This window comes from Bacillus sp. JZ34 (assembly GCF_053903205.1).
Genome location: NZ_CP096403.1, coordinates 518,292 through 575,962, shown reverse-complemented (window position 1 = coordinate 575,962; position 57,671 = coordinate 518,292). Strand labels below are relative to the sequence as shown.

At 42.5% G+C, this 57,671-nt stretch carries 46 protein-coding genes (1 of these 46 only partly in view); 20 read left to right on the top strand and 26 right to left on the bottom strand.

All coding sequences use genetic code 11. The features are described from left to right. Positions 1-3: 3 nt before the first annotated feature. Positions 4-1,140: a CDP-glycerol--glycerophosphate glycerophosphotransferase gene (locus M1D90_RS02750; RefSeq protein ID WP_023857185.1), complete on the bottom strand. Its 1,137-nt coding sequence runs from the start codon at positions 1,138-1,140 to the stop codon at positions 4-6. A 19-nt stretch (positions 1,141-1,159) separates the two neighbouring features. Beyond that, positions 1,160-1,939: a WecB/TagA/CpsF family glycosyltransferase gene (locus M1D90_RS02745; protein ID WP_456283474.1), complete on the bottom strand. Its 780-nt coding sequence runs from the start codon at positions 1,937-1,939 to the stop codon at positions 1,160-1,162. Between the two features lie 399 nt (positions 1,940-2,338). Here M1D90_RS02745 and tagD point away from each other — a divergent pair, with 399 nt between their 5' ends. The 7 genes from tagD to tagH all read left to right on the top strand — a co-directional run bounded on the left by tagD (position 2,339) and on the right by tagH (position 13,922). Beyond that, complete coding sequence (gene tagD / locus M1D90_RS02740) at positions 2,339-2,728, top strand: glycerol-3-phosphate cytidylyltransferase (protein WP_023857183.1); 390 nt, start codon at positions 2,339-2,341, stop codon at positions 2,726-2,728. A gap of 133 nt (positions 2,729-2,861) precedes the next feature. Further along, the gene (locus tag M1D90_RS02735) at positions 2,862-3,227 is read left to right on the top strand and encodes an alpha-glucosyltransferase N-terminal domain-containing protein (protein WP_456283121.1); all 366 of its coding nucleotides are present in this window, start codon (positions 2,862-2,864) and stop codon (positions 3,225-3,227) included. 92 nt (positions 3,228-3,319) lie between these two features. Then, positions 3,320-4,906 carry a glycosyltransferase gene (locus M1D90_RS02730; protein WP_456283120.1) on the top strand — a complete coding sequence of 529 codons (1,587 nt, stop codon included), beginning with the start codon at positions 3,320-3,322 and terminating at the stop codon, positions 4,904-4,906. Positions 4,907-5,017: 111 nt separating this feature from the next. Next, positions 5,018-7,138, top strand: coding sequence for a CDP-glycerol--glycerophosphate glycerophosphotransferase (locus M1D90_RS02725; RefSeq protein ID WP_023857181.1), 2,121 nt, complete (start codon positions 5,018-5,020; stop codon positions 7,136-7,138). 465 nt (positions 7,139-7,603) lie between these two features. Continuing rightward, the gene (locus M1D90_RS02720; protein ID WP_023857180.1) at positions 7,604-11,230 is read left to right on the top strand and encodes a CDP-glycerol glycerophosphotransferase family protein; all 3,627 of its coding nucleotides are present in this window, start codon (positions 7,604-7,606) and stop codon (positions 11,228-11,230) included. A 257-nt stretch (positions 11,231-11,487) separates the two neighbouring features. Then, positions 11,488-12,303, top strand: coding sequence for an ABC transporter permease (locus tag M1D90_RS02715; protein ID WP_023857179.1), 816 nt, complete (start codon positions 11,488-11,490; stop codon positions 12,301-12,303). Between the two features lie 20 nt (positions 12,304-12,323). Then, a complete protein-coding gene (gene tagH / locus M1D90_RS02710) occupies positions 12,324-13,922 on the top strand; it encodes a teichoic acids export ABC transporter ATP-binding subunit TagH (protein WP_023857178.1) in 1,599 nt (532 codons plus the stop codon). A gap of 89 nt (positions 13,923-14,011) precedes the next feature. On the opposite strand, the gene M1D90_RS02705 is transcribed toward tagH, so the two are convergent. Further along, a complete protein-coding gene (locus M1D90_RS02705) occupies positions 14,012-16,645 on the bottom strand; it encodes an N-acetylglucosaminidase (protein ID WP_023857177.1) in 2,634 nt (877 codons plus the stop codon). A 269-nt stretch (positions 16,646-16,914) separates the two neighbouring features. Here M1D90_RS02705 and M1D90_RS02700 point away from each other — a divergent pair, with 269 nt between their 5' ends. Continuing rightward, the gene (locus M1D90_RS02700; protein ID WP_025810689.1) at positions 16,915-17,739 is read left to right on the top strand and encodes a hypothetical protein; all 825 of its coding nucleotides are present in this window, start codon (positions 16,915-16,917) and stop codon (positions 17,737-17,739) included. Between the two features lie 29 nt (positions 17,740-17,768). On the opposite strand, the gene M1D90_RS02695 is transcribed toward M1D90_RS02700, so the two are convergent. The 14 genes from M1D90_RS02695 to M1D90_RS02630 form a co-directional block, all read right to left on the bottom strand. After that, on the bottom strand, positions 17,769-20,468 hold the full coding sequence (locus tag M1D90_RS02695; RefSeq protein WP_023857175.1) for a glycosyltransferase: 2,700 nt from the start codon (positions 20,466-20,468) through the stop codon (positions 17,769-17,771). Next, positions 20,468-21,238 (bottom strand): hypothetical protein, encoded by a 771-nt coding sequence (locus M1D90_RS02690; RefSeq protein ID WP_023857174.1) that lies wholly within the window; start codon positions 21,236-21,238, stop codon positions 20,468-20,470. Before M1D90_RS02690 ends, M1D90_RS02695 begins: the two co-directional genes overlap by 1 nt. Positions 21,239-21,333: 95 nt before the next feature. After that, entirely contained in the window at positions 21,334-22,443 is a 1,110-nt protein-coding gene (gene wecB, locus M1D90_RS02685; RefSeq protein WP_023857173.1) for a non-hydrolyzing UDP-N-acetylglucosamine 2-epimerase, read from the bottom strand. A 65-nt stretch (positions 22,444-22,508) separates the two neighbouring features. Next, positions 22,509-23,786, bottom strand: a complete 1,278-nt coding sequence (locus tag M1D90_RS02680) for a nucleotide sugar dehydrogenase (RefSeq protein WP_023857172.1) — start codon at positions 23,784-23,786, stop codon at positions 22,509-22,511. A gap of 54 nt (positions 23,787-23,840) precedes the next feature. Beyond that, entirely contained in the window at positions 23,841-25,148 is a 1,308-nt protein-coding gene (locus M1D90_RS02675; RefSeq protein WP_023857171.1) for a glycosyltransferase, read from the bottom strand. A gap of 2 nt (positions 25,149-25,150) precedes the next feature. Continuing rightward, complete coding sequence (locus tag M1D90_RS02670; RefSeq protein WP_025810688.1) at positions 25,151-26,356, bottom strand: glycosyltransferase family 4 protein; 1,206 nt, start codon at positions 26,354-26,356, stop codon at positions 25,151-25,153. Between the two features lie 255 nt (positions 26,357-26,611). Continuing rightward, positions 26,612-29,242 (bottom strand): N-acetylglucosaminidase, encoded by a 2,631-nt coding sequence (locus M1D90_RS02665; protein ID WP_456283119.1) that lies wholly within the window; start codon positions 29,240-29,242, stop codon positions 26,612-26,614. A gap of 128 nt (positions 29,243-29,370) precedes the next feature. After that, positions 29,371-30,321, bottom strand: coding sequence for a mannose-6-phosphate isomerase, class I (gene manA, locus M1D90_RS02660; RefSeq protein ID WP_271725348.1), 951 nt, complete (start codon positions 30,319-30,321; stop codon positions 29,371-29,373). A 375-nt stretch (positions 30,322-30,696) separates the two neighbouring features. Then, on the bottom strand, positions 30,697-31,143 hold the full coding sequence (nrdG, locus tag M1D90_RS02655; protein ID WP_075212721.1) for an anaerobic ribonucleoside-triphosphate reductase activating protein: 447 nt from the start codon (positions 31,141-31,143) through the stop codon (positions 30,697-30,699). Beyond that, positions 31,140-33,008 carry an anaerobic ribonucleoside triphosphate reductase gene (locus M1D90_RS02650; protein WP_023857167.1) on the bottom strand — a complete coding sequence of 623 codons (1,869 nt, stop codon included), beginning with the start codon at positions 33,006-33,008 and terminating at the stop codon, positions 31,140-31,142. Before M1D90_RS02650 ends, nrdG begins: the two co-directional genes overlap by 4 nt. Before the next feature lie 157 nt (positions 33,009-33,165). Then, complete coding sequence (gene kdgT, locus M1D90_RS02645; RefSeq protein ID WP_456283118.1) at positions 33,166-34,161, bottom strand: 2-keto-3-deoxygluconate transporter; 996 nt, start codon at positions 34,159-34,161, stop codon at positions 33,166-33,168. A gap of 85 nt (positions 34,162-34,246) precedes the next feature. Beyond that, positions 34,247-34,861, bottom strand: coding sequence for a bifunctional 4-hydroxy-2-oxoglutarate aldolase/2-dehydro-3-deoxy-phosphogluconate aldolase (locus M1D90_RS02640; protein WP_020453160.1), 615 nt, complete (start codon positions 34,859-34,861; stop codon positions 34,247-34,249). Between the two features lie 5 nt (positions 34,862-34,866). Next, positions 34,867-35,832: a sugar kinase gene (locus M1D90_RS02635; protein WP_105981261.1), complete on the bottom strand. Its 966-nt coding sequence runs from the start codon at positions 35,830-35,832 to the stop codon at positions 34,867-34,869. A 103-nt stretch (positions 35,833-35,935) separates the two neighbouring features. Next, the gene (locus M1D90_RS02630) at positions 35,936-36,952 is read right to left on the bottom strand and encodes a LacI family DNA-binding transcriptional regulator (RefSeq protein ID WP_023857164.1); all 1,017 of its coding nucleotides are present in this window, start codon (positions 36,950-36,952) and stop codon (positions 35,936-35,938) included. A 255-nt stretch (positions 36,953-37,207) separates the two neighbouring features. Between M1D90_RS02630 and kduI the strand changes: the two genes are divergently transcribed. Together kduI and kduD are read left to right on the top strand one after the other, a co-directional pair. Further along, entirely contained in the window at positions 37,208-38,035 is an 828-nt protein-coding gene (kduI, locus tag M1D90_RS02625) for a 5-dehydro-4-deoxy-D-glucuronate isomerase (RefSeq protein ID WP_456283117.1), read from the top strand. A gap of 15 nt (positions 38,036-38,050) precedes the next feature. Beyond that, positions 38,051-38,815, top strand: coding sequence for a 2-dehydro-3-deoxy-D-gluconate 5-dehydrogenase KduD (gene kduD, locus M1D90_RS02620; RefSeq protein ID WP_101561388.1), 765 nt, complete (start codon positions 38,051-38,053; stop codon positions 38,813-38,815). 43 nt (positions 38,816-38,858) lie between these two features. On the opposite strand, the gene M1D90_RS02615 is transcribed toward kduD, so the two are convergent. Then, positions 38,859-39,992, bottom strand: coding sequence for a zinc-dependent alcohol dehydrogenase (locus tag M1D90_RS02615; protein WP_023857162.1), 1,134 nt, complete (start codon positions 39,990-39,992; stop codon positions 38,859-38,861). A 141-nt stretch (positions 39,993-40,133) separates the two neighbouring features. Here M1D90_RS02615 and M1D90_RS02610 point away from each other — a divergent pair, with 141 nt between their 5' ends. Continuing rightward, positions 40,134-40,271 carry a hypothetical protein gene (locus M1D90_RS02610; RefSeq protein WP_023857161.1) on the top strand — a complete coding sequence of 46 codons (138 nt, stop codon included), beginning with the start codon at positions 40,134-40,136 and terminating at the stop codon, positions 40,269-40,271. Positions 40,272-40,327: 56 nt separating this feature from the next. Here M1D90_RS02610 and M1D90_RS02605 read toward each other — a convergent pair whose 3' ends face one another. Then, positions 40,328-41,701 (bottom strand): sugar porter family MFS transporter, encoded by a 1,374-nt coding sequence (locus M1D90_RS02605; RefSeq protein WP_020453166.1) that lies wholly within the window; start codon positions 41,699-41,701, stop codon positions 40,328-40,330. A gap of 298 nt (positions 41,702-41,999) precedes the next feature. Here M1D90_RS02605 and M1D90_RS02600 point away from each other — a divergent pair, with 298 nt between their 5' ends. After that, positions 42,000-42,956, top strand: coding sequence for an LCP family protein (locus tag M1D90_RS02600; RefSeq protein ID WP_020453167.1), 957 nt, complete (start codon positions 42,000-42,002; stop codon positions 42,954-42,956). Positions 42,957-43,144: 188 nt separating this feature from the next. Continuing rightward, positions 43,145-44,005 (top strand): Cof-type HAD-IIB family hydrolase, encoded by an 861-nt coding sequence (locus tag M1D90_RS02595; RefSeq protein WP_020453168.1) that lies wholly within the window; start codon positions 43,145-43,147, stop codon positions 44,003-44,005. 38 nt (positions 44,006-44,043) lie between these two features. Here M1D90_RS02595 and M1D90_RS02590 read toward each other — a convergent pair whose 3' ends face one another. The 5 genes from M1D90_RS02590 to pgsB form a co-directional block, all read right to left on the bottom strand. Beyond that, the gene (locus tag M1D90_RS02590) at positions 44,044-45,288 is read right to left on the bottom strand and encodes a C40 family peptidase (protein WP_023857160.1); all 1,245 of its coding nucleotides are present in this window, start codon (positions 45,286-45,288) and stop codon (positions 44,044-44,046) included. Positions 45,289-45,732: 444 nt separating this feature from the next. After that, positions 45,733-45,900 (bottom strand): hypothetical protein, encoded by a 168-nt coding sequence (locus M1D90_RS02585; RefSeq protein ID WP_023857159.1) that lies wholly within the window; start codon positions 45,898-45,900, stop codon positions 45,733-45,735. Then, positions 45,897-47,066 carry a CapA family protein gene (locus M1D90_RS02580; RefSeq protein WP_023857158.1) on the bottom strand — a complete coding sequence of 390 codons (1,170 nt, stop codon included), beginning with the start codon at positions 47,064-47,066 and terminating at the stop codon, positions 45,897-45,899. Before M1D90_RS02580 ends, M1D90_RS02585 begins: the two co-directional genes overlap by 4 nt. Before the next feature lie 19 nt (positions 47,067-47,085). Then, the gene (gene pgsC, locus M1D90_RS02575; RefSeq protein WP_003185831.1) at positions 47,086-47,535 is read right to left on the bottom strand and encodes a poly-gamma-glutamate biosynthesis protein PgsC; all 450 of its coding nucleotides are present in this window, start codon (positions 47,533-47,535) and stop codon (positions 47,086-47,088) included. A gap of 15 nt (positions 47,536-47,550) precedes the next feature. Further along, positions 47,551-48,732 carry a poly-gamma-glutamate synthase PgsB gene (gene pgsB / locus M1D90_RS02570; RefSeq protein WP_023857157.1) on the bottom strand — a complete coding sequence of 394 codons (1,182 nt, stop codon included), beginning with the start codon at positions 48,730-48,732 and terminating at the stop codon, positions 47,551-47,553. Positions 48,733-49,551: 819 nt separating this feature from the next. On the opposite strand from pgsB, the gene M1D90_RS02565 reads away from it, so the two are divergent. The 6 genes from M1D90_RS02565 to rbsB are packed head-to-tail and all read left to right on the top strand — an operon-like array spanning position 49,552 to position 55,220. Continuing rightward, positions 49,552-50,532, top strand: a complete 981-nt coding sequence (locus M1D90_RS02565; protein ID WP_144497847.1) for a LacI family DNA-binding transcriptional regulator — start codon at positions 49,552-49,554, stop codon at positions 50,530-50,532. A gap of 2 nt (positions 50,533-50,534) precedes the next feature. Next, positions 50,535-51,416: a ribokinase gene (gene rbsK / locus M1D90_RS02560; RefSeq protein ID WP_179289514.1), complete on the top strand. Its 882-nt coding sequence runs from the start codon at positions 50,535-50,537 to the stop codon at positions 51,414-51,416. After that, on the top strand, positions 51,413-51,808 hold the full coding sequence (gene rbsD, locus M1D90_RS02555; RefSeq protein WP_144497848.1) for a D-ribose pyranase: 396 nt from the start codon (positions 51,413-51,415) through the stop codon (positions 51,806-51,808). Before rbsK ends, rbsD begins: the two co-directional genes overlap by 4 nt. 37 nt (positions 51,809-51,845) lie before the next feature. Then, positions 51,846-53,327 carry a sugar ABC transporter ATP-binding protein gene (locus tag M1D90_RS02550; protein WP_025810679.1) on the top strand — a complete coding sequence of 494 codons (1,482 nt, stop codon included), beginning with the start codon at positions 51,846-51,848 and terminating at the stop codon, positions 53,325-53,327. Between the two features lies 1 nt (position 53,328). Then, on the top strand, positions 53,329-54,291 hold the full coding sequence (gene rbsC, locus M1D90_RS02545) for a ribose ABC transporter permease RbsC (protein ID WP_020453175.1): 963 nt from the start codon (positions 53,329-53,331) through the stop codon (positions 54,289-54,291). A gap of 14 nt (positions 54,292-54,305) precedes the next feature. Next, the gene (rbsB, locus tag M1D90_RS02540) at positions 54,306-55,220 is read left to right on the top strand and encodes a ribose ABC transporter substrate-binding protein RbsB (RefSeq protein ID WP_025810678.1); all 915 of its coding nucleotides are present in this window, start codon (positions 54,306-54,308) and stop codon (positions 55,218-55,220) included. An 8-nt stretch (positions 55,221-55,228) separates the two neighbouring features. Here the strand turns inward: rbsB and M1D90_RS02535 are convergent, their stop codons facing one another. Next, complete coding sequence (locus M1D90_RS02535) at positions 55,229-56,170, bottom strand: LysR family transcriptional regulator (RefSeq protein ID WP_456283116.1); 942 nt, start codon at positions 56,168-56,170, stop codon at positions 55,229-55,231. Positions 56,171-56,280: 110 nt separating this feature from the next. On the opposite strand from M1D90_RS02535, the gene M1D90_RS02530 reads away from it, so the two are divergent. Continuing rightward, a complete protein-coding gene (locus tag M1D90_RS02530; RefSeq protein WP_033155066.1) occupies positions 56,281-57,048 on the top strand; it encodes a class I SAM-dependent methyltransferase in 768 nt (255 codons plus the stop codon). 88 nt (positions 57,049-57,136) lie between these two features. Here M1D90_RS02530 and budA read toward each other — a convergent pair whose 3' ends face one another. Further along, on the bottom strand, positions 57,137-57,671 hold the 3' portion of the coding sequence (gene budA / locus M1D90_RS02525) for an acetolactate decarboxylase (protein WP_023857150.1). The gene runs 227 nt beyond the window's last position; the window shows 535 of its 762 coding nt (coding positions 228-762); the start codon falls outside the window, past its right edge — the gene reads right to left on this strand; it ends in the stop codon at positions 57,137-57,139.

The window sequence follows — 57,671 nt, the reverse complement described above, 5'->3', positions numbered from 1 at the left end:
TTCTTATCTGCACAATTCATTAATAAAATTCAACAACTTCCTGCTGGAATCACCACTTGAATACTCATTCCACTCATTTGAAAACCGTTTAACCTCTTCATACGTATGGTGAATGTTCTTTAATTCGTTAAGAAGCATGTCGCGGTTGCGGCAGGCCTTTCCCGGAATTACCGCTTCATAGTCGTCGATCAAACCGCGTTTTTTATCGTACTCTTCAAGATCATAGGTGTAAAACAGCATCGGTTTATCGAGCAGGGCGTACTCGAAAGGGATCGAGGAATAGTCCGATATCAGCACGTCGCTTACATGTAGCAGATCCTTTAACGGAAGGTCTGAAACGTCTTTTATCATACCTTCATATTCTTCAAGTCTGATATTCTCACGGACAGCAGGATGCAGCTTAACCAAAAGCAAAAATTCTCCCTTTAAATCTTCAGAGAGCTGCTCTTTTGAAAAAGGGAGTTTCACTCTTGTCATATTATAGTCTCTATATGTCGGGGCATAAAGGATGGCTTTTTGGTCCAAAGATTCATAAGGACGTGCCTCATCTTTAAAATATTGATCTGTCAAGGGAACTCCCGTCCGCAATATGTGCTCATCCTTAACGCCGAATGAACGCTTGAAAATGTCCGCCATCTTTTCCGATCCGACAGTGATATAGTCAAATGAGGCGTATACTTTTTTAAACCTCTTGATATCTGCGGATGTTCTGCGGTAATTTCCGATATCCTCCAGCCCGAACTTCTTCAGCGCGCCGTTCGCATGCCAAACCTGGATGCACTTTGTCTGCGGCCGTTTACGAAGCACACTTGTCAGCAAAAAATAATTATCCGTAATTACACATTTGCTTTTGAACATGCTATAAACGGCCCGCATCAAATGAAAAGGATTTTTTTCATTGATGAAACATGATGACACAGACGGATATTCATTTGCAAGGGAAACCGCATGCCGTGTATAAAGCATTTCCAGTTCAAACGGACAGGCCGTTTCCTCATATTCATTTAGGAGCGCTCTTGCGTTATCAGGGAAGGAAACGAGAAGAACAACTCTGTTTTGGGGCCTTACCCATGTCAGCATAAAGCTGACCATCGAAAGAACACCCGAATAAAACATGACAAACAAAGAACGTATCTTCATGATTCAACCTAATCTCTTTCTATGCATCGATTTGTTTTGACTGCTCTTTTACCTGTTCAGGATAGTAGCTCTGTTTTTGAACCCTTTCTTCTTTCAGAACCGTAAAAGCATATTTCGGTATATTCAGCATCCGCTTCCATCTTGAGGGATTTGTCACGAGTCGGTACAGCCATTCAAGGTTCAGACGGATCAGCAAGTTCGGCGCACGTTTTACCGTGCCGCTGAAAACATCGAAGCTTCCGCCAAGCCCGATTGCAATGGCCTTTGGAAACAGATGCTTATATTTACAAATAAACCTTTCCTGATGCGGGTAACCAAGGGCTACGAACACCATATCAGGTTTAGCTTTCGCAATGCGTTTAGCTATCGCTTCTTTGTCCTTTGCATAGCCGTCTGAACAACCGGCAATAGTGATGTCCGGGTATTCAGATGAAATACGGTCCACGACGGCTTGATTGACCTCTTTCTTCGCGCCGTACAAAAAGATCCTTTTCTTTTTGTCGTTGGCGATCTTCAGCAGGTTGATAAACACATCATAGCCTGCAATTCTTGATTTTAATCGCTTATTCGTCAGCTTTGACATCATCACGACGCCAATTCCGTCGGGCAGAATAAAATCCGCTGCTGACAACACGTCGCAGTAGCTGCTGTCTTTTGCTGCTGCATATCCGATTTCAGGATTGACGGTGGCGATATAAGCTCCAACCCGTCGATTAATGTATGACTTCTCAAGATGATGCAAAAAGCCGGATAAATCGGCGTTTACATATGACAGGTTATAAATACGTTCCGTTTGCAACATCAACTCCTCCTCCCGATTTAAAAGTTCAAATTTATGTTTAAACGAAATGAAAATGTCTTAGGAAAGTGGTTCAGCCCAAAAATCCCATCGGTCTAACGTATATTTTAACATAGATGATTCATAAAAGCTTAACAATAACTTTACAACAGATTAAGATTTTTTACGCTGTCTTCAGAAATCAGATGAAAAGAGATAAATTTTAAAACAAAATTTGGAATTTCATTTGCTTTTTACAATGCTTAACGTTTAATAGGCAATGTGCTATAATAAGTGATCAGTGAAGACATGAGGAAAAATTTTTTAGTGAAGAGTATACGTGTTTTTCGGATAGAGCAATTTTGAAAGTTAATCATAGTGGTTTGTGGAGTTATAGATTAGGAAGGAGAGTAATTTAACATGAAGAAAGTCATCACATACGGAACGTTTGATTTATTGCATTGGGGACATATCAAATTATTGGAGCGCGCCAAACAGTTAGGCGATTATCTTGTCGTAGCGATTTCAACGGACGAATTCAACCTTCAAAAACAGAAAAAAGCTTACCATAGCTATGAGCACCGCAAACTTATCCTGGAAACCATCCGTTACGTCGATGAAGTCATCCCGGAAAAAAGCTGGGATCAGAAAGTCCAGGATGTCATCGACCATGATATTGACGTTTTTGTCATGGGGGATGACTGGGAAGGAAAATTTGATTTCTTAAAAGAACACTGTGAAGTCGTCTACCTGCCAAGAACTGAAGGAATTTCGACAACGAAAATCAAAGAGGAAATCGCCGGCCTATAAATTCTGGCATTTTGCCACTGTAAGTTATATAATTCTTTCGAAAAGTACTTCTTATCTTTTTTTAAGAAGTACTTTTTGTTGAATTAAAATGAGAAGTTCGAATTGCCAGCTTACAGTGAAAGGGAGAAAAAAATTGGGCGAAAAACAAAGTGATCCCTTGAAGAATGAGGGAATAGCTATTCCTAATATGACCTATTATTTTATTTCAGGAAACCTTCCTCACGATTATGGAGGATTGACAAAGTCGCTACTGCTACGTTCCAAGTTGTTCGGAAAATTATCTCAGACGCCTACAACCTTTTTAACATTTGGATTTGACAAAGATTTTTCAACTAAAAAAAAACAGCTTTATGAAAATGAGAAAGTCCACCCGAAATTCACTCGAATTTTAAATATGTATAATGACTTTCTTAGCAAAAATACTAATGGCCGATTATTTTCTGAAAAAACCAGTTTAAACGAAATAAAAAATCACAATAAAAATCGTTTTTTTTGCTAAATTCAGCAAAATTTTCCGAAGACAAAAAAGCAACCTTAACTATAACTTTTACGAAGATGGAAAATCAATTTGTAGTATAGATTACTTGAATAATGAAAAAAAAACGATTTAAAAGAGAAGAGTATACGAGACAAGGGTTATTGTGCCGTGTATCTTATTTTAATACAGAGACCGGCCGATTGTACTGCCAGGAATTTATTAATGATAATCATAATGTTTATCTGGATAAACATTATGATTTTATCGAAGGTCAAAACGAGCTTCAACTGAAAAGTATTAACTGGTATTCAGAAAATGGAGTATTGAAGTTTTCCGATGAATCAGAATTGCGGCGGCATTGGATTGAAGTTCTTGAATTAGAGACAGATCACCCAAAGCTTTTCCTGGTTGATAGCAGACGGCAAGATAAACATGTATTTAGAGTCAAGAAAGCAGATTCCTCTTATTACGCTGCAATTATACACAGCAAACATTATGGAGATAATCCACTTCATGTAAAGCCGCGTTACCGAGAATTATTTAGTCATTTATATAATCTTGATGCCGTGTTTTTTATCACTGAAGAGCAGAAAGAAGATTTCCAGAGGATAGTCGGAGAGCATAAAACATTCTTCTATACTCCACATACCATGGACAAATCGCTTGATAAAAAGGTTTTAAAAACCCAAAGTGAAAAGAATAAAGCGGTTATCATTTCAAGATTAGTTGAATCGAAAAATCTGACTCATGCTATTAAAGCTTTTAAGCTTGTTGTAGATGAAATTCCTGAAGCCAGATTGGAAATTTTCGGTTCAGGCGGAGCGGAAAATAAAATAAAAGCGGAAATTGAAAGTTGCAATTTGCAGAAAAACGTCTTTTTGAAAGGTTATACCAATAACCCAGATAACGAGTTTCAAAAGGCGTGGCTTACAATTTCAACATCTCATTTTGAAGGGTTCGGCCTTTCTAATATGGAAGCTCTAGGTAACGGTTGCCCTGTTATTACTTACGACTATGACTACGGTGCAAGAAGCCTTGTTAAGGATAATGAAAACGGCTTCGTCGTCGAGAAATATAATATTGAACAGCTTGCGGAAAAAATAGTTTTGCTTATGAAAAACGAAAAACTTCATGAAAAATTTTCGAAGTGTGCATTTGAGACAGCAGATAAGTATACGACAAAACATTATATGAAGCGTTGGTCTGACGCGCTTCAAAAAATGATTGAGGTCAAAAAAGAAAAACAAGAATTAAAAGGGATTTTTCCAGGCAAACAAGCGTTCTCTGTGAGAGAGCATAAAATAGATGAATCAAATTTGATCATTGAATTCAAGGCTCAGGTTCAGGTTGATGAAGGCTACAATTTAAAGCTTGTCGGGCTTGACAGAAGAAACAATGCGGTTGTTATATGCGCTTCTTCTCCTGAGAAACCCGTTTCAAGGTCAGATGTCTACCGATTTAATATTGATCTTGATCAACATTTTCATGTTAAAACAGTCAGAGCAAATAACACTAAAACAATTGATTTTTATTTGGCTATCAGCAACCGTGAACAAGTTACAATATTAAAACGGCTGTCTGTTGACCAAACAGAGATGCCCTCTCCTTTCTTAGTGGCAAAATATAAAGTTGAACCTTATATTACCGTAAAAGGCAACTATTCATGGACTTTGCAAACAGATTCGGAGATGCCCTCCTAAGGTAATCCCTGACAACTGTTTGCTACGGGATGAATATTCAGTTCATCTTATGTATAATAATCAGAAGATTATCTGTCGATGATTTTGAAAAAAGAGGAGTAGACTTATTTTATGGTTAAGGAAGTTCCAATAGAATTCAAATTAGTAAACCTGAAAATTGAGGGTTGGCAGCTTCTCCTCGATTTCTCTTTAGATTATTCAGTATCCGCCGATAATATCAGTCTGTTGGCAGTGAACCGCAAAACAAAAGCGGAGCTGCCGGCTTTTTGTGAAAGGATAGACAAAGAAAAAGCAATATATCGTGCGGAACTTCGTTTAGATGCTCTTTCTAAACACGTCGAAGACAAAGGATGCATCGACTTCTACGTAGGAATCCGTGAAGCGGAAGCTGACCTTTTAAAGAAAAGAATACAGACGAAGTTTCAGCCAATTGAACTATCTTGGAAATGGGATGAGCAAAAGCAGGTATTTTTTCTTCCTTATACAACCAAGAAAGGAAATCTCTCGTTAAAAGTTCTGCCCAAAAAAACAGTTGCTGAAATAACTGATATCGATTTAAACACTGATGGAGAACTCACCCTTGAAGGATACGCTTTTTTGCTAAATGAGGATGGAAAGGCAACTGCCAAGCAAAGATGCCTTATTCTAAAAGAGGTCGGTGACGCCGAAGAGAAAAAGGTTTTCGAATACCCATTAGAGGATAATGAAACAGCAAACTTTAAGGTGCACATTAATCTCAAAAAGCTTTATGAAGAAAACGCTATGCCTGTCATGTTCCAGTTTCACATCGAATTTATCGGTGAAGACCCTGAAACGGGCGAAAAAGCTATCAAGAGAACAAAACCGCTAATGCTGAAAAACAAAGCGAACCCGCAAAATAGCCAGTTTACAGTCATTGAAACGGAAAAAGGTCCGGCGCGTTTTCATGTCTACCCGCAAAAGAAAAAGAGATGTATGCGCTTAAGAATGAATGATTATACATTTAAAACAAGGGCTGTTTATTTCGTTGTTGGGAAAAAGAACCGGACTGTTTCCTTTTTCCGCAGAAGAAAAAACAAGCTAAAGAAAAAGATAGGCAACGGCTTGAAAAAAGCGTATTATTTCACCTTTGGACTGGCTGGAAAATTGCCAGTGAAAAAGAAGACCGTTATCTTTGAAAGTTTCGCCGGAAAGCAGTACAGCTGTAATCCGCGCGCAATTTACGAATATATGACAGAGAACAAACCGGATTACGAAATGTATTGGAGCGTAAATCGGGATTACACGGATATCTTTGAGGAAAAAGGCATTCCTTACATCAAAAGGTTTACCCTGAAGTGGCTGTTTGCCATGGCAAGAGCCGAATATTGGGTTGTAAACAGCCGAATGCCTTTATGGATTCCAAAGCCGAAGCACACCACATATCTTCAAACATGGCACGGCACACCGCTGAAACGTCTTGCTGTCGATATGGATGAAGTGCATATGCCTGGCACCAACACGGAAAATTACAAAAAGAATTTCACTATGGAAGCAGCAAAATGGGATTATTTGATCTCACCGAACGCATATTCTACAGAAATCTTTGCCCGTGCATTCCAATTCAATAAAACGATGATTGAATCAGGCTATCCGAGAAACGATTTTCTCCACACGGACAACAATGCCGAAACGGTTCGTTCATTAAAAGAGAAAATGAAGCTGCCGGCTGACAAAAAAGTGATCATTTATGCGCCGACATGGCGTGATGATCAGTTTTATAAAAAAGGAAAATACAAATTTGACCTTGATTTGGATTTGGCGAAAATGAGACAGGAAATTGGCGATGACTATGTAATCGTCCTCAGGATGCACTACTTAGTTGCCGAAAACTTCGACCTTGAGCCATACCAAGGTTTTGCATACGATTTCTCATCCTATGAGGACATCCGCGAGCTTTACATGGTGTCTGATTTGCTGATCACGGACTATTCTTCCGTCTTCTTTGATTTTGCGAATTTGAAGCGTCCGATGATTTTCTTTGTTCCCGACATTGAAACGTATCGCGACAAGCTGCGCGGCTTTTACTTTGACTTTGAAAAAGAAGCTCCAGGCCCGCTCGTCAAAACGACGGATGCCGTCCTTGAAAAGATCAAGGAAACGGAAGCACCCGGCTATCACCTGCCTGATGTATTTGAGCCTTTTTATCAGAAGTTTTGCTACTTGGAAGAGGGCAGATCGTCTGAAAAAGTAGTAGAGAAGATTTTTAAGTAGTAAAAAAAGCCACTGTATAATACAGTGGCTTTCAACCTGAATGTTAATAAAAAAATAATGGAACATTCATAAACTGATCAGTTAGCCTTTGAATAACTGTCGGGAAAATAAATAGTCTTAACTTTTAAACAATCTTATGCTATTATAAGTTCTACCATAAAGATCTTCAATAGTCAAAAAATCCGGCTTCAAAATAGCGAAATACTAACTATGTGCTTTACATTGAATTTAAAAGTTGCAGTTTTTTATTAGAAGTGATGTTTGTTACTTCTTTTTTTCTTGCCAATCATCATCATATGCAAATTTCATTCTATACTGAGATGTTTTTATAGATCAATATAAGAGTTGGAGGGCACATAAATGCTTAAGGTGTGAAAAATTACAGCAAATGCTTAATTTAATGACATGAAGATTATATAAAGAATACCTCTGTAATTTTGAAGAAGCAAGGAGATACGAGAACGAATGAATAAAAAAATTTTGAAAAGAAAAGTCAAATTTATTAAAGATCCTCTCGAAAACTATATGAAGAAAACAAATCATAGAAGAAATAATCAGTATGCTAAATTTTACGAAAAGCTGAATGTTATTGATAACACAATATTATACGAAAGCCGTGATGGAAAGAGCATTACTGACAGCCCTTTTGCAATTTTTAAATACTTAACAAAAAATCCGGAATTTAAGCATTACAAGCATATTTGGTCAGTAGAAGACTTTCATGCACTTGAACCTGTTATTTCGAAGTATAAAGATATGCCGAATGTTGAATTTGTTAAAAGAAATTCAACACAATATTTAAAGTACTTAGCCTCAGTAAAATATTTGATTAACAACTCAACTTTTCAGTCATTTTTCACATGTAAAAAAGAACAAGTATATATCAATACATGGCATGGAACACCGCTCAAAAGCATGGGTTTTGATATTCCGGGGAATCCCGCGCATTCGCAAAATGTTGTAAGGAATTTTATCAGTACAGATTATTTATTAAGTCCCAATAAACATACTACAAATATGTTTGTCAACAGTTATAAACTAAAAGGGTTGTACACAGGCGAGATTATTGAAGAAGGCTATCCAAGAATTGATTTGACACTTAATACAGTTCCTGAAAACTTCAAAAAGTTTCTGAAGGAATTGGATTTACAGATTGAGACTGAAAAGAAAACAATTTTATACGCACCTACCTGGAAAGGGACAAGTGTTTCAAAAGTAAAAAATGATGTATTTCAAATCGTAGCAGACATGAATTATCTGGAAGACAAAATTGGTGCTGAATACAATATTCTTATAAAAGTTCATCCTTTCTTATATAGTACGGCTGTCAAATCAGAAGAACTTAAAGGAAAACTTGTTCCAGATTTTGTGGATACAAATCAGCTGTTAAGTACTATTGATATACTGATAACAGATTATTCCAGCATATTTTTTGATTTTCTCGTTACCAACCGACCAATTTTGTTTTACATGTGGGATGCAGATGATTACAACGAACAAAGAGGAAAGTATATAAAAAATGAAGACCTTCCGGGTCCGGTTTTATATAACGTTAGGGAACTAACAGAGGCAATCGAAGATATAAATAAAGTGAGTTCGGAATTTGAAAAAAAATATCAGGAAAGTAAAGCCAAATTTACAAATTATGACGACGGAAATGTTACAAAAAGAGTTGTTGATAAGATTTTCAAAAATAGCGGGCAAGTAAATGTGATAAAAGATCTGAATAAAGGAAAAGAAAAGATTCTCATATACCCCGGCGGAATGAAGAATAACGGTATTACGACTTCTTTCATTAACTTAATGAGTAACATCGATTTTGAAAAATATGATGTGAGCTGTTTTATGGCAACACCCCATCAGAAAGAAGTGCTCAATAATATCGACAAGGTGAATAAAAATGTCAGATTCATATTTAAACCTGGTTTGCCTGTCTATACATTATCAGAGGTATACAAAGACAAACTGATTCATAATAGGGGTGCAAAGGGAAGACTTAAAGAGCTGTATCCAAATGATGCTTATGTAAGAGAGCACCAAAGACTGTTTGGAAAATCTAAATTTGATTATGTCATCGATTTTAGTGGTTACAGTTTATATTGGGCCAAATTCTTAGTTTGCGCAGATGCAAAAAAGAAAATTTGCTATATGCACAATGATCTTCTATCGGATAGTGAGAGATTAGTTAACGGGCGTCGACCGCATAGAATCAATTTAAGAGGGCTATTCTCGATCTATAACAAATTTGACAAATTGGTAAGTGTTTCAAAAGGAACAATGGAACTAAATAAAAAAAATCTGTCCATTTATGCTGATGAGGATCATTTTGATTATATTATGAACTCTATTAATCCCGAAAGAATTCTAGGGATTGAGCATACTGAATCAGATTCTGTGACGTCGGTGAACCCCCATGAGAATGGATCTAAGAATCATGTTGACATCGTGGATAATAAAAGGTTTAAAGCAAGAGCAAAGATTGTAAACGCCGATGGCTTCTTTGTTGTAAATACCTTAATTGATAAGGCAAATACCAGACTCACTCCAGCTAAGGAATTTGAAAATGAGGAAGTCTTGATATTAAGAGAAGCCCATACAAATGACGGAAGAATACTATATAAATTGAGTATCAACGGCAGTACCATCGGGTGGCTGGAAGAAGGTGCTCTTGAAATATTGCCGGACAGTATATTGACTGAAAAAGAAGTGAATAGACTGGCGATTATTCAGCACCCCAAAGGAAACGACATCTGGAATAAGCCATACAAAGTTTTGGATGTTGAAAAAGTAAGTTCGAGCAAAGAATATAAAGGAATTATTGTTGAGGTAGACAAAGAGGTTAGAACACAGCACTCTTTCTATAGCAGAATATACATTAATGATGTTTTGATAGGATGGATTGACAGTTCAGCATTGAAAATTGTAAAAGAGTATGAATTGGATAGTGAATGTGCGGATGAACAGCAGTCCATTATAAATAAGGAAAAGAATAAGATTAAACAAAAAAACTACAAAAAACATTCTGATATCATCCAAGGGCTGGACAACAGAACATTGGAGGAAAAAGCGTTGAACTTGTTAGCAAAGATAACAAGTGGAGAAGACTACATGATTTGGTCTAAGGCGTATCCCAATAATGGCTGCCAAAAAATATCGACTGCTGAAGAGTTCAACGGTTTAATTGCAAAAGTCATCAAGAGTCATAAAACAAAAGAAGGCACGTACTATCTTTTCTCAATAGATGAAAAAGTCATCGGGTGGCTGGACTGTAATGCCTTTAAAACTATAGACGAGACAGTCATTATAGAGGAGAAGCCAGTAGAATATGAGGCACAAATCAATTTAGGTGACACGGAATATATTTTTAACAAGCCATATGATGTAAAAGGTTGCAGTATAATAGATGATTATAAAAAATTCAATCATGAAGAAGTAAAAGTCGTTGAAGAGGCAACAACACAGCACGGTACCTATTGCAAAGTTATTTACCATGATAGAGAGCTAGGGTGGATAGAGCGCAATGCTTTAGAGAAAATTGAACCTCTCGGCTTAAAGGTTGGAAAAACTTTAATTCCTTATCCATCAGAAAGCGACTTTAATTTTGTCAATATGGGGAGACTCTCTCCAGAAAAGGCTCAGGATAACCTTATCAAGGCTTTCCATACACATGTTCAAACTTATCCAAACAGTAAGTTATATATTTTAGGCGAAGGCCCTTTAAAAAAAGATCTTCAACAATTAATAACCGATTTGGATCTGGAAGAGCATGCATATCTAGTTGGCCAGCTAGACAACCCATTCGGCTTTTTGAAGATGTGCGATTGCTTTGTTCTGTCTTCCCATTATGAAGGACAGCCGATGGTATTACTAGAAGCGATGACGCTAGGAATGAAAATTTTGGCGACTGATATTGTTGCAAATAGAACGGTATTAGAAAACGGAAAATACGGAACTTTAGTTGAAGACAGCGTTACCGGACTTGAACAAGGGTTAGTTAAAGTACGAACCGAACCTGTTGATAGCTCGCAGTCTTTTGATTACATTGAATATAATAAAACAGCTATGAATTCCTTCTATAAAGTTTTGAGTTAACGAATGTTGAGGCGAACGCCTCAACATTTTAATTATTATAGTAGATATTGTGAAACAGCAATTGCTAAAAAGAATTAGCAAATTGTATAGAAAGATGATAATGGTTGACAAAAAAATTTTTCGAATCGGTTTAATCTGGATATACTGGAAAATGCGATTTTGAGTCGATGTCAAAAGTGAAAAAAGGCGCGTGATCTGTTACAATAATGAGCGGTGCTATAAAAAAAGACAAAACTTTAACTCTAAGGAAGATTAGAATGAATGCTATGGTAAAAGTTCTTAAAGAAGTATTTTCTTCGCTTCCGCTGATTATGCGGCTGGCGGTTTATGAAACAAAGTCAAAGTATCAAATGAATTATTTAGGGGTTGTTTGGCAGTTTTTAAATCCGTTAATACAGATTTTAGCTTATTGGTTTGTTTTTGGAACTGGAATAAAAGGCACCAGGGCAGATATCGACCACTATCCATTTATTATTTGGATGCTTGCCGGCATCATCCCATGGTTTTTTATCAGCCCGACAATTCTTGATGGATCAAACAGTGTTTTTAGAAGAATCAATCTTGTGTCTAAGATGAATTTCCCAGTCAGCTCACTACCAGCGGTTGTGATTACTTCCAATTTATTCAGCTATTTTGGAATGACGTTAATCTATGTTTTGATTCTTATTGGAACTGGACATTTTCCGACACTTCATTGGTTGCAATATTTTTATTATTTGTTCTGTATGATTGCGTTTATGTTTTCATTCAGTTTGTTCAATTCTACAATCAGTGTGTTAGTAAGAGATTATCAATTTCTGCTTCAAGCTGGTACAAGGCTGCTGTTTTTCTTGATGCCAATCTTTTGGGATGTGGCGCACAGCTTGGCCAACAGGCCGCATATTTTGGCCGTTTTGAAATTAAATCCGCTTTTTTATATTATAGACGGCTTCAGAAACAGCTTTTTAAACGGCAATTGGTTTTTTAGCGATATAAAATACACCTTGTATTTCTGGATATTCACACTGCTGTTATTGTTAGTGGGGTCAATCCTCCATATGAAATTCAGGGACAAGTTTGTTGACTTTCTTTAATAAAGTAAGGAGATAATACGATGAAACTAAAAGTTTCGTTTCGAAATGTTTCAAAACAGTATCAACTGTACGAGAGACAGTCTGAAAAGATAAAAGCATTGTTCTTGCCGAACAAAACTGATAAAGGCTTCTATGCCGTTCGAAACGTCTCCTTTGATGTTTATGAAGGAGAGACTATCGGTTTTGTAGGAATCAATGGTTCCGGAAAATCGACGATGTCGAATCTGCTGGCAAAGGTGATTCCTCCGACAACCGGGGAAATTGAAATGAATGGTCAGCCTTCTCTGATTGCGATTTCCGCGGGATTGAACAACCAGCTGAGCGGGAAGGATAACATCAGGCTTAAATGCTTGATGATGGGGCTGACCAACAAGGAGATTGATGAGCTTTACGATAAAATCGTCGAGTTTGCCGATATTGGGGATTTCATCAATCAGCCAGTCAAAAGCTATTCAAGTGGAATGAAATCGCGCCTTGGTTTTGCGATATCAGCTCATATTGATCCCGATATTTTAATTATTGATGAAGCCTTGTCTGTAGGTGACCAAACCTTCTACAAAAAATGTATTGATCGAATTACTGAGTTTAAAAAGCGTGGGAAAACGATTTTCTTTGTCAGTCATTCCATCACCCAAATAGAAAAGCTCTGCGACCGCGTTGCTTGGATGCATTACGGCGAAATGCGGATGTTTGGTGAAACCGAGCAGGTTGTTGAGGAATATAAAGAGTTTGTTGACTGGTTTAATAAGTTGTCCAAAAAAGAAAAGAAAAAATATCAACAGGAACAAATTGAGCTTCGTAAAAAAGATCAGGCAGAAGAGCGAACAAGCCGTTATTTACAACATAATAAAAACCCGCAAACGATAGCGAATGCGGTGCAAATCACTTTTCTGTCAATTTTGCTGATTGCGTTAGCAGCAACAATGTTTGTGAGTACACCACTGCGAACAATCGCTTCCTTTGGGGCTATTCCGGGAAACGATGTTAAAAAATCGGAGGATCGCCAAACTGTATCAGAAACAGAACATTTAACAAAGGTGAATCAACCGGCATATGTCAAATCAACGCAGCTTTCAACATACAGTGATCAAGCATTAAAACAAAAAACAGCCACTTCTTTGCCATTTGGAACTGAAGTTACGCTTTCATCACAAAATGCCAAAGTGGCGCAAATTCATTTTAGCGGAAAAAGCTATTTTGTGAAAAAAAGCAGTCTTTCCTTAGCTAAAGACCAGAAAAATGTTTCATTGAGTGCCAATGCTTTTTCGCCTTACTTTCCCGAGAAAGCAAAGTCTTCTTACCAATACTTTCTTTCTTTTTTAGGGGAGAGTGAACAAACGCTAGAACAGACTTTGCAGGGAATCAAACAAGTAAAACACGATGACGGGAGTACAGGCCTTCGTCTCGATTATGAAAAAGTCGACTATGTAATTGAAAAACAAAAAGCATCAGCAATCGTTTTCCATGACATTCAAGTCGTCGAACCGGCTACAATATCTCTGCCTGAGGAGAAAGCTGTATTTGACAAAGATCATAAACGATACTTTTTCAAAACAAAAAAGCAGTTGTTTGTAGTGGATAACGAGAAGCATACTTTGATGATAAGAAATGAAAATTAAAGAAAAAAGCCATTGTGTATGATGAAACATCACAATGGCTTTTTCAATTTAAAAAAGATCTGACGCAACAATGCGTCAGATCTTTTAGCCTATTTATATTTTGGAACGTCATAATACAACGTATAATTGTCCAGCAGTGTGTATAAGCTGTACATCCGATTTACTTGTTTATAAGCCCAGCCGATATCTGTTGCATATTGGTGACTGGCCGTTGGGGCCCACCTCATTTTAAACAGTGTATCTTGCTGAAAGCCGCTTCTGTGAATATAGTTTTTGCCGATCAGTTCGGCTCCGCCGATGATGGCCTTTTCAGGAGTATCCCACCCCTGCTCATAGGCAGTTCTTGATCCGCATTCCAACGGACAAGAATCATATGCACCATATCCGTACACATTGTAAACCGTTTTTCCGTTATATTTGACACCTTTGGCTAATTGGGAAGTTCCATTTCCGGTTTCCAAAAGAGCATGAGAGATCAAATACAATTCATTAATGCTGTATTTTTTGGATGCCTCAACAAAAGCTGCTCCTTTTCCTTCAAGAATTCCCTTACCTTTTAATATTTTGCTGTTAATTTCACTGGCTGATAGACCTGCATATTGAGACAGTTTCAAAAACTGGAAGTAATACTTGCTGTCCATTGAAAAGTTATTCGGATTAATATAATACGCGGTCTCAACTTCACTTGCATTTCTCCAGCCCATGTTAATTTTTGCCCAATTCCCTTCAGTGCCGACAATACTGACTCTATCACCTTTATTTAGCATACCTATAATGTTGTTGCTAGCCACTTGCGGAGAAGATCTAACATTTAGGTAGTCTGCCGTTACGGTACTGTTGCCCGTATTGATATAAGAAAGCGATACATAGCCCGGAGAGTCTGTCTGCGGGTTAACACTCATTTGCTTTTTCAACATTTCACCAAGGGTGAGGCCGTAATCTGTATACATGATTTGGGGACCGTCTTTTGTTTTGACAATGTTGACAGTCCACCCATAATTACTTTTTATTTGGTTGGCTGTTGCAGATGCATTGTTGTATCCCTGGATATTATCAATGACAATTTTATAAAGGTATTGTCGCTCGCTTGTATAACTATTCCACCAGCCTTTTTCCTTAAAGAAGGCTTGAGCTTTCAGCAAGTCATCATACAGCAATGTCATTCCGGTTTCAATTCTATAGCTGGAATATCCGGTTTCTCCAGTGTTAACAATTGTAGCCCACCAATTATTAGCCTTGAAGAATTCCAGTCCTTTTTGGGCTTGCTCCTTGCCGAAAACCTGATCAGATACTACCCGATATGATGAATACCCGGTTTCACCGGTCTTCTGGTAGCCCGCATACCATGAGTTCTTTTTGAAAAAGTCCAATCCTTTATTAACCTGACCCGTTCCCAACACCGGATTGGAATATATTTTAAAGCGAGTATATCCTGTTTTCCCGGTATCCTGATAGCCCGCATACCAATTGTTTGATTTAAAGAAATCTAATCCTTTGGCAAGCAGAGTATCACCAAGAATCGGTTCAGAATAGATTTTGAATTTTGTATATGCCTGTTCTCCTGTTTCTTTATAAGACACATACCATGAATTCTTTTGAAAGAACTCCACACCCTTATTTACTGCACCCATTCCGAGCACGGGATCGGAAACGATTTTATAGCGGTCATACGTTTGTTTATCACTTTTCTGTGTTGAAAACCACCAGTTTTTCTTCGTCAAATACTGTTCTGCTTTTTCCCGATCTGAAGAATTGAGATCATGAAATAAAATTCTAAATGATGTTGAATTTGGCAGCTGCTCATATTCAGCAGTTAAGTTGATAGCCTCTTTGATCTCTTGAATATGTTTTTTAACAAGAGACTCACTTCCAAATCCGCCGGTTCTGATGTTGAAGTACTCGACAGGATCTCCCACTGGCTGTACGCGGCCTTTAATACCTGTCTCAGTTTCAAATTTTTCAAGATTGGCTGTTGCAGCAGACTCACTGTTAAATCCGCCACTGGTCAGAATATAATACTTTTCGGGATCACCAACAGGCTTATATGTCCCCTTGATTCCGGTTTTCTGTTCAAAATCACTCAAAATATTCTTCACTTTTGATTCGCCGCTAAATCCGCCGCTTATCAAAGTGTAATACTTTTCAGGATCGCCGATCGGTTTATATGTACCATCGATGCCTGTTTCCTTCTTGAAAGCACTTAAAATATCTTTCACTTTAGATTCCCCGACAAACCCGCCGCTGACTATCTGATAATAATAATCCTTGGTCGTACTTATCGGTTCAACTGATGCGGAAATCCCGGTTTTCTTTGTAAAAGACTGAGCGACTGATTCCGTTTTAGATTTCCCTGAAAAGCCGCCGCTTGATACATAGTAATAATAATCTTTCGATCCGATCCCCACGTAATTGGCATTTATACCAGTGCTATCTTCAAACTCTTGCAGGTTTAATTTGACTCGCGACTCTGTAGGAAATCCACCGGAATATAGATTATAAACATTTTTATAATCATTTGTTTTTTGATACACTGCATTCCAGCCAGTATTTGCTTTCAGTTTTTGCAAATTCTTTTCAGCGTCTTCCTGTCCGAGAAACGCAGCAGACGTCTCTACTTTATATGTAGAAGTATCCGTATATCCTGAAGATTTATTGACGAGGATTGAACTCAACATTCCGATAAAAAGTACAGAAACTGCAAATTTTAAAGATATTTTTCTCATTAGACTCCCCCCTTCTATTGTTCTATTTATCTCTCAGTTTTCTGTATCGGCTTACAAAGAGATATGTTTAACCGACATTTATGAGTATATCAAAATTTCAAGCAAAGACTATTATTTTTTTGGAACAATACAAAAAATGTGAAAAAAACCATGACTCTTGTCATAAAAAACACTTTTCATCATGTCATTTCATATATAAATCAGACTATCTTGACAAAAATAAAGAAATACGGATATCTTTAATTAAAAACTAATCACAAGGGGACTTTATGGACATTAAAAAAACAATTACTTCATTGGAAAATTTATCACAGGAGTCTCTTGCCTTTGGTGAGAAATTCATATTAATAGTAGAACATAAACAAATTAATTTTGAATTTTTTCTGAATATAAAATCGACCTCTGACGCTTTGTTGGTCCTTGGATCCGGAGCGATCGATCCGAAAAAACACTCACTTCCTGTTTTCCACAGACATTCGTGGGCAGATGAAATCGCTTGCTCCAGCATATTTTATAATGACCCGACCCTTTATTTAGGAAATATAAATATCGGATGGGGACAGGGGGATGAAGAACATTTTTATTTAGAAACCATTTCAAACATCGTTATCAAAATCGCTGACATATTGAAAATAAAGCCGGAGAAAACAACTTTCTATGGAAGCTCAGCCGGGGGATACACCTCTCTATTCCTCAGCGGACTGTTCAAAGGCTCGACCGCCCTGGTCAACAATCCACAAACTATCGTGTACAACTATTATCAAAGCCATGTCTTGAAAATGTTTGAGGTATCATATAAAAAAAAGGGATTAGAAGATTTTCCACAACATTTAAGGTACAGGATGAATATTCCGGAATTATATAAAAAAATAAATTATATTCCCAATATCATTTATTACCAAAATCTAGCCTGCGAACATGATATTAACCGTCATTTTAATCCTTTTATTAAAGATATTTTTGAACTCACAAAACAAAAACCGTATGTAAAAAAAGTTGAATGTCACTTCTATTATGATGAGGAAAAAGGGCATAATCCTATGAGTAAAGAAGAGACTTTGGCTATTCTAAATGAAAGAACCGGAAAATATTAAGGGGAAGGGGGATGTCCCCCCCTCCTTACCTAAACTTCTGATTTTAATAAATTTAAAATATCTTGATCTTTCCACTTCATTCCTTCATATAACCTCAATATTTGCACTAAAAGATTTCTTGCTTCATCTTTCTCCTCTTCATTTACCATGGTCAATTTAACCATATACCAATTCTTCACATAGTTCTCAAGGCGAATATCCTGATAATCTTCCAACAGTCCTTCTTTTTTCAACCAAGCAATTCGCCCTTTTTCAAGCATCACATATCGCTCAAAAAATCTTTTGTTTATATTGTTGACTGAAGAGTTTTCAACCATTGCATAGTAAATATGAATAGGTAAATCAATGACTTTAAAAGCCCTTGATGAGAGGATCATTTCATGAAAGACGAGAGTATCCTCCCCTATTGCACCTTCAACCATCTTAATGCCGGAATTCATTAGCCATTTTCTGTTAGCAACAAGAGCCTGGATACTCATTGCCTTAAAATAAGTTTTCTTAAGAAATTCCCCATGTGGTCCCTTCCGAGATGCTCTGCCATTATTGAACCCCATCATGGTTTTATAATAGGAAAACAGCTGCTCTTGATCCGATAATCTAACCATATCGCCGATTACCATATCATATGAAGATCCTTTAGCCTCCTCTAAAAGAGCGGCATAACCATCATTAATCGCTTCATTATCCGGGTCAAGATATGTTACCCATTCTGAAGTTGACAGATCCAATCCTTTATTTCTCGGCCTTGACGCACTTCCGCTCCCCCCTTGAGGATAGAAATGCGTTTTTACATTAGGGTATTTTTCCTGCAGCCTTTTAACGATATAAGGTGTATACCCATCTGTAGATCCGTCGTCAACGATTATAATCTCCATATCCTCAAAAATACTGCTTCTGGAAAGACTCTGAAAACATTTATACCTTAAATGCTCGCCATTGTTATATGTCGGTATAATCACCGAGAGTTTATAAGTTTTGATTTCATTCTCCTGTTTATTCTCCAGGGCAGTCAAAATCTCTAAAGGGTCAATACTATATCCTTTCAAAAGCTCGCCAGGCTGTATATCTTTCAACGATTTCCAATCAAATGACTCTCTCCAGAACAATGTCCGGTATCGATCCTTCATTTCATTTACATACTGATGTTCGACCCCAGGCACATATTCTTGCGGCGACCGGTAGTAAGCATCTTTTGTAATATAGTCTGAATCTGTATATTTAAAACCGTTGATCATATCCTCGAGATAATATTCTCCATAACAGTAGTCCTCACCGAAAAATGCAACCATATCATGCTCGGCATAAACTTGTTCAGTCACATCTTTTTCTTCCATAAATGTTTTGTATGGATAAGATTGACGGTTAAATTGTTCTCTCATTTCAGGTGTATCTTTTTTGGTGACTACAAGCACTTTTTTATTGAATTTATGCTTTTTAAGCCCTGTGATTTCCGCAATTTTATTGACTCTGTCAAATGCGGTTTCACCATTCAATACCTTTCTGACACCTTGCATCTGCAGCTCGTATATTTCTTTTGCAGATAATGAGTTTAAGTAATCAGTCAATTCTCCTTTAGAGGGAGCCAAAAATACGTTTGGATATTTGCTATTTATTCCGATGCTGTAGTTGGACAACACCACCGTACCCATTGCCTGTAATTCATACACCCTGTTGGCAAACATTGTGTTGCTGTCTTTTACAGAGTTTAAATTTAATGTAAAATCATACATTTTATGAATTTTTTGCAAAGTTTCATGATCTGTTGACGGCACCACATAAGGAACATATTCCTTTGGATAAAAATGAGCAGGAAGCTGTAATGAAAAATTGCGGTCAATGATGGTTAATTCACGGCCTGCATTTAATACTCCATCAAAGAGAATTCGGCTGTCATGCTGTCTGTTTGGATATTTATGATACCATGAGCCTGCAAATAGTATATCCTGCCTTCTGAACATTCTCGTCCCAATCGGGTTATGATAAATTGGGTTAACGCCAAACTCCAATACGTCAAACGTTTTTGCTGAAGGACAGTCCCTTCGATAATCGTCAAGAACTTCTTGGCACGTCGTAAAAATATGGTCCGCTTGCTGAGCTAAGTCGATATAAAACTCATAATTAACCGGATCTTCTTTTGAATAAAAGACAATAGGAATATCCTTGCTTCTGTAAAATTCAATAATGCTGCTGATTCGATCCCTTATTTTCTTTATTTTCGGATTACCAAGGCCTTTCCATGATCCATCAAGCCCTCTCCAAGCAGTAGCAAGAACAAAAACATCAATTTTGTCACCAAAATTTCTATAGTTTTCATAATTAATATAATGAAAACCCGCAGCGTCTTCCAAGCTTTTAAATAAGAATTCATCTGCAATAATTCCAACTTCTAAATCAAGTTTCTTATAATACTTTGAACCATTGCTGTCGGGAAGTTGTTTGATTTGCTCCTGAATTTCCTCATAGTATCCTTTTTTGTGATTTTTCTTTAAAAACTGCAAGTATGCTTCTTTTTCAGCCGGTGTCATAATATTGTTTTGACGAGATGCTGGTGAACTTTTAGCGGTTTGACTATTTCTTAAGTCCGCAAGCTTCTTTTTCCTGTTATTTAAAACCGATAGACTCTTATTTTGATTAAACTCACTTATAGTGGCTTTATCAACGGCAATTTCCTTTGTCAACCTAGCTATTTTTTGTTTAATAGTCGTTAGACGCTGATCAATATTCGACATCAACGATTACCTCTTCTTTTTCTAAATTTCCAATAAAAAAGGGTCAAACGTCCTAATTTTGATGAAGAGAGTGCTTGATAACGCCTCTCCAGATACTTCATTTGCTTGTCCATTTTCTTTTGTTGCTGTAATAATTTTTCTTCTTTCTTATATGCATCAACCAGATCTTTTTTTAGCACAGTCACTTCATTCAGCAACGAAGATATCTGCTTCTCATACGGCTGAACTTCTTTCCTGTCATGAAGATTAAGGGTATCGATCATACTGCAGATTATCTCTGATAAGCTGTTAACAGCTGTGTCATTAGTTCGTTGCAATTTTAACCCGATCCATTTGTTGCCGCTGTAAACTTTAACATTAAATCCGAGTTGAAAAGATGCTATGACTAAATTCAGGAGATTATTGAGATTCAGATCTTTTATAAATGTCCAAAGAACAAAGCTTCCTTTCGATGATAGATATGGAGCTAACCGTTCAATATACCTTTCAGAATCAAATACGGTCTTTAGAAGATCTCCCAAAAGGATGGTGTCAAACGTCTCAATATTCATGTCTGCCTCTTCTTCAAGGTCATGCCTTAAATACACAACTTTTTTTCCGACAGCAGTCAAATATGCGTCACCAAGATTACTTGATTTAACAGCGACTAAAATATGATCCCCCACAGCCGAGGTATATTCCCATTTTATTGGATTATTATCGTCTAAACCCAAAAATTCGTTGTTTTTTTCGTTTACGTTTGGAGCTGTTTCTGAGAAAACAGGTTTCAAATGTATCTTCCTCCTTCTCTGAATATGTGAGGGAATAAAAACTAAGTCTAATCAATGAGGATAGTCTGCCAAATGGCAGACTATCCGTGTGTTGGTCATGAAAAATAGCTGAGAAGAGCTTCCACAATACGTTTGGATGCATGACCATCTCCATATGGATTGGAAGCCCTTGACATTTTTTTGTATTCTTCCTCATCTGTTAGTAACTGTTTCGTCAGCGTGTAAATCACATTTTCTTTTATACCAGCTAGCTTTAATGTCCCTGCTTCGATTCCTTCAGGTCTTTCCGTTGTATCCCGCAAAACAAGAACAGGCTTCCCTAGTGAAGGAGCCTCTTCCTGTACACCCCCTGAATCGGTTAAAATCAAATATGATTTTGACGCGAAATTGTGGAAGTCAATCACTTCTAAAGGCTCAATTAAATGAACACGGTCCAAGCTTCCCAATATTTTTTCAGCTGTTTCCCTTACAACGGGATTTAAGTGGACAGGATAAACAACTTGAACATCATTGTGCTCCTCAACGATTCTTTTGATCGCGCGAAACATGTTTTCCATAGGTTCGCCTATGTTCTCTCTTCGATGAGCAGTCAAAAGAATCATCCGGTCATTCCCTAATTGATCAAGAACTTCATGATGATAATCATCCCGGACAGTCGTTTTTAGAGCATCTATTGCCGTGTTTCCTGTAACATAGATTTGTGCAGGATCTTTGTTTTCCTCTAATAGGTTTTGTTTAGATTTTTCTGTAGGGGCAAAGTGCAAATCAGCAATTACACCCGTAATCTGACGGTTAATTTCCTCTGGAAAGGGAGAATATTTGTTTCTCGTTCTCAATCCTGCTTCTACATGCCCGACAGAAATTTGATTATAAAATGCAGCTAGGCTGCCGACAAAAGTCGTTGTTGTATCACCATGTACAAGCACAATATCGGGTTTTTGTTCTATTAACAATTCATTTAATTTCGACAATGCGCGTGTGGTAATATCAGCAAGTGTCTGCCGGTCTTTCATGATATTCAAATCAAAATCAGGTTGAATGTCAAAAGCACTTAGAACTTGGTCAAGCATCTGCCTATGCTGAGCAGTAACAGTTACCAAAGATTCGATGTGATCAGGATATTTTTTAAGTTCAAGGACAAGCGGAGCCATTTTGATTGCCTCCGGCCGGGTCCCGAATATGGTCATGACTTTTATTTTTTTCAACGCTTTGCCTCCTAGTTGTTGCAATTCACTTTATTTCTATCGATTCGGAACAATGCTTTGATGACCTATACCAGTATCTTCTCTTTATTTGTTGACTCATGAAGGTTCCCAAAATTGATATATTTAAAATCATTTGAACGATTTTTTACGATGTTTTTCGTATCAAAAATCTGCTTAGTTGACATTTTAGTCAAGTGAGACCAATCCAATTCTTTAAATTCATCGTGATCGGATAAAATTAATATTAAATCTGAATGATCTACAGCTTCCTCGATGTCAGCGAAAACAAAGTCCTTTTTAACATGCGGATCATAAGCTCTGACTTCATATTCCCCTTGTTCCTTTAAGATTTCTAAAATTTCCATAGCCGGGCTTTCCCTGATATCATCTACATTTCCTTTATAAGTGAGGCCAAAAACGGTAATTATTTTCCCTTTCGCCTTTTCCATCAATGTATTAACGCTTTCTACTACATAGTAAGGCATTGAAGTATTAATGGAACGTGAAAGGTCAATTAATCTAGCAGTTTCCGGAGCCTTGGCGACAATAAAGTAAGGATCAACAGCCAGACAATGGCCTCCCACACCCGGTCCCGGTGTGTGTAAATTGACTCTTGGATGTTTATTTGCCATTTCAATAACATCAAGCGTGTCTATCTCAAGTTCGTTACATACTTTTGTAAGTTCATTTGCTAAAGCGATATTTACATCCCTGAACGTATTCTCCATTAGCTTGGACATTTCTGCTGTTTTAGCATTTGTTTTGATAATCTCGCCTTTTACGAAAGTGCTGTATACTTTTGCTCCGGCTTCTGTACAAGCTCGTGTAATTCCGCCTACAATACGATTATTATATACTAATTCGTGAAGAATCTGCCCAGGAAGCACCCTTTCAGGACAGTGAACCAAATATACATCTTCACCAATGACAAAACCGGCTTCCTCCACAAGAGGTTTTACATAATCATCCATGCTTCTTGGTCCAATCGTTGATTCAACAATAATAACGTTGCCCTTTTTGACGAATGGAAGGACCGTCTTAACTGCATCCAGAACATAAGTTAAATCGCAGGACCTATGTTCATCATTACGGTTAGGGGTTGGAACTGAAATAATAAACGCATCAGATTCCTCCGGCATCAGTGAAGCTTTAAAGGTTCCATTTCGAATGACCTCATTTAAGGCTTCTTGCAGCCCCGGCTCCTCGATATGAATGAGCCCCGCATTTAAAGAGTTTATAACTTCCTGTTTAATATCAACCCCTACGACTTCAACGTTGTGTTTAGCAAACATAATAGATGTCGGTAGACCAATATAACCAAGTCCCATTGTGCAAATTTTCATCATTTTTACGCCCCTTTTCAAAAATAAATCATTAATAATAGTAAATAGTACCTATTAAAGAGCCAAATCATTGACCTCTAGGTTTTTATAAACTCTTAAAAAAGCAACCTTTTCATGTTCCCAGTTGTATAAATCCCTGGCTCTGAGACTATTTCGACTTAAAACCTCTCTGAAATCCGGAGCGCTCAACAGTTTATTAACGCCCTCAGCAATAGAATCTGGGTCATGAGAATCAACGATTATTCCTGTCTTCTCTCCTTCTATCACTCTCCTGATTTCCGGAAAATCGCAAGCAACCACCGGAACCCCGGCCATCATATATTCGAACAATTTGTTTGAAGAAGCTGAATAGTGATTGAAGCACACATTATTTAATACTTGAAAACCTAAATATGCATTTCTTGTATATTTAGGGAGTTCAGCTAACGGAACCTTCGGCAAAAATCTAACCTTGTCTTCGATTCCCATTTCATCAACCATTTTTTCCAAATCGGGTTTTATACGGCCATCTCCAATAAACACTATTGTTCCTTCGATAAATTTCGGAGCCGCTTTAACGAGATTTTCAAGTCCCCTTCCCGTTTGTATACCCCCTTGATACAAAAGAATTTTTTCCTTTTCCGGAAGGTTCAACAGGCTGTGGAGATCGATTTTTTCACTGTTTTCTTCTATTTGCTTAAATGGATAGTTGTGTACTACATGCGGATAAAAACCGTAAAGATCCTCATTATACTTCGCTCTCGTATGGTTTTCGACAATCATTGCATCAATTTTTTCAATCAAAAAAGCTTCCATTTTTCCGTAAAAGCTGCTGTCGTAGCCCGTTCTGCTTGTTTGTACTTCATGAGAATCATAGATTAGCTTTTTTTTCTTCAAGCGGAACTTTGAACATATATAACCTTGCGGAAGGGTGTTTAAATCATTTGAATGATAGATGTCATACTTCCGCTTCGCCCCTTTTAAAATCATTCTTAAAATGATGCTTCCTCTAACAATCGCTGTCTTCAGTTTCGTTTTGAGAACAATTAAAGCAAAAAGAGTACAGATGATGACAGGAATTGGCATCATATATACGAAAAACAGCCATAAGAGAGCAGCCAGCAGCAACAAAAATTTATTCTGCCTTAACTTCTTCATGATCATTTGGAAAAACTGAAGACTTACCGGATATCTCTTTACACGATGCACCCTAAAATGTTCATTGTATTCTTCAAAAGTTTTAAGATTAGGATCTTTTGGATCGTGGATACAAATTAAATCAACATCATAGGTATCTTCAGACAGTGCTGTACATTCCCTCATAACCCTTGCGTCATTTGTAAAATGGTTCCAAACAAACATACAAACTTTTGTTCTCATCATAATCAACCTTTAGCCATTTGATCTAACAAATTCGTTAATTTGTTAATATTGTTTTCCCACAAGAATTTTTTTTCGATAAATTCTCTGCAATTTGACTGCATCTCCTCTAATAGTTCTGGATCATTGTAAAGCTTTAAAATATAACTTACCATTTCATCAACTGATTGCCGGCTTGTCACAAAGCCGATTTTTTCACTTTCAATCAGCTGTTTGGAATATCCAGACAATGAAGCGACAACGGGAAGTCTGCATGTTAAATAGTCAATAATTTTACCGGGAAGTACTGTTTCAAAAACCCTAGAATTATTCAGTGTTGCTATTCCCACATCACAGCGTGACATCCGGTTTAAACAATCTTGTCTTCCCATCGGCTTTATAAGCTTTACATTTTTAAGGTTATGACGCCGGACAAAATCTGTAAAAGTCTGTTTCTGCACTCCATAGCCAATCACGTTTAATGAAATATGATGTTCATTCAGCTTTTTTGCGAGCTGCATTAAAATTGTGACATCTTGAGCCAGTCCAATATTACCTGCATAAACAACATTAAACATTGAGCCCCCCTCTCGTTTTTCCAGCATCGTTTCTTTTTTTCTTGCAGCATTCGGCAGGAATATCAACTTTTTTGTTAAACCATCACATTTATTTTTAAAATGGTCTATAAATCCCTCGCTGTTGATGATGATATGGTCGGCTTTTTTGTATAATGTAGATTCCATTTTTTCAAACATCCAAATAATATAAGAACGATTAAATACACCAACGCCTTTTAGTGATTCCGGCCATAAATCCCTGACATCCAACAGCAACTTCGCATTGTAACGATATTTAGCGACTAAGCCGACAAAGGCTACAAAAATAGGCGGAGAAGTTACAAACACAATATCATATTGATTTTTATCCTTCTGAACGTAAAAAAACATTTTCAACATTATCTCAAGATAATAGAAAAGTCGGCTAAAAAAGTTGGAGGAATATTTTTTATTCTGAATTGACAATCGAGTAACTTGGTTTCGGTCTACATCGATATCTTGTTCGTTCCAAAAATCTTCTTGAGAATAAATGTCTCTGGAAGGATACGTCGGCTCCGTGGTCAAAACGTCTACATGATAACCTTTTTGCTTCAACATGAGGAAAATGGTTTTCATCCGGTTACCTGCACTGCCGATTTCAGGATAAAAATTTTGTGTGATCATTAAAATTTTCAAATAAACTCCCCGCACTTCCACAAATATTTAAAAAGAATCACTACGTATGAATCAGTTTCCTTAAAATGCAAAAAATGAAAACGAATCACCAAATGAAACAGATTCATATAATTCTGTCAGTCTATTTACGATTATAATATTTACAAAACACCAATTGCAACAGCAGTTCGTGAATTTCGACACAATTCTCCTTCCTTTATTAGGTATTTCGTTGCATAATGCCCCCCAAACAAATAGGAAGCAGGTCCCTGCTTCCTAATGATAAACTGGTATATCATAATACACTGTGTAATCATCGAGCAATGTATAAAGACTGTACATTCTCCCCACCTGCTTATAAGCCCAGCCGACATCTGTTGCATATTGGTGAAGGGCGTTCGGAGACCATCTCATTTTATAGAGGGTATCCTGTTTGTAAGTCGGGTGGTGAATGTATTTTTCACCGATGAATTTGGCTCCGCCCATAATGGCTGCCTCAGGTGTGAACCACCCTTGTTCATAGGCGTATTTTGCACCGTAGTAAAGCGGATTGCTGTCGTAAGCCCCGACGCCGTACATATTGTAAACCTTTTTGCCGTTGAACATCGTTCCTTTTGCCAACTCGGAAGTTCCGTTGCCCGTCTCAAGGAGCGAGTGCGAAATGAGGTACAGTTCATTGATGCTGTATGCTCTTGCCGCGTCGATGAACGCTTGGCCTTTGCCTGTCAAAATCCCTTTATTATAAAGGATTTTCGCATTGACTTCGGCGGCATTCAAGCCAGCCGTTTGCGAGAGTTTTAAAAATTGGAAGTATGCCGAGCTGTCTTGTGTAAAGTTTTGCGGGTTGACATATTTTTCGACTTCTTCTCTGCTGGCATTACGCCAATTCATTCTGATTTTTGCCCAGCCGTTTTCCTGGGAGATGATATTGACTTTATCCCCTTTTTGCAGCTGTCCAATGATGTTCCCGCTTGTCACAAGGGGGCTTGACCTGATATTCAGCAGATCAGCCGTAACGGTTTGGTTCGCCGTATTGATGTAGCTTAATGAAACATAAGCCGGCGCATCCGTTTGCGGGCTGACTTTCATCTGTTTGTCGACCATCTGGCTGAGCGTGATTCCGTAGTCAGTCGTTGTGATTTGCGGGCCGTTTTTCACTTTGATGACATTCACCGGCCAGCCGTAATTCGTTTTAATCCGATTAGCGGCAGCATCCGCACGGTCTTTCCCTGTAAATAGTTCATTGATTGAGATATGAAACAGGCTGACCGTCTTTGTTTGGTAAGTTGCGCTGATATTGTTCTTTTTAAAGACATTCAGTCCCTTGTCGAGATCTGCTTTGCTTGTGACCTGACCTGCCGTCACCCGGTACTGCCTGTAGCCGTACTCACCCGTTTGTTCAATCTTGCCCGGTATACTCCGCTTGCTGAAAAATTCAAGCGCATGCTGTAATTTCTCCGAGCCGATCAGAGCTTCCGAACTCAGTTTGTACCGGCTGTAATACTGGCCGGTCTTGACGGCCTCTGCGTGAATGCCTGTTTCTTTAAAGAAATTGAGCGCCTTCGTCACTTTGTCCTGTTCGTATACGGACTCCGTTGTCAGCTGATAATGGCTGTACACTTTTTTTCCCGTCGGTCCGGGCGTTCCCGCTGCACCGTTTTTCTTGAAGAATTCCAGCCCTTTATTGATTCGCGCTTGAACGGCTGTTTCGCCGGACGCGATCCGGAAGCGATTGACGGTCGTACCGCCGGCGTTTTGGGCGGAAGCCTGAATGTTTTTGTTTTTAAAAAACCGGATGCCGTCGTTTGCTTTCTTTTGATCTGAAACCGGGACGGAAACGATTCTGAAAGATGTCTGCTTTCTCCCTGCCTTTGCAGCAGTATAACGCCACGTTTTCTTTTTAAAAAAGGCGTCGACTTTTTTAAGGTTTTGGCTGTCTACGCTTTTCATGCTGACGATCCAGAAACGCGTGCCTTTTACCTTTTCCGTGCTTGAGGTGAGACCGGTATTCTTTTTAATTTGGCCGGCGGCATTTTTCGCGGTCTTTTCGTCATTAAAATATCCCGATTTCACATTGTAAAGCTGCGCCGGCTGACCGGCGGCTTCATATGCCCCTTTGACCTTGAGCTCTTTTTCAAACTGCTTCAGCAGATTTTTTGCGTTTGTTTCGCCTTGTATCGCACCTGTCACAATTTTATATCTGGGCTGTTGTTTCTTTACTGTTTCTATCGTTCCTTTAAGAGCGGTTTCTTTTTCAAATTGGACAAGCAGGCTTTTCGCTTTGCTCTCATCTGCGATTTCTCCTGAATAAAGCCTGACGATCGCTTGTCCCGCTCCGTATGGTGCGTACGACGCTTTGAGGCCGGTCGCTTTTTGAAAACGATCGAGGATGGCTTTCGTGTTGTCTTCGCCTTCGATTCCTCCGGTGGCAACCTTCACGTATGCTTCCCTGTTCCCTGCAAGTGTATAGGTTGCTTTCAGCCCCGTTTCTTTTTCAAATTGGAGCGCCCATTCCTTGGCTTTTGCTTCACCGGCAAACTCCTTTGATACCGCTTTGGAAAACGGTTCTTTCTGTCCAATCGGACCATAGGACGCCTTCAAACCGGTTTCTTTTTCAAACTGCAAAAGCAGATTTTTTGCTCTGCTCTCCCCTTCTATCCCCCCTGTTGTCAAAACGTAAGTTGTGCCGTTTTTCCCTGAAGGTTTGACCTCGGCTTTCCATCCCGTGTCCTTTTTCAGTTGTTCGGCTGCTTTGAGCGCTTCGCTTTCGCTATTAAACTCTTTTGTTGTTTCGATTTTGTAGACGGAAGTATCGGTATATGCTGCTAAAGCAGGGATTGCCGGGACTGCCGTATGTATGAGCAAAATGATTGCAGCAAAAATAACGGTTTTTCTAATGTTTTTCACATTCTCTACTCCCCTCGACTATAAACCTCCTAATTTCAAAAACTTGCTTTCTCTTTTTATCGGCGAGCCGGACTATTTTTTCACAATAAAAAAGCTTAACGGCCTTCTTTTGAAGACCGTTAAGCTTTTTATATGTGAGACACGATTAATTCGCATGTTCCTTCTATCGTAAAGTCATTCGTTTCCGCCGGCAGGATAAAATTTGCTCCTTTGCTGATCGGAAATAATTCTCCGCCCTGAGTGAGCTTTCCTTCTCCTTCAATCACACTGCATAACAGGAAAGGGGCATCCTGCGTCAGCTCAGCGGCACCGTCGATCTCCCATTTGTATACGGAGAAGTATTCGGCTTCTACAAAAGTCTTAATGGTAATCCCTTTTTGAGTTTCTGTCGATTCGTCAACATAGCTGTCAACGTGCGGTACTGTTGTGACATTGATCGCCTGTGTCAGGTGAAGCTCGCGCTTTTCTCCATTTTGATCGGCCCGGTCATAATCGTATACCCTGTACGTCGTATCAGAGCTCTGCTGTGTCTCCAAAACGACCGTCCCTTCGCAAAGAGCATGAATCGTGCCGCTTGGCACATAATAAAAATCGCCCGGCTTGATTTTGATCCGCCTTAACAAGTTGTCCCAATCACCGCTGTTGATCATGGTGACCAGCTCTGTCCGCGTTCTCGCCGTATGGCCGTAAACGATCTCGGCACCTTCTTTGCAATCGATGATATACCAGCATTCTGTCTTACCGAGTTCCCCGTTTTCGTGTTCGCCCGCATAGTAGTCATCGGGGTGGACTTGAACGGAAAGGTCTTGATTGGCATCAAGTATTTTCGTTAACAGCGGGAAACGGTCTCCCTCTGCACCGCCGAACAATTCGCGGTGCTCGTCCCAAAGCTCGGCAAGCGTTTTTCCTTTGTAAGGACCCGAAGCAACGAGGTTCGGCCCGTTTGGATGGGCGGAAATGGCCCAGCATTCACCTGTCAAATCAGAGGGAATGTCATAGCCGAATGTCTCGCGCAAAGCCGCTCCCCCCCAGATCCTCTCTTTAAACTCAGGCTGCAGAAATATCGGTGATTGAGTCATGAAGCCATCTCCTCCCTTAATTCACGATTATCTTATGTAAATAAAACGCTTTCTTTTATTGATAGACATGTATGATAAAATATAAACCTTTTCATATTTATTATGACGTTATCTCGATAGAAGTCAATGCCGGAAAGGAAAAACAGAAGCCCCAGAGGCTTCTGTTTTAGATTGTTGACAAAATCCCAAAACGGCTTTTTGTTTTGGGATTTTGTCATCCTTTCAGCGTGATTGAAAACCCTTGCAGTCTAGGAAGGCCGAGCATCGGAGCGGAGCGAATGTTGGAATTCGTGAGCACCGACGCGCAGGCCTGACAACGAATGCGAGGGTTTGTCGACACGCTGAAACAGAAGCCCCGGAGGCTTCTGTTTCAGATTATGCCAGCTCGATAATGCGCTGATTTGAGCTTCCTCTGTAAAGGAGCGTCAAGTCCCTTTTTTTGATTTCGAACGGGCCGTCTACCAGGACATCACAATAGGCCAGCAAAGCGCTGTGCTTTTCATTTTTCAAGATTTGTTCGTACGTATAGCCGCTGTAAAGCCAGATGTCTTTTTCGGATTGCTGCTTAATTCTCTCAGACAGTTCGATCAGTTCGCTCGCATGCAAAAGCGGCTCTCCTCCTGAATAGGTGACGTTTGTAAGCGGGTTTTTCATAATTTCCTCAAATACTTCGTCTACACTCATATCAAATCCGTTATTGATATTCCAGCTTTGTTTATTATGGCAGCCTTCACACATATGCGGGCAGCCCGCTAAAAACACGACTGTTCTCAGTCCTTCTCCGTCTACGATGCTGTCATGGATAATATTCATCACTTTCATAGGTGCTTCACTCTGTCCTTTTCTTCTTGTCTTTTCGCCGAATTCCACTTTGACATATCTCCGACTAAATATCCCGTAATCCGTCTGATCCGTTCAATCAAAGCCTCATCTCGATTTTTGCACTGCGGGCACTCGTTATCGATGATTCCGGTAAATCCGCACGCCTTGCAGTGGTCGACAGGATGGTTGATCGAGGCGTAGCCCATGCCTGACCGGCGCATGGCGGTTACAATCATGTCCATCGCTTTAATGTTTTTTTTCGGGTCTCCGTCCAGCTCAATGTAGCTGATATGCCCGCCATTGCACATCAAATGGAACGGCGCTTCTTTTCTGATCTTTTCAACCGCAGTCAGCTTATAGTGAACAGGGATGTGAAACGAGTTCGTATAGTAGATCCGGTCTGTGACATTGTGGATCGAACCGAACTCCAATTTATCTTTTTTGACAAATTTCCCTGAAAGTCCTTCTGCCGGTGTGGCGATCAAAGAAAAGTTCAGCTTGTGTTTTTCTGTGGCTTCATCGGCCTTATCTCTCATCGACTGAACGATTTTTTTGCCGAGTTCAAACGACTCCTCGCTTTCTCCGTGATGTTTTCCTGTCAATGCAGTCAAAGCTTCAGCCAGTCCGATAAATCCGATGCTCAATGTTCCGTGCTTTAGCACATCCTCGAGCGTGTCCTCAGGATCAAGCTTCTCGCTTTCATGCCAGATGCCTTGCGAATACAGGAACTTAAAGTCTTTTGCTCTTTTTTTGCATTGAAAGGCGTACCGTTCAAGCAGCTGTTGAATCGTTAATTCCATGTAGCGGTTCAGCAAAGCAAAAAACTGTTCAACGTTTTCGCTGAGCAGCGCTATTTTGACAATGTTGATCGAGGTGAATGACAAATTCCCTCTGCCGATGCTGTTTTCTTTCCCATGAATATTGGACATGACGCGCGTTCTGCATCCCATATAAGCGATTTCGCTTTCCGGTGTTCCGTCATAAAAAGGTTTATTCACGGGCGAATCGATAAAGCTGAAGTTCGGAAACAGCCTTTCAGCGCTCGTTTCCAATGCAAGCCGGTACAAGTCATAGTTAGGGTCTGTTTGATCGACGTTGACGCCTTCTTTCATTTTGAAGATCTGAATCGGGAAAATCGGCGTCTCCCCCTTGCCGAGACCTGCTTTTGTCGCCTTCAGAATATTTTTGATCAAAAGGCGGCCTTCCCTTGACGTATCCGTACCGTAATTAATTGAAACAAACGGAACCTGTCCGCCGCCCCGCGAATGCATACTGTTGGCATTATGTATAAAGGCTTCGCACGCTTGGTAAGTTGTGTTGTCCGTTTCTTCCCACGCTCTTTCCCTTATCTCTTCTTCTGTCAAAGTTGTCGGGTATTGTTTGATTTTCACCAGATGCTTTTCGTACGTTTTGCGGACGTAAGGGGCCAGGTCGTAATCGAACATCGGAAATGACTGGCCGCCGTGCTGCATATTTTGATTCGATTGAAAAATGATGGATGCGAGTGACAATGCGCTCATAATGTCCTTCGGTTCCCTGAGGGAGCCGTGGCCTGTATGGAATCCGTCTTTTAACAGCCGGCCCAAAGGGATCTGGCAGCAAGTCGTTGTCCCGCTCGGCATATAGTCTAAATCGTGCGGATATATCAAGTTGTCATCGACTGCTTTCTTGATTTCCGGCGACATTAAGTACTGGAGCGCATAATGTCTGGAACTCTCGGATGCAAACCGGCTCATTTGCCCCATCGGAGAGCGGCCGTCTACGTTGGCATTTTCCTGCATAATATCGTGATCTCCATACCCGACGATATCATGAAATGTTTCTGTCAATTGCAATAATCCCTGTTCTTTAAAGCCTGTTGTCATCCTAACCTCTCCTAAAAAGTAGCATATATAGTGTCCGAACTTCCACAAGACACTATATATTGATATTAGCACAAATGATACCCGTTAAATTTAGCAATTTGGTGACGTTATTTCAAAACGGTCATAAAAAACGCCCCGGACAAAATGTCCCGGTGCGTCAGCGGCGAAATGACTTGTAATCGATCGTCATTTGTTTCGGAGGTTTTCTTTGTTTTGTCCGTTTTTCGATCCAGACGGTTGCAAGCGGCGTCAGAAGCGAGGTGACAATGACGCTTGTCGCGATGATCGCGGTCGCTGAATCAGCCACCGGCGCAAACACGGGGTTTGCATCGGCAAGCGCATACGGCACGGCTACCGCAGCCCCGGCCGTTGACGATGCCGCGACGCCCGCGACGCCGTCTCCTCTTGCGACAAAGCGGTCCAGCAGGTATAGAGAAGCACCCGAGAGAACGACGACTGATACGCCGACAACAATACCTAAAAGGCCGGATTGGATTAACATTTTAAAATCGAGCGTGTTTCCCAGTGAAAATGCGAAGAACGGAATGATCGCCGGTACGACTTTTCCGAACAACTCGCGCAATTCAGGGTCAAGGTTTCCGAGAATGCAGCCGAGTAAAAACGGGATGACGGTTGCAGCCAGCGTCTCCCAGGGAAATGCCGCGAGCCCTGTCACACCGAAAGTGACCATCGTCATAAACGGGCCCGATTCTGTGCTGATAAAGGCGAAAGCACCGGCGTCTTCCTTTCTTCCCATGTGGTTCATTAACGCCAAATACAGACCGCCGTTCGTTTCATTCATAACGGCTACAATAGCAAGCACTGACAGTCCGGCAAAAAACCCGCTTTGAATGCCTTCATCTGGAATGAACTGCGCTGCGATCAAACCCAATAATGCGGCAATGCCGACTTTGCCGATCAGAAGTGTCAGTCCCTTCCTCGCAATATATCCTGAAGAACGAAAATCTATTGTTGCACCAACGCAAAAGATAAATACTCCTAAAATCGGCAGCGTTCCGGTAATCAGGGCGCCTGTAAATCCGCCGAAAAACTCCGCGGTTCCCGGAGCAAACGTATTCAGCGTTGCGCCCAGAAAGAGCGGAATGATCATCATGCCGCCCGGCACACGTTCAATCGTTGCTTTAATTTTCATCATTTTTTCTCCCATTCTAGAAATTAATGAAAAAGCAAAGCTGTCGATCTTGCAAAATCTGAAGTCTTTTCACGCTGCGCACGCTTTAATTCTGCCGAATCCGACGCTGAAAGATACGCTGGATATCCGCTTCTGACACTTTGTTCAGCTGGCTTCCCACTCCAACTGCCAATGCTCCGGCATCGAGCCATTTCTCCACATCGCCCGGATGGATCCCCCCGGTTGGTATGAAACGAACCTTCGGAAAGGGGCCCGCGAGGTTTTTCATGTAAGGAATCCCGGAAGTCCCCCCTGGAAACAGCTTAAGAACCCGAAAACCCTTTGAGACCGCTTCCATAATTTCGCTCGGTGTTAATACGCCGGGAATAAAAAATGTATGCAATGAGGCGGCTTCCTCAGCCAATTTTTCTGAAAAACCCGGACTGACGATGAATTTTGCCCCCGCTGCCGCGGCTTCCCTCGCCTGTTCGCTTTCAACCACCGTTCCGGCTCCGACAAGGAGGCCGTCTTTTCCTGCAAATTTTTCAATCAGCTCAGACGCTCCCGGCGTCGTATATGTGATTTCAATCGCAGTAATTCCTTTGTCGATCAATCTGTGAATGCTTTCCTCAGCAGCTTCCTTATCGCCTGCGCGGACGACCGCGATCAGCCCGGCCTCGGCCAGCTGCTCCTGCACTTTTCCGATCATAGACATTTCCATTACGGTCAACCTCCTGTTTTTTGGTTGTTTGCCTCTGCGGCCATAAAAGCTTTCAATTGATCCCTTGACGGCAGACCGTCCATATCACCCGGAGCCATGACGGCCAGAGCTCCGATCGCATTTGCCCTCTGAACTGCTTCTTCAAGCGGCAATCCGTCTAATAGACCGCTGATCATGCCGACGGCAAAACCGTCACCAGCGCCAACGGTATCAACAACCTTTTCCACCTGATAACCCGGCACATAACCCTCTTTGTCCGGTGTCCGGTAATAAGCCCCCTCTTTTCCAAGCTTGATGACAATGACCTTGACCCCCTGCATCACATAATATTTAGCGATATCCTCGGGAGAATTGCAGCCTGTCAGGAGTTTTCCTTCATTGATCCCAGGCAGAAACCAGTCTGCTTGCGCGGCGATCTCATGAATCGTGTGAACCATTGTCTGCTGGTCCGGCCAAAGCTGGAAGCGGAGATTCGGGTCAAACGAAATCGTCTTTCCATCTTTTTTCATCTGGTGAACGGCGTGGCGGGCGAAGCCCCGCATTTCCCTTGAAAGGGCAGGAGGTATGCCTGTCACATGCATATGTTTGGCTTCTTTGAAATACTCTGCCGGGTAGTCATCAATGCTCATCGTGCTTGCGGCTGATCCTCTGCGGTAATACGTGACATCAGGGTCCCCGCTTTCAACCTTTGACTTGAGCAGGATGCCTGTCTGCTGGTCTGCACTGCGTTTGACTTCAGAGATGTCGACGCCTTCTTTTTTCAATTCATTTAAAATAAAAGTTCCAAGCGAATCGGCGCCAACCTTGCTCATCCAGCCGACTCGAAAGCCCAGGCGCGACAGTCCGACGGCAACGTTTGTTTCCGCTCCGGCAAGAGCCTTGGAAAACGAAGAAGCCTCATGCAGTCCGCCTGTTTCATTTGCGTAAAACATAGCCATCGATTCTCCGAATGTCATCACATCAAGCGACATGATTTCACTCTCCTTTCGAAATGGTACCGGTTTCAAAAAAAAGTTGCAGAAAAACACTCTCCCCTAAATTGTCGGGTGTATGAGTGTCTCCATTTGACGAGTTCTACAGCGACTGTCTGAGAACAAGCTCTGCCTCAAGCTGAATCGTCTGCGGTGCACTTTCATCTCCTTCAATCCGTTTGATGATCCGCTCCATGGCGGCTCTGCCCATTTCATGCGACGGCTGGGCGATGGTGGTAATGCCCGGACCGATCAATTTATACCATTCCGTATCATCAAATCCGGCAATTCCGACGTCTTCCGGAATCGAAATGCCAAGCTCATAAAGGCAGCTGATGATTTTCAGCATCAGAAGCCCGTTGTTTCCAAGAATGGCTTTTTTCCCTTCTTTCATTTCTAAAAAGCTTTTGACGGAATGTAAAAGAGATTCTTTGTCTTTGACATCTGCCTCATATACAAGGGGATTGCCGCCGGCATTGCGTTTAAGCGCGATTTCTGTATAGGCGGAAACCCTTTCCTCCCTTGGACTGATCCCTTTAATCGGCTCGGTAAACAGACCGACCTGGGCATAGCCTTTGTCATACATGAGATTGACGATTTGACTTGTCACTTCGCGGTTGTTCGTTGTAACTGCATCGATTTTGAGCCCGGGCACTTTCCGGTCAACGAGCACAATCGACACATCCTGGCTGATTAAATCCATGAGCACATCGTTATTTCTTCCCGTCGTATTAATAATCAGCCCTTCAATGTAATGCGCGTTCAGCTTGTGCAGCATCTCCCGTTCTTTTTCAGGACTGTTGTCCGTGTTGCAGACCATGATGCTGTACCCGTACTGATCGCAAACCTCTTCCACCCCTCTCAAGGTGGCGACTGAAAACGGGTTTGTAATATCGGCGACCAAAAATCCGATAACCTTGCTTTTTTTCACCTTCAGCCCCTGTGCCATCTGACTGGGGCGGTAATTAAGCTCCTCGATCGCTTTTTTGATGCTTTTCACCTTTTTCGGTGAGATGGCATCAATCTTCCCGTTGATATAACGGGAAACCGTTGATTTTGATACACCTGCATGTGCGGCTACTTCGTTGATGGTTACTTTCGCTGTTTGCTTATCCCTCATTCAAGTACTCCTATGACCTTATGATTTGAAACCGATTTCAAAAACTTTATACCATCAGCATATCACATCATTTAAAATTTGGAAGAGTCTTTTTTAATATTTCAAGATTGACCTTGACAATATTCAGAAAAAAGTGAAAAGACTGTTGACGATTTCCATTATTTACTTTACAATTCATGTTTGAAACCGTTACCAAAAACTTTGGCCCCTTCATTCAAGTCAGTCTAAAAACGTCCAATTCAAGGAGGAGAAGGTATGGAAAATCGTTATTCTGTTCATCCTGAACAAGCGAAACGATTCACAACCGCAGAGCTTCGCGAGCATTTTTTAATAGAGTCATTGTTTGTTGAAAACAAACTGAACATGGTTTATTCGCATGAAGACAGAGTCGTGATCGGCGGGGCCGTTCCAGTGAAGGAATCCATCGCGCTCAATGCCGGCGATTTTTTAAAAACGGACTATTTTCTGGAACGGCGCGAAATCGGAATTGTAAATGTCGGGAAACCCGGTGCGGTCAAAGTCGGTGATGAAGAATACGTACTGGAGCACAAAGATTTTCTGTATATCGGCCTGGGAAATAAAGACGTTTCTTTCTCAAGCTTGAATGAAGGCGGAGCCAAATTTTATTTCATCTCAGCGACCGCACACCAAAAGTATCCGGTGCAAAAAGCTTCGCTTTCAGAGCTTCCATACGATCATTTAGGAGAAGAAGCCTCTTCAAATGTCCGCAATCTATACAAAGTGATTCATGCAGACGGCATTCAAAGCTGCCAGCTGATGATGGGCATTACATTTCTTGAACCCAATAACACATGGAACACGATGCCGGCGCATGTTCATGACCGGCGGATGGAAGCTTATCTGTATCTTGACCTTGCTGAAGGTGCAAAGGTGTTTCATTTCATGGGCGAACCGACGGAGACAAGGCATCTCGTCGTCGGCAACGAACAGGCAGTCATTTCACCCGCGTGGTCTGTCCACTCGGGCTCCGGCACATCCAACTACTGCTTTATATGGGCGATGGCCGGAGAAAACTACACATTTAAGGACATGGATGCTGTCCCGATGAATGTCATACGGTAAGGGCGTGAACGTGAGATGGGATATCTTGAATCGTATTTTTCACTTGAAGGCAAAACCGCGCTTGTCACAGGCCCGGGAACTGGAATCGGCAAAGGAATTGCCGAAGCGCTGGCAAAAGCGGGAGCGGATATCATCGGCACTTCACATACGAGCGGGCTTGATGAAACAAAGCGGCTGATCGAAGAAACCGGTAGAACGTTTACGTCTTATCAGCTTGATATGGGCAGCCTTGACGAGGTTGAAACCTTTGCAAAAGAGGTGCTTGACCGTCATCAGATTGATATTCTCGTCAATAATGCCGGGACGATCCGCAGAGAAAAAGCGGCTGATTTTTCCCGGGAGAACTGGGAAGCGGTGATCAATGTCAATTTGAACAGCTTATTTTTGCTGACAAAGGCTGTCGGCCGGCAGATGATTGAGCGAAAGCAGGGGAAAATCATCAATATTGCCTCGCTTCTTTCATTTCAAGGAGGCATTCTCGTCCCTGCATATACGGCAAGCAAGCATGCAGTAGCCGGATTGACGAAGTCTTTTGCCAATGAATGGGCGGCGCACAATGTCCAGGTCAATGCAATTGCGCCGGGCTATATCACAACGAACAATACAAAGCAGATCCGCGAGGACCAAAACCGCAATGCCGAAATCTTAAAACGGATTCCGGCCGAGCGCTGGGGTCAGCCGGATGACATTGCCGGAGCCGCCGTATTCCTTTCGGCGCCGGCATCCGATTATGTGAATGGACATGTGCTGGCGGTCGATGGCGGATGGCTGGCAAGATAATGCGCCGAAAAGGCTGCCGGTAGCTCGGCAGCCTTTATCATCGCTATGGCTTCAAAATCACTTTAATGCAATCATCTTCATGGCCGTTGAATAATTGGTAAGCGCGGCCGGCTTCTTCAAGCGGAAGCTGATGCGTAATGATTTCCTTCGGATCAAATTGATTCTCTTCAATCTTCTTGTAAATCTCAGGCATCAAATGGATAACCGGGGCCTGCCCCATTTTTAGTGTAACATTTCTGGAAAAGAACGCGCCGAGCGGAAACATATTATAATTGCTTCCATATACCCCTGTAATCTGTACGGTCCCGCACTTTCTGACCGCCTTTGTAGAAATTTGAATCGGTCCGAGCGTGCCGCCCTGAAGCTTCAGTTTTTGCTCCAGGTACTCAAGCGGAGATTTTTTGCCGTCCATCCCCACGCAGTCGATCACGACATCCGCCCCGCCTTTTGTAATCTCCTTTAAATGCTCGCCCATGTCAGGATATTTTGTAAAGTCAAATACTTCGACGCGGTTTAACGCTTCAGCCTGCCTTAGGCGGTAGTCCAAGTAGTCTACTGCAATGACCCGCTTCGCCCCTTCCATCCAGGCAAACTTCTGCGCCATTAATCCGACCGGTCCGCAGCCGAGAACAATGACGGTGTCTCCCTTTTTAACGCCAGCGTGAAGCACGCTCCAATACGCGGTTGGCAGGACATCTGATAAAAACAGGAGCGACTCGTCCTCCATCTCGCATGATTCAGGGATGACAAACGGCGTGAAGTTGCCAAACGGCACTTTTAAATATTCGGCCTGTCCGCCAGGGTGGTTTCCGAACTTTTCCGAGTAGCCGAAATATCCGCCTGAATCATAATGGGGATTGGCATTATCACACTGGCTTTCCAGCTTGTTTTCGCAATAAAAGCAATGTCCGCATGCAACGGTAAACGGGATGACGACCCGGTCCCCTTTTTTCACTTTTGTTACATCAGGTCCTGTTTCTTCTACAATTCCCATCGGTTCATGGCCGAGCTGGAAGCCTTTCGGAAGAGGAAAATTCCCTTGATAAAGATGGAGGTCTGATCCGCAAATCGCCGTAGAAGTAATTCTGACAACGATATCATCGCTTCTTTCTATTTTGGCGTCCTCCACCTGGCTGACTTTAACATGCTGAGGCCCTTGAAACGTTACAGCTTTCAAATCGTCACACTCCCATTATCGTTCAGTTGACTTTAGTGTGAGATAAACCCGGGTTCTTATTCAGTTTTTTAAACAAACGTTTCATTAACCGTCATGCAGAGCGGTCATGATTCATACATAGAAGAAAATGGAGGTGTTGGGATGCTGCTGCAAATACTAGTCGGAGGGCTGGTTGTTTTCGTTATTTTCTTTCTCGTGTTTCGGGCGATCAGAACGGGTAATCTGCCGCGCCATGACGATTCGCAGCCAGAAGACGGTGAAAACAGAGATCAGCCATGATTGGCTTGGCTGGCCTCCTCACACAAAAAAGGATGGGGCCATGCCCATCCTTTTGCCTATCGTTCAACCGGCTGCGTGTCAGTTCCCGTGATTCCGCCGTGCCTGTCCCGTAAATCCTGCTCGATTTCTTCAAGGCTTTTGCCTTTTGTTTCTGTTACTTTAAAGAAAACGAACAGGAAGGCCGCGATTCCGATGGCCGCATAGCACAAGAACAGGTAACTGATGCCCATCGCTTCCATGAGGACCGGAAAACTTAATGTCACAATTAAGTTCCCTGCATGAAGCATTAAAGTCGATACTCCGGTTCCCACCCCTCTGACATGAAGGGGGAACAGCTCAGGCAGCACCACCCAGACGATCGGTCCCCAGCTGACGGCAAATACGACAATGAATACACCTAAACAGATGACAGTCGTCCATGCCGCACCAGTCGTATTGCCAAAAAAGATATTGGTGAAAGAAAGCACGATTAAACTGATGACCATGCCGGCATTTCCAAATAATAAAAGCGGCTTCCGGCCAATCCTGTCAATAAAGCGGATCGCCACAAGCGTCATCAGAACATTGATCATACCGATGCCGACTGTCCCCAAAATGGCCGCCGAATCTTCAAATCCGACATTCGTAAACGTTTTTGGGGCATAGTAAATAATCGTGTTGGTTCCGATAAATTGCTGGAGAAACGCCAGTCCGACCCCTGCGATTAACGCCGGGCGCACCCACGGTTCCAGCAACTCTTTCAAGCCCCCCTGCTCCTGCTTTTCCGCTTCCTTAATTTCTTTGATTTCCTGATCGACCTGCTTTCCTCCCCTCATCTTGGACAAAACCCGTCGCGCTTTCTCTTCTTTTCCTTTTGTTAAGAGCCAGCGCGGGCTTTCCGGCATGAAAAAGATACCGATTAAAAGGCCGATTGACGGAATAAGAGCCAAGCCCAGCATCCAGCGCCATGCACCTGCATCACTAAATGCATAATTGATCAAATAAGAGACCAGAATCCCGATCGTAATCATCAGCTGATTTAATGAAGAAAGCGCGCCCCTAGATTCCTTCGGCGCAAGCTCTGAAAGGTACAAAGGAACAATGGTCGTTGAACAGCCAACCGCAAGGCCGAGCACGATCCTGAAAACCACCATATATTCCGTGCTTGGCGCCAGGGCCGTTCCGAGCCCCCCAATGCAATACAGCACTGCCGCTGACATAATCGCCCTTCTTCTCCCGAAGCGGTCTGTCAGCCTGCCGGACAAACCCGATCCGAAAATCGCCCCGATTAAAATTGCGCTGACAACCAGCCCTTCTGTAAAGGCATTGAGCCCAAGCTCATCTTTCATAAATAAAATCGCCCCGGAAATGACGCCCGTATCATAACCGTAGAGCACACCGCCCAAGGCTCCAAAAAAATAAAGCCAGGCATTCGATCTTTTTCCCTTCATCAGTATATCCTCCTAACAAGGCTTGTCTTTTATAATCTTTAACCTTGTCTCGCTTTCTTCAAACCTAAGAAACATGGAGTACCATTAAAAGGAATTTAAAAATATGAAACATTTTATCTGTTTCATCGTCTTATTTAAGGCGGCAAAATGATCAGATCCCGCGGAATTTCCAGATAATTCCCATATGCAAAACAGCAAATATCTTGTAAAATCCAAGATTGGGAAACCATTTTTTTATCAAAATTTAGACTTATTCAACAATTGTACGTTTTAATATAAATAAAAGAGGAGCTTATACATGCTACGATCGCAACGAACGAAGAAAAAGAGACTAAGAAAATGGGTGAAATACTCATTGTTTTTCATTGCTTTAATCCTGACGGCGACAGCAGCCGCAGGCGGCTATGCGTACTACAAAGTGGCGAACGCCTCCAAAGATGCGCAAGTCACCCTTTCCAGAGGAGAACAGTCCGTCAAGCGGATTAAAGAGTTCAATCCTAAAAAAGATAACTTCTCCATCCTGTTGATGGGGATTGACGCCCGTCCCGGACAAAGCATGGACAAAGAACGAAGCGATGCGATGGTTCTCGCCACGTTCAACAGAAAAAACAAATCAGTGAAACTATTAAGCATCCCGCGGGATTCCTATGTTAACATCCCTGGACGCGGCTTTGATAAAATCACGCATGCCCACTCATTAGGCGGACGCGACCTCAGTACAGAAACCGTCGAAAACCTGCTCGACATTCCGGTTGATTACGTCATGGAAGCCAATTTTTCAGCTTTCAAAGAAGTAGTTGACGAGCTCGGCGGTGTACCGATCACAATCAAAGAAGACTATATTGTCCGGCAGATTAAAAAGGATACGAAAGGCAAAGTCAATCTCCAAACAGGTGAGCAAACGCTAAACGGAGAAGAGGCCCTTGCTTATGTAAGAACGAGAAAAGCCGATACGGATTTGAAGCGCGGCGATCGCCAGATGGAAGTCATCAAATCGATTATCAACAAATCCAAATCGCTTACTGCCATTCCGGCTTACGACGATATCCTTGATACAGTCGGAAAGAACGTATCAATGAACTTGTCGCTGAATGATGCAATCGGGCTGATCCCGTTTATGACGTCCATTCAAACGATCGATACCCTTCAATTGAAAGGGAGCGATTATCAACCGGGCAAAGTCTACTATTTCCAGCTTGACCAGGAAAATCTCAACGAAATCAAGCAGGAATTAAAACAGCAGCTGGATGTATAATTAGAAAAAGGATGAAGATGATTCATCCTTTTTCTCTTTAATGAAACTCAAGATTTACTATTGAAAAAATCTAAATTTAGGTTTAGCCTTTTACATAACATGTCCTTTTAGGGAATACTGCCGAAGAGAGCTGTTTTTCGCCTCCCGAAAAACGGCAAACTGCTCTTACAGGAGGTTATCTTTACATAATGAGGTTAATTGCGATCGATTTAGACGGGACTCTTTTAAATACCGAAAGCCAAATATCCGCAGAAAACCGGGCCGCTATCAAAAAGGCGCTCATCTCAGACTGCATCGTAACCATTTGCACGGGACGGGCCACATTTGACGTCAAAGCGCTTCTGAACGATTTGGATATTCCGATTATCGCCGCAAACGGGGGAACGGTTCACGATTTCAACTATAAACTCCTAAGCAGAACGTTAATGGACAAGGACGCCGGAAAAAAGGCCGCCCAATACTTAACAGATCATCAAATCTATTTTGAGGTTTATACGGACGATGCGCTGCTTTCTCCTTATGACGGAGAGCAGAAGCTTGAAGCAGAGCTCGATATCGTCACAAGCGCCAACCCTGATGAAGACAGGGATACGCTTTGGCAGGGCGCACTGACTCAGTTTAAACAATTCGGCATCAAACCGGTCCCCGACATTCGCGAGGTTTTTAACGGAGACGAACATATTTATAAGCTGTTGTGCTTCTCATTTGATATGGAAAAACTGAAAAAAGCAAAAGAAGACCTTGCAGCCTTTCCAAAATTGGGACTCACATCTTCCGGAAGACATATCATCGAAATTCTGCCTGATGAATCCGGCAAAGGCCGCGCTTTAAAAGAACTGGCCCGCCACTATGGAATCGAGAAAAAAGACATCTACGCGATCGGCGACAGCCCGAACGACCTGTCAATGTTTGAGGAAGCCGGCCATCGGATCGCGATGGGCAATGCAATCGATGAGCTGAAGCATATCAGCACGTTTATCACGAAAAGCAATGACGAAAACGGCGTCGCTTATTTCATTAATAAACTGCTGGAAAATGAATATCAATAATTAGAAAACCGCTCGAAGATGACTCGAGCGGTTTTCTGCTACTTAATTCTGACGCTTCCGGCGTATTTCTCTTTCCAATAGGCGCTCGTCTCCATATCTGCTGTCGTCACACCGGCAGACAAGGTGACAAGAACGACCTGGCCATTTCCGATATAGATGGCGGGATTCAGAACAGTGGTTCCTTTAAAGAACACGATGTCTCCAGGCTCCAGCTCCTTTTTTGTGATTTTCTTACCTGTACTGTATTGTTTATCAGCGTACCGCGGAAGTTCCACTCCTGCCGCCGTTTTATAGACATATTGGATAAAACCCGCCGTATCAAAGCCTTCTTTAGGCGATGTACCGCCTTTTTGATAACCGACTTCGCCGATATGCCTGATCGCTTCAGATACAATCGGATTTTTCGGCAGGGACATGTTGTCAAAACGTCTGACTCCTGTGAACTTCTTCTGCCAGTAGGAAGCCGACAAGTAAGAGATCGTCACTTTATTTGAACGGCTCGCATGGATAAACCGGCCGCCCCCGGCATAGATGGCGTTATGGGATATTCCCGGTTTGTACGTATTGCTGAAAAACAAAACATCACCCGGCCGGATATCTTCAAGCTTCACCTTTTGACCGACCGCCCATTGCTGTTCCGCCGATCTTGGCAAATAAACACCGAGCACCTCTCTGAAAACGTATTGGGTCAGTCCTGAACAGTCAAACCCGAGATCTGGAGAGTTTCCTCCAAATACATATGGAACACCGACATAGCTCTTCGCTTTTTGAACGACCGGGTCCATAGAAATCTTAGGCTCTTTTGTGATCCTTTTCGCTTTAAGATACCCCGAGCTCCAGTAAGAACTGCCTTCGAGCTTTGTCACGACAACTCCGTTTGATTTTGTGCTGTGGATGATTTGATCATTTCCCATGTAGATGGCGACATGAGTCGGTCCGTCCGATTCCAGCTCGGCATTCTTGAAAAAGACAAGATCCCCCTTTTCGAGCTGCCGACGGCTGACGCTGCTTCCAAGGGTCGATTGCTCCTTTACCGTTCTCGGAAGCGTAATATCGAGCGATTGAAACACATATTGTACAAAGCCTGACGAGTCAAACCCCGTTTTCGGCTTCTCTCCGCCGTAGCTGTATTTCGCACCCTCAAGATGTCTGGCGGTTTCTGCTATTTTCTCGCCGATCGTATCGGCGTATACGTCATTGTGATTCGTTAAAAATAAAGACATCAAAAACACCGCAATTCCACAAAACAAAACCAACTTTTTGTTTGCCGCTTTTTTTATCAATTGTTCTGTTCCTCCTCTTCTTTCCTCTTTCATCGTCATTCAATTGAGATATTTGAAGGACTTTTTTTGCGTGTACAGCAGCGTCATACGAGAAGAAACGCGCAGCACAGCATGATCAGCTTTTTCACCTAAGCGCGGATTAAATGAATGAAGGGAAATATTCTAAAGAGGTCATGAACATGAGTTGCAGTTCCCATTCCGAATTGGTCAGGTGATGCATGTTTGAAGCTTAGTCGAAATTTGTCAGTTTTTATTCCCTTCAAAAGAATACAATAAACACGAACCCCAAAACCATGTATATATTCTCCTGATTTTCTATAAAACTTTATACACTGACCGGTTAAGAAAATTGTCGTGTTTCCCAGCCGCTTTTCACAGGTCTTTTATAACCGGAATCAGCACACGCAAAAAGAGAGTGCCGGCGGCACTCTCTTTTCTGCACTGTTATTGTTGGTTTTCTGTTGTTTGATCCTGCTGATTCACTTTTTGGATTTCCGTTGAGATTTTAGCTTTTTCATCGTTTGACAATTCATCAGAATACTTGAAAGCAGACATGAATGCAATGATCAACACTAAACCTACGAACGGCCAAATGGCTCTGACAAATTTCATTTGTTCACCACTCCGTTTTTGTTATTTTTCAGTTTGTCCGCATGATCGACTTCAAACGTCAATTTTCCGTTCTCTTCTTTCCAGTCAAGGTTTGTTCCTTTTGTCAATTGACGGAAGATCGCTTTTCGTTTTAAGAAATCGCTTTTGCCTAAAGGCGTCGGCGTTGCTTCACGAATGTTGAGAGGTGTTACCTCAAAGCGCCCTTTGCCGTCATTCATTAAATGGTATTGTACAAGTGCGCTGTCCCGTGTTCTTGACCAGCCCTGATCAAACACAAAGTTACCGAGGCTGTAGAAAATCACAGTGCCGTTATACACTTCGATCGGTTCGAGAACATGGGGGTGAGCACCGATGATGACATCTGCTCCGGCATCCGCAATCGCTTTGGCCAGATCCTTCTGTCTGTCGTTCGGTTCATTGTCATATTCTTGTCCCCAGTGCACATGAACAAGGACAAGATCCGCCTTTTTGGATGCTTCCGCGATCATTGGAATAAAGATTTTCGGGCTGAGCGGCAGCACTCCGCCTCTGTTCTTTTTGGCTGTAAAGTTCTTCGTGTAGACGTCTGTAAAACCGAGCGTTGCGATTTTAACACCGTTCACATCCTGATAGGATACGTGCTGTTTCGCGTCTTTGAGATTATTCCCTGCTCCGACAAGCTCCAAGTCCTCATTTGAGAATTTATTCAGTGTATCCTTCAAACCGTCTTCCCCGTAGTCCATCGCATGGTTGTTGGCAAAGTTCAGTACGCTGAAGTTCAGCTTTTTCAATGTTTCGACTGATTCTTGATTCGTTTGCAGATGGATGTTCTTTTCTGCCTCTTGATAGTCCTTTGCATTTGTTACAGGGTTTTCAAAGTTTCCTGTGATAAAATCTGACACATTAAAGTATGGCTTCACATTTTTGAAGACACTTTCCGAACCGTGCAAGTTTGTCACTTTTTCTACGTTTCTTCCCATCATGATATCGCCCACAAAAGTAGCTGTAAGCTTGGCATCTTCTTTTTTGTCCATTTGCGAAGGAGTTTTGGCGCTTCCGACCCAAGTAAAGACAAACATTAAACAGAAAATAACGGGCAATACGATAAAGACGTGCTTGTTTGTTTTCTTTTTCTCCTGCTTCGTCAGCTTCAGCAGTTTTTCCTGAAAGTTCAGTTGTTTTTTCATCGATTTGACACACCTAACTTTAGATTAGATAGTAAGCATACATAATGACGAATGTTGCTCCGCTCAATAAAAGCGTACTTCCAAGCGTAATCGTTAATCCCTGTCTTTGAATGGTATTCGCGATCAGCCCCGGCACAATAATTCCGATTCCCCTGAATTCGGCAATCTCAAACGGCATCACCGGATATATAAAATCAAAACCGATTTTCAAAAGAATTCCCGTTATCAACATCGCTGCGAATTTTCTGCGTCCGTATAGAATCATAATTTTGGAAAGTCCGAATTTCACGATGACATACGTCAGCAAACTGACAAAAAGAACGAGTAACATGAAAATCGGCTGATTGAACACAAGTCCCAAATAACCCGGTACGACGAGGCCGGCTGGTACAATTCCCGTTTTCTCTGCAAAAATCAAACTGAGTAAGACTCCTAAAATGAGGGCGATATATAAATCTGATCCAAACATTGTGTTTTCTTCCTCCTAGCTAACGAGCTGCTTAATCTTGTAATCTTGTATTTTTTCAATGAGAGGCTCCGCTGCTCCGTGGATATTTCCGACTCCGTAAATGACGCGGCCCTCAAGCTTGTTTTTCAGCATGAACATGATTTCTTCCGTTGATTTGTGCTCAAAATCAAACAGCTTGTCCGCAGGAATTTTGCCTGCTTCATATGCTTTGACGATCGGCTCTGTTGTTTCTCCAATCAGCACAAGTTCACTTGCTTCAATATAAGGAAGGACATCATCCGCAAACTGCTGTGTTCTGTCTACCCTGTCGGCGCGGCAGTTCATAATGACGATCGGCTGATCCGTAGGATAGCCTATTTCTTTTACACGCTTCCATATGTTTAAAGTGGAAGCTGCGTCATTGGCCGCAAAACCGTTGACGAAATGTCCGGGATTTTTGGCGTTCATCAGCGGCAGAATTCTCATGGCTCCCGGATCAGGCGGCGCATTCAGCATGCCTTTAAAAGCGGTTTCTTCGTCAATGCCCAACGCTTGAGCCACACCGAGCGCAAGAGACGCATTATCAGGGAATACCATGTACTCAAACTGTCTGAGGTATTCATCTGTTATTTTAGAATTGTCTGCGACGATGACTTTTGTATTCCTTTCTTTTGCAATCTGCTTAAAGAAATCGGTATACTCACTATCAGTGATAACTAAATGTCCATTATAAGGAATGGTTGCTGTAAAAGCTTCTGCAATTTCATCCAAAGTCGGTCCCATCACATCCATGTGATCTTCCAGCACGTTCACGATCACGCCGATATTAGCCTGAAGCAATTCTTCCTGAAAGATGATTTGGTAATCAGGGTTAACGGCCATGCACTCACTGACAATCGCATTGGCCCCTCTTTCCACCGTTTCTTTCATAACCTCTTTCTGTTCTCCGATATTCGGACCTTGAGGTTTCCTTTTGATCGGTTTCTCTTCCGGTGTGTCCCAATAAATCATCCTTGCGTCTGTCCCGGTTGTTTTTCCTACTGTTTTGTAGCCTGCCTCGATTAATATCCCTGTTGTTAATCTTGTCACCGTGGACTTTCCGCGTATCCCGTTGATGTTCACTCGGACAGGCAGCGCATCGATGTTTTGCTGGTGGCGCCTTTTTTCATAAATGCCGATCCCAACAACGATCACACAGGCTAATAGCATTACCCACATTGTTTGTCTACATCTCCTTCTTGGAATCTGATATGTAAATTCATTCATCAGTATATAGGTTCACTATGAAATCACAATCGGCATTATGTAACAGAAGACGACGAAATTTTCCGTGACAAAGATCACCTCGTCCGAGTCAATAATGCCTATCTTTTTATTGATATTTTTGGCAATCGAAAGTTCTTAATTCCTATCAGTTTTTTGTCAGCGTTTTAAGTATGCGCTTTCAAAATTCGACATTATGATTTTTGTACTTTTCTCCCTATTTCTGATGAAAGATTGAAGGATGAATTCAGGGTCTCTTTTTCCCCCGGATGAAATCCCCTAGAAATGGGCTGTCAACCGGGATATCCCTTTTATTTTTGTATTTTCGCTCTTTTCCAACAGGTTAAAAAGTCACCAATGTGCCCTCTTCAAAACAAATACGTCCTATGACAATCAGATTACCTATTAAAAAATGAAAATCTTTATTAGCATAAAGCGGGATTCATTAACAAATCCAAATTTTTTGTGAGCCGTTCGATTCACCTTGTTTCTTCAGATTTTAGGTTAAAATCCTAAGATTTAAAAAGCCATTAATTTTTTTCAACGATAATTCATCAAACTTTAACATTTTTAATTTTTCTTACTATTCTCATTGTTACTGTATTCGCCAATTTATGCCGAATGAAGGTTATTTTCTATTCAACACAACTGTATATGTCTCTATATCCCAACCCGGCTAAAAATTTCAGTGCCGGACCTTTTTTTATTGAGATTTTAAAAGGATCATGATAATCTTTATGTAAACGGTTACACAAATGGAAAGGAGAAGTCTTTTTGGCTACGATTAAAGACGTCGCACTTGCTGCAAAAGTATCTGTCGCTACGGTTTCCCGGGTATTAAATGAGACGGGATACGTCCATGCAGACACGAGGACACGCGTGTTAAAAGCGATGGAAGAACTGAATTACCACCCGAATGAAGTAGCCAGGTCTCTCTATAAAAGGGAGTCCAGACTGATCGGACTGCTCCTGCCGGATATCACAAACCCGTTCTTTCCTCAGCTTGCGCGCGGCGTTGAAGATGAAATCCACCGCCTCGGCTTTCGGCTCATCTTCGGAAACAGCGATGAAAATTTGGAAAAAGAGCTTGATTATTTGCAGACGTTTAAACAAAATCATGTGGTCGGAGTCATTTCAGCGACCAATTATCCGGATGCGCCAAATTATCAAGACTTGTCCATGCCGATCGTCTTCCTTGACCGGACGGGCGAAAATGCGCCGGCTGTATTCGCGGACAGCCGCGAAGGCGGCAGAATCGCAGCGGCTGAAATGGTCAGGAGAAACGCGAAACGAATTACGCTGATTAAAGGACCGGCCCACCTTCAGACTGCAAGAGACCGTTTCAACGGAGCGCTGGAGATGCTAAGCGGGGCCGATATCGATTTTCATGTTATGAAAACCGAGACATTTTCATTTCCGGAAGCTCAAAAACGGGCAGCGGAGCTGTTTGCCACCTATCCGGAAACAGACGGCGTAATCGCAAGCAATGATATTGTGGCGACAGCCGTTTTGCATGAAGCCTTAAAACGGAAGATCAAAGTTCCTGACGAACTGCAGATTATCGGCTTTGATGACATTCCGCAAAGCGAATTGCTTTTCCCCTCTTTATCAACGATCAGGCAGCCCGCCTATGAAATGGGAAAAGAAGCGGCAAAACTGCTGCTGAAATTAATGAAAAATGAATATATTGAACAATCGGCAGTGCAGATGCCGGTTGCCTTTATTGAAAGACAAACGACAAGAAAGGCGGAATGACAATGAGTAAAATATGCGTGATTGGCAGCTCTTCGATGGATTTAGTCGTGACATCGCCCAAGCGGCCGGCTGCCGGAGAAACGGTGCTTGGCGAATCTTTTAAAACGGTTCCGGGCGGAAAGGGCGCCAACCAGGCAGTCGCTGCGGCCCGGCTTGGTGCAGAGGTCCATATGATCGGCTGCGTCGGCGATGATCATTACGGAAAAGCCATCCTCGACAATTTTCAAGCGAACGGTGTTTTGACAGACTATGTGGAACCGGTTACAGGTCAGGAAAGCGGCACCGCACATATCGTTCTCGCAGACGGCGACAACAGTATTATCGTCGTCAAAGGGGCAAATGACCATGTCACACCTGAATACGTTCAAAAAGCGCTGCCTGCGATTAAACAGGCAGACATCGTTCTGATTCAGCAGGAGATTCCGGAAGAAACCGTCGATTATGTCAGCGGACTGTGCAGCTCACTCGGCATTCCTCTCCTGCTGAATCCGGCACCAGCCCGTCCGCTTTGCCCGGAAACGGTCGAACATGCGGCCTACATCACACCAAACGAGCATGAAGCTTCGGTACTGTTTCAGGGCATGTCCCGGGATGAAGCGTTAAAGCGCTATCCGGAGAAGCTGTTCATCACAGAAGGAAAAAACGGGGTCCGCTATCACAATGGTCTGGAAGAAAGGGTCGTTCCTTCATTCCCTGTCAATGCGATTGATACGACGGGAGCCGGAGACACCTTCAATGCGGGGTTGGCCGTTGCGCTTTCCGAAGGACAAAGCATCGAATCTGCCTTGCGCTTTGCGAACCGGGCGGCTTCCCTCTCGGTTTTGAAATTCGGCGCGCAAGGCGGCATGCCGAAACGCGATGAAGTGGAGCGTGAATTGTCATGAAAAAACACGGGATTTTAAACAGCCATATCGCAAAATTACTGGCCGATCTCGGGCATACCGACACCGTCGTCATCGCGGATGCCGGCCTGCCCGTTCCTCCCGGCGTCCCCAAAATCGATCTTGCACTGACATTGGGTACGCCCGGATTTCAAGAGGTCACAAAGCTCATCGCTGATGAAATGTCCGTCGAAAAAGTGACGGCAGCCGAAGAAATAGAAAGCGTCAATCCTGATCAAGCCGCGTTTTTAAAAGCGGAATTTTCAAACCAAAAAATTGACTATATTCCCCACGAAGCATTCAAAAAAGCGACGAGCCGTGCAAAAGCGGTCATTCGCACAGGGGAAGCAACACCTTATGCAAATTGCATCTTGCACGCGGGAGTGATCTTTTAGATGTTTACATTCTACATCTGGAAAGAAGGGATAGCCCATGCATATTAAAATGAAGGACATTTATAAAGCTTTTGGCCAAAACCAGGTGCTGTCCGGCGTTACTTTCGAACTTCAGGAAGGTGAAGTCCACGCTTTAATGGGAGAAAACGGCGCCGGAAAGTCGACACTCATGAATCTGTTGACTGGACTTCACAGGCTGGACAGCGGAACGATCGAGATCGACGGAAAAGAAATGTATTTTTCAGATCCAAAAAAAGCCGAACAGAACGGCATCGCCTTTATCCATCAGGAGCTGAACATTTGGCCTGAAATGACCGTTTTGGAAAATTTGTTTATCGGCAGAGAGCTTTCTTCTAAACTTGGATTTTTAAATAACAAGAAAATGAAAGCGCTAGCAAAAGAGCAGCTTGAAAGACTTGGAGTCTCGATTTCTCTTGAAAAAGAAGCCGGAGACTGTTCTGTCGGCCAGCAGCAAATGATCGAAATCGCAAAAGCCCTTATGACAGACGCGAAAGTGATCATCATGGATGAACCGACGGCAGCGTTGACAGAAAGAGAAATTGAAAAACTGTTCGGCGTCATTAGAGCATTAAAGAAAAACGGCGTCTCCATCGTCTATATATCCCACCGCATGGAAGAAATCTTCACGATTTGCGACCGGATCACGGTGATGCGCGACGGAAAAACAGTCGACACGAAACGGATTCCCGACACCGATTTTCATGAAGTGGTGAAAAAGATGGTCGGACGGGAGCTGACCGAACGCTATCCTGAAAGACAGCCAAATCCGGGACGCGTCGTTCTCGAAGTCAAGCAGGCATCCAAAAAAGGCGTCTTCCAAAATATCAGCTTTACCGTCCGCTCCGGTGAAATCGTCGGGATTTCAGGACTGATGGGTGCAGGGCGCACCGAGCTGATGAGGGCGGTTTTCGGGCTCGATCCGCTTGATTCGGGAGACATTTTCATCGAAGGCAAAAAAGCGACGCTCAAAAAACCGAGCGATGCCGTTCAAAAAGGAATCGGTTTTATTACTGAGAACCGCAAGGATGAAGGACTTGTGCTCGACACGTCCATCAGGGAAAATATCGCCCTTCCGAATCTCGCCAGCTTTTCACCGAAAGGATGGATCGACAAAAAAAGCGAGCAGGAATTTGTCGACCTTCTGATCAAGCGGCTGACGATCAAAACGGAATCGCCGGAAACCCACGCGCGAAACCTTTCAGGAGGGAACCAGCAAAAAGTGGTCATCGCCAAATGGATCGGAATCGGTCCTAAAGTGCTGATTTTGGATGAGCCGACGCGAGGCGTCGATGTCGGCGCGAAAAGGGAGATTTATCAGCTGATGAACGAGCTGACAGACCGCGGCGTCGCGATCGTCATGGTCTCTTCAGAGCTGCCCGAGATTCTCGGGATGAGCGACCGCGTCCTTGTGATCCATGAAGGAACGCTAAGCGGTGAGCTATCAAGAAATGATGCCACGCAAGAACGAATTATGACACTCGCTACAGGAGGGCGGTAACATGAAAACTCAACCGGCTGTAAAAAAAAGCCTTAATGTCGATTCTGTAATGCAAAAGCTCGGTCCGTTTCTCGGCCTGATTATTCTCGTCGTCATCGTATCAGTATTAAACCCGAGCTTTTTAGAACCGTTAAATATTTTAAACTTGTTAAGACAAGTCGCTATTAATGCGCTGATCGCGTTCGGCATGACCTTTGTCATTTTGACCGGCGGCATCGACCTTTCCGTCGGAGCGATTTTGGCGCTGTCGAGCGCATTGATCGCCGGCATGATCGCCGGCGGCATCGATCCTGTTTTTGCCGTCATCATCGGCTGCCTAATCGGAGCCCTGCTCGGCTTGGTCAACGGGCTGTTAATCACGAAGGGCAAAATGGCCCCGTTCATCGCAACACTTGCGACAATGACGATTTTCCGCGGATTGACGATGGTTTACACAGACGGCAATCCGATTACAGGGCTCGGCAATCACTACGGCTTCCAGCTTTTCGGACGCGGCTACTTTTTAGGCATCCCCGTCCCTGCGATAACTATGGCGGCCGCCTTTATCATCCTCTGGGTGATCCTTCACAAAACACCTTTCGGCCGCCGCACGTATGCAATCGGCGGAAATGAAAAAGCGGCCCTGATCTCGGGCATTAAAGTTCCGCGCGTCAAAATGATGATTTATTCTCTTGCCGGCCTATTATCCGCGTTGGCTGGAGCCATCTTGACGTCACGGCTAAACTCAGCCCAGCCGACGGCAGGCACTTCCTATGAACTCGACGCCATTGCCGCGGTTGTATTAGGCGGTACAAGCCTTGCCGGAGGAAGAGGACGAATTGCCGGCACACTCATCGGCGTTCTGATCATCGGAACGTTGAACAACGGCTTGAACCTGCTTGGCGTCTCTTCCTTTTTCCAAATGGTCGTCAAAGGTGTCGTCATTTTGATCGCAGTCCTGCTGGACCGCAAGAAATCCGCTTAAGGAGGGCTATACTGATGAAAAAAACATTAACGGTTTTCACCGCATTGGCGCTTCTGTTTCTGTCCGCCTGCTCGCTGGAGCCGCCGGAATGGGCAAAGCCAAATAAAGAAAAAGGAACGGATATCAAAATCGGTTTATCTGTCTCGACTTTGAAAAACCCGTTTTTCGTTTCATTAAAAAACGGAGTTGTCAAAGAAGCCAAAAAACAAGGGATTGAAGTGATTGTCGTCGATGCACAGGATGATTCAGCAAAGCAGACGAATGATGTCGAAGATCTTCTGCAGCAAGGCGTTGACGCTTTATTGATCAATCCGGCCGACTCCTCCGCCATCTCAACGGCAGTCCAATCGGCCAATTCGCTTGGCATCCCGGTCGTCACCCTTGACCGCTCCGCCGAAAACGGAAAAGTAGAAACGCTCGTCGCTTCAGATAACGTAAAAGGCGGGCAAATGGCAGCAGACTTTATCGTACAGCAGCTCGGCAAAGGCGCAAAAGTGGCTGAACTTGAAGGCGTCCCCGGCGCATCGGCAACAAGGGAACGGGGCTCAGGGTTTCATAAGACCGCTGACGACAAGCTGAATGTGATCGCCAAGCAAACAGCCGACTTTGACCGGACAAAAGGGTTGAACGTCATGGAGAACCTTCTTCAAGGAAATCCTGATATTCAAGCGGTTTTCGCCCATAATGACGAAATGGCGCTCGGCGCGATTGAAGCGATCAGAAGCTCAGGGAAAGAGATTCTTGTCGTCGGCTTCGACGGCAATGAAGATGCGGTTAAGGCGGTTAAGGCCGGAGACATGTCGGCCACGATCGCCCAGCAGCCTGAATTGATCGGTAAGCTCGCCGTACAAGCGGCCCGCGATATTTTGAACGGTAAAAAAGTTGAAAAAACGATACCCGCACCGCTCAAACTGGAAACGAAAAAGTAACGACAAAATCAGACCTCTTCATACATGGAGGTCTGATTTTTTTTGGCCATCTCCATAAACGCTTTTGCCGCCCGGCTCAAATAGCATGTTTCCGAATAAGCAAACACAAGCGTCCGGGACGGATCGGATTGTAAAGGAACATAGACGATTCTGTCAAACTCTTTTCGCATGACCATCCGGGGCACGACCGTGACCCCCATTCCGTGTTCAACGAGAGATTGGGCGGTTTCAATGCTGCTTGTTTTGAAGGTCACTTTCGGTTGAAACCCTTCCTCCGCACATAAATCGAGTACCATTCTACGGAAGCCGTAGCCTTCTTTTAATAAAATAAACGGCACATCCTCGACAGTTTTCAAAGCAAGAGGGGAATTTTCGGGATTCGACCGGACCGAATCGATGAGCTTCCGCAATTGGCCGGTCATCCAGCTCTCCCTTTCATTTGGAATCGCCAAAAAAAGCGGCTCGGTCAGTATCGGCCGGATCGCGAGCCTGTCATTTTCAATCGGCAAAGGGAGAATCGACAGATCCACCGCTCCGTTTTCCGTCATGTTTTCCAATGCCGCCGGCGAATCTTCTATCAGCTGAACCTGTACGTTCAGATGCTTTTTCAGAAAGGCTTTCAGGAGCGGCGGAAGAAGATATCCTCCTGTGACAGCGGGAACGCCGATCGATAATTCCGTCCCCATTTCCTCGAGCTGATCGCGCATTTCACACAGCAGTTCATCTCTTGACCGCAAAATATCCTGTGCTTTTCGGATGAAGCGCATCCCTTGAGGAGTCGGCGAGACCCCCTCTCTGTTTCTGTAAAACAGCGGAAAGCCAAGCTCGCTTTCCAGCTTTTTTATTTGCTGGCTCAGTGAAGGCTGAGCGATATGCAGGCTGGCAGCCGCCTTTGTAAAACTGCCTTTTTTGAAAATCTCTGCCGCGTATTCAAAAAGCCTCATATCCAATTCCCGCACCCCCATAGTTTCCGCCTATCATTTTCATACATTTTATATCTTAGACTGATGGCTGTCGACTCCCCTAATATAAATACATAGCCGATAGGAGGATGATACAAATGAAAACTAGCGCGCAACGGCAATTTTCAAAAAACCCGGAGCAATATCGCGATGAGCCGCTGTTCTCATCGGGAAAAGATCTTGATGCCATGGTCAGCTGCCGAAATCTGACCGGCGGTGAAACCCTGCTTGATATCGGAACCGGAGCGGGACATACGGCCATTGCCTTTTCGCCTTTTGTCAAACATTGCACCGGAATCGATATTACAGAAAAAATGGTTCAAACCGCCGCTCAATTTGCCGAACAGAAAAATGCTGAAAATGTGGTTTTTCTTCAAGGCGATGCAGCACAATTGGATTTTGCAAGCGAGTCTTTTGATATTGTCACATGCCGGTATGCAGCCCACCATTTTCCGGAGATCAGCCGGTCCATCCAGGAAATAGCGCGCGTCTTGAAAAAAGGCGGCTCCTTTCTCCTCATCGATCATTGTGCGCCGGAGGACGAAGCTTTAGACCGATTTATAAATCGGCTCAATCAATTGAGAGACCCGTCACACGTAAGGGAATATTCAGAGAACGAATGGCAGAAGCTGTTTGAAGAGAACGGACTCGATTTTGCCGTCCTGGAGAGATGGAATCTTCCGATCGATTACGAGAGCTGGCTTCGAAGAGGCGCCGTGCCTGAACAAAGAAAGGCAGCCATCCATGCCCATTTGTCAGAACCGTCCCAGTCTTGCCGTGACATGTTTAACATCGTCCACGATGAAAACGGGCATCCGGTGTCTTTTTGTCTGAAAGCGGTTTTGATTGCCGGAATGAAAGCATAAGCTAAACGGCCCGCCGGATTCCGGACTTTTTCGCAACCGAATTTTTAAAGAAGAAAAAGCCCCCTTTTTAAAGAGGGGGCTTTTTAATTTACTCGGGATTGCCTTCGGCCGCTTCAATTCCGGCTGCAAGATCATGTTTATTGAGATCCGCTTTAAAGAAATCTTGCGTATTCGGCAATCTGAGATTCATATTAAGTTTTTGAGAAATTTGTACCGTGCATTCTTCGATTTCATAATCGAAAACGTGTCCGCCGACATTGCGGTCTTCATCAATAAAGTGAAGATGGAAGCCGGAAACTGCGATTCCGTTGGCATATTGCGGCGTCCAAAAGCCGACGATCGTCCCTTTAATATCATTAAAATCAAAGATCGGCTGCGATTTTACCGCATCGACCATCGGCACGTACGGTTTTTCCTGCAGTTCAACCGTTCTCGTTTTGACTTTCTTAAAGATTCCGTCCATGCGGATCGCGTAAAACAGGTTTTCACTCGGCATGATCCGTTTCATTTCTTCCTCGAACGCCTTAAGCGGCATCCGCTGCTTGATTTCGTGATAAATATCTGGCCGGAAGAAAGCGAGCGAGCAAAACGGAGAACAATCGCTTCCTTGAACAGGATAGGCT

Bases quoted from the DNA above. Each gene is read 5' to 3' on its own strand.
- M1D90_RS02750 (WP_023857185.1), bottom strand. From the start codon at position 1,140: ATGAAGATACGTTCTTTGTTTGTCATGTTTTATTCGGGTGTTCTTTCG.
- tagD (WP_023857183.1), top strand. From the start codon at position 2,339: ATGAAGAAAGTCATCACATACGGAACGTTTGATTTATTGCATTGGGGA.
- M1D90_RS02730 (WP_456283120.1), top strand. From the start codon at position 3,320: ATGAAAAAAAAACGATTTAAAAGAGAAGAGTATACGAGACAAGGGTTA.
- M1D90_RS02725 (WP_023857181.1), top strand. From the start codon at position 5,018: ATGGTTAAGGAAGTTCCAATAGAATTCAAATTAGTAAACCTGAAAATT.
- M1D90_RS02720 (WP_023857180.1), top strand. From the start codon at position 7,604: ATGAATAAAAAAATTTTGAAAAGAAAAGTCAAATTTATTAAAGATCCT.
- M1D90_RS02715 (WP_023857179.1), top strand. From the start codon at position 11,488: ATGAATGCTATGGTAAAAGTTCTTAAAGAAGTATTTTCTTCGCTTCCG.
- tagH (WP_023857178.1), top strand. From the start codon at position 12,324: ATGAAACTAAAAGTTTCGTTTCGAAATGTTTCAAAACAGTATCAACTG.
- M1D90_RS02705 (WP_023857177.1), bottom strand. From the start codon at position 16,645: ATGAGAAAAATATCTTTAAAATTTGCAGTTTCTGTACTTTTTATCGGA.
- M1D90_RS02700 (WP_025810689.1), top strand. From the start codon at position 16,915: ATGGACATTAAAAAAACAATTACTTCATTGGAAAATTTATCACAGGAG.
- M1D90_RS02695 (WP_023857175.1), bottom strand. From the start codon at position 20,468: ATGTCGAATATTGATCAGCGTCTAACGACTATTAAACAAAAAATAGCT.
- M1D90_RS02680 (WP_023857172.1), bottom strand. From the start codon at position 23,786: ATGAAAATTTGCACAATGGGACTTGGTTATATTGGTCTACCGACATCT.
- M1D90_RS02675 (WP_023857171.1), bottom strand. From the start codon at position 25,148: ATGATGAGAACAAAAGTTTGTATGTTTGTTTGGAACCATTTTACAAAT.
- manA (WP_271725348.1), bottom strand. From the start codon at position 30,321: ATGACTCAATCACCGATATTTCTGCAGCCTGAGTTTAAAGAGAGGATC.
- nrdG (WP_075212721.1), bottom strand. From the start codon at position 31,143: ATGAAAGTGATGAATATTATCCATGACAGCATCGTAGACGGAGAAGGA.
- M1D90_RS02650 (WP_023857167.1), bottom strand. From the start codon at position 33,008: ATGACAACAGGCTTTAAAGAACAGGGATTATTGCAATTGACAGAAACA.
- kdgT (WP_456283118.1), bottom strand. From the start codon at position 34,161: ATGAAAATTAAAGCAACGATTGAACGTGTGCCGGGCGGCATGATGATC.
- M1D90_RS02640 (WP_020453160.1), bottom strand. From the start codon at position 34,861: ATGGAAATGTCTATGATCGGAAAAGTGCAGGAGCAGCTGGCCGAGGCC.
- M1D90_RS02635 (WP_105981261.1), bottom strand. From the start codon at position 35,832: ATGTCGCTTGATGTGATGACATTCGGAGAATCGATGGCTATGTTTTAC.
- M1D90_RS02630 (WP_023857164.1), bottom strand. From the start codon at position 36,952: ATGAGGGATAAGCAAACAGCGAAAGTAACCATCAACGAAGTAGCCGCA.
- kduI (WP_456283117.1), top strand. From the start codon at position 37,208: ATGGAAAATCGTTATTCTGTTCATCCTGAACAAGCGAAACGATTCACA.
- kduD (WP_101561388.1), top strand. From the start codon at position 38,051: ATGGGATATCTTGAATCGTATTTTTCACTTGAAGGCAAAACCGCGCTT.
- M1D90_RS02610 (WP_023857161.1), top strand. From the start codon at position 40,134: ATGCTGCTGCAAATACTAGTCGGAGGGCTGGTTGTTTTCGTTATTTTC.
- M1D90_RS02605 (WP_020453166.1), bottom strand. From the start codon at position 41,701: ATGAAGGGAAAAAGATCGAATGCCTGGCTTTATTTTTTTGGAGCCTTG.
- M1D90_RS02600 (WP_020453167.1), top strand. From the start codon at position 42,000: ATGCTACGATCGCAACGAACGAAGAAAAAGAGACTAAGAAAATGGGTG.
- M1D90_RS02595 (WP_020453168.1), top strand. From the start codon at position 43,145: ATGAGGTTAATTGCGATCGATTTAGACGGGACTCTTTTAAATACCGAA.
- M1D90_RS02585 (WP_023857159.1), bottom strand. From the start codon at position 45,900: ATGAAATTTGTCAGAGCCATTTGGCCGTTCGTAGGTTTAGTGTTGATC.
- M1D90_RS02580 (WP_023857158.1), bottom strand. From the start codon at position 47,066: ATGAAAAAACAACTGAACTTTCAGGAAAAACTGCTGAAGCTGACGAAG.
- pgsC (WP_003185831.1), bottom strand. From the start codon at position 47,535: ATGTTTGGATCAGATTTATATATCGCCCTCATTTTAGGAGTCTTACTC.
- pgsB (WP_023857157.1), bottom strand. From the start codon at position 48,732: ATGTGGGTAATGCTATTAGCCTGTGTGATCGTTGTTGGGATCGGCATT.
- rbsK (WP_179289514.1), top strand. From the start codon at position 50,535: ATGAGTAAAATATGCGTGATTGGCAGCTCTTCGATGGATTTAGTCGTG.
- rbsD (WP_144497848.1), top strand. From the start codon at position 51,413: ATGAAAAAACACGGGATTTTAAACAGCCATATCGCAAAATTACTGGCC.
- M1D90_RS02550 (WP_025810679.1), top strand. From the start codon at position 51,846: ATGCATATTAAAATGAAGGACATTTATAAAGCTTTTGGCCAAAACCAG.
- rbsC (WP_020453175.1), top strand. From the start codon at position 53,329: ATGAAAACTCAACCGGCTGTAAAAAAAAGCCTTAATGTCGATTCTGTA.
- rbsB (WP_025810678.1), top strand. From the start codon at position 54,306: ATGAAAAAAACATTAACGGTTTTCACCGCATTGGCGCTTCTGTTTCTG.
- M1D90_RS02530 (WP_033155066.1), top strand. From the start codon at position 56,281: ATGAAAACTAGCGCGCAACGGCAATTTTCAAAAAACCCGGAGCAATAT.